Origin of the sequence: Cupriavidus necator N-1, assembly GCF_000219215.1 — a bacterium.
Taxonomy (GTDB): Bacteria; Pseudomonadota; Gammaproteobacteria; order Burkholderiales; family Burkholderiaceae; genus Cupriavidus; species Cupriavidus necator.
On sequence record NC_015726.1, the window covers coordinates 3211888 to 3267753 of the forward strand.

The 55866-nt window shown below is 66.9% G+C and carries 54 protein-coding genes (2 of these 54 cut by a window edge); 26 read left to right on the forward strand and 28 right to left on the reverse strand.

Features of this window, described 5'->3' with window-relative positions; all coding sequences use genetic code 11:
* The 5 genes from CNE_RS15055 to CNE_RS15075 all read left to right on the forward strand — a co-directional run.
* Positions 1-819, forward strand: partial view of a Re/Si-specific NAD(P)(+) transhydrogenase subunit alpha gene (locus CNE_RS15055; RefSeq protein WP_013957957.1) — the 3' portion only. 303 nt of this gene lie to the left of the window's left edge; the window shows 819 of its 1122 coding nt (coding positions 304-1122); its start codon lies off the left edge, out of view; the stop codon is at positions 817-819.
* Between the two features lie 57 nt (positions 820-876).
* Positions 877-1239, forward strand: coding sequence for an aspartate 1-decarboxylase (gene panD / locus CNE_RS15060; protein WP_013957958.1), 363 nt, complete (start codon positions 877-879; stop codon positions 1237-1239).
* Positions 1240-1394: 155 nt separating this feature from the next.
* Positions 1395-1736 carry an NAD(P) transhydrogenase subunit alpha gene (locus CNE_RS15065; protein ID WP_013957959.1) on the forward strand — a complete coding sequence of 114 codons (342 nt, stop codon included), beginning with the start codon at positions 1395-1397 and terminating at the stop codon, positions 1734-1736.
* A complete protein-coding gene (locus CNE_RS15070) occupies positions 1736-3208 on the forward strand; it encodes an NAD(P)(+) transhydrogenase (Re/Si-specific) subunit beta (RefSeq protein ID WP_013957960.1) in 1473 nt (490 codons plus the stop codon). The genes CNE_RS15065 and CNE_RS15070 overlap by 1 nt, the downstream gene beginning before the upstream one ends.
* A gap of 223 nt (positions 3209-3431) precedes the next feature.
* The gene (locus tag CNE_RS15075) at positions 3432-4478 is read left to right on the forward strand and encodes a response regulator (RefSeq protein WP_010813222.1); all 1047 of its coding nucleotides are present in this window, start codon (positions 3432-3434) and stop codon (positions 4476-4478) included.
* Positions 4479-4505: 27 nt separating this feature from the next.
* Here the strand turns inward: CNE_RS15075 and CNE_RS15080 are convergent, their stop codons facing one another.
* The 9 genes from CNE_RS15080 to CNE_RS15120 form a co-directional block, all read right to left on the reverse strand.
* Positions 4506-5759, reverse strand: a complete 1254-nt coding sequence (locus CNE_RS15080; protein WP_013957961.1) for a THUMP domain-containing class I SAM-dependent RNA methyltransferase — start codon at positions 5757-5759, stop codon at positions 4506-4508.
* Positions 5760-5823: 64 nt separating this feature from the next.
* On the reverse strand, positions 5824-6429 hold the full coding sequence (locus tag CNE_RS15085) for a 2-hydroxychromene-2-carboxylate isomerase (protein ID WP_013957962.1): 606 nt from the start codon (positions 6427-6429) through the stop codon (positions 5824-5826).
* A gap of 45 nt (positions 6430-6474) precedes the next feature.
* A complete protein-coding gene (locus CNE_RS15090) occupies positions 6475-6897 on the reverse strand; it encodes a CopD family protein (protein WP_013957963.1) in 423 nt (140 codons plus the stop codon).
* A gap of 50 nt (positions 6898-6947) precedes the next feature.
* Complete coding sequence (locus CNE_RS15095) at positions 6948-8228, reverse strand: glutamate-5-semialdehyde dehydrogenase (protein ID WP_013957964.1); 1281 nt, start codon at positions 8226-8228, stop codon at positions 6948-6950.
* Positions 8229-8316: 88 nt separating this feature from the next.
* Complete coding sequence (gene holA, locus CNE_RS15100; protein ID WP_013957965.1) at positions 8317-9375, reverse strand: DNA polymerase III subunit delta; 1059 nt, start codon at positions 9373-9375, stop codon at positions 8317-8319.
* Positions 9376-9382: 7 nt separating this feature from the next.
* The gene (locus tag CNE_RS15105; RefSeq protein ID WP_013957966.1) at positions 9383-9898 is read right to left on the reverse strand and encodes an LPS-assembly lipoprotein LptE; all 516 of its coding nucleotides are present in this window, start codon (positions 9896-9898) and stop codon (positions 9383-9385) included.
* 34 nt (positions 9899-9932) lie between these two features.
* Positions 9933-12554 carry a leucine--tRNA ligase gene (leuS, locus tag CNE_RS15110; protein ID WP_013957967.1) on the reverse strand — a complete coding sequence of 874 codons (2622 nt, stop codon included), beginning with the start codon at positions 12552-12554 and terminating at the stop codon, positions 9933-9935.
* 182 nt (positions 12555-12736) lie between these two features.
* Positions 12737-13534 carry a 4-hydroxy-tetrahydrodipicolinate reductase gene (gene dapB, locus CNE_RS15115; protein WP_013957968.1) on the reverse strand — a complete coding sequence of 266 codons (798 nt, stop codon included), beginning with the start codon at positions 13532-13534 and terminating at the stop codon, positions 12737-12739.
* A 111-nt stretch (positions 13535-13645) separates the two neighbouring features.
* Positions 13646-14260, reverse strand: a complete 615-nt coding sequence (locus CNE_RS15120) for an outer membrane protein assembly factor BamE (RefSeq protein ID WP_013957969.1) — start codon at positions 14258-14260, stop codon at positions 13646-13648.
* Positions 14261-14505: 245 nt separating this feature from the next.
* Between CNE_RS15120 and fur the strand changes: the two genes are divergently transcribed.
* Complete coding sequence (gene fur, locus CNE_RS15125) at positions 14506-14937, forward strand: ferric iron uptake transcriptional regulator (RefSeq protein WP_010813212.1); 432 nt, start codon at positions 14506-14508, stop codon at positions 14935-14937.
* 95 nt (positions 14938-15032) lie between these two features.
* Here the strand turns inward: fur and CNE_RS15130 are convergent, their stop codons facing one another.
* A complete protein-coding gene (locus CNE_RS15130; RefSeq protein ID WP_013957970.1) occupies positions 15033-16028 on the reverse strand; it encodes a LysR family transcriptional regulator in 996 nt (331 codons plus the stop codon).
* 296 nt (positions 16029-16324) lie between these two features.
* On the opposite strand from CNE_RS15130, the gene CNE_RS15135 reads away from it, so the two are divergent.
* Entirely contained in the window at positions 16325-16936 is a 612-nt protein-coding gene (locus CNE_RS15135; RefSeq protein ID WP_013957971.1) for a flavin reductase family protein, read from the forward strand.
* A 69-nt stretch (positions 16937-17005) separates the two neighbouring features.
* On the opposite strand, the gene gap is transcribed toward CNE_RS15135, so the two are convergent.
* Both gap and tkt read right to left on the reverse strand, forming a co-directional pair.
* Positions 17006-18004: a type I glyceraldehyde-3-phosphate dehydrogenase gene (gene gap / locus CNE_RS15140; RefSeq protein ID WP_010813209.1), complete on the reverse strand. Its 999-nt coding sequence runs from the start codon at positions 18002-18004 to the stop codon at positions 17006-17008.
* An 84-nt stretch (positions 18005-18088) separates the two neighbouring features.
* Positions 18089-20122 carry a transketolase gene (tkt, locus tag CNE_RS15145; protein WP_013957972.1) on the reverse strand — a complete coding sequence of 678 codons (2034 nt, stop codon included), beginning with the start codon at positions 20120-20122 and terminating at the stop codon, positions 18089-18091.
* A gap of 302 nt (positions 20123-20424) precedes the next feature.
* On the opposite strand from tkt, the gene CNE_RS15150 reads away from it, so the two are divergent.
* The 3 genes from CNE_RS15150 to CNE_RS15160 are packed head-to-tail and all read left to right on the forward strand — an operon-like array spanning position 20425 to position 22288.
* Positions 20425-20853 carry a VOC family protein gene (locus CNE_RS15150; RefSeq protein ID WP_013957973.1) on the forward strand — a complete coding sequence of 143 codons (429 nt, stop codon included), beginning with the start codon at positions 20425-20427 and terminating at the stop codon, positions 20851-20853.
* The gene (locus tag CNE_RS15155) at positions 20853-21605 is read left to right on the forward strand and encodes a 16S rRNA (uracil(1498)-N(3))-methyltransferase (protein WP_013957974.1); all 753 of its coding nucleotides are present in this window, start codon (positions 20853-20855) and stop codon (positions 21603-21605) included. The genes CNE_RS15150 and CNE_RS15155 overlap by 1 nt, the downstream gene beginning before the upstream one ends.
* Before the next feature lie 59 nt (positions 21606-21664).
* Positions 21665-22288 carry a YidB family protein gene (locus tag CNE_RS15160; protein ID WP_013957975.1) on the forward strand — a complete coding sequence of 208 codons (624 nt, stop codon included), beginning with the start codon at positions 21665-21667 and terminating at the stop codon, positions 22286-22288.
* A gap of 83 nt (positions 22289-22371) precedes the next feature.
* Here the strand turns inward: CNE_RS15160 and CNE_RS15165 are convergent, their stop codons facing one another.
* The 3 genes from CNE_RS15165 to CNE_RS15175 form a co-directional block, all read right to left on the reverse strand.
* Positions 22372-22989, reverse strand: coding sequence for a barstar family protein (locus CNE_RS15165; protein ID WP_013957976.1), 618 nt, complete (start codon positions 22987-22989; stop codon positions 22372-22374).
* The gene (locus CNE_RS15170; protein WP_011616017.1) at positions 22986-23357 is read right to left on the reverse strand and encodes a ribonuclease domain-containing protein; all 372 of its coding nucleotides are present in this window, start codon (positions 23355-23357) and stop codon (positions 22986-22988) included. The genes CNE_RS15165 and CNE_RS15170 overlap by 4 nt, the downstream gene beginning before the upstream one ends.
* 393 nt (positions 23358-23750) lie before the next feature.
* Entirely contained in the window at positions 23751-26075 is a 2325-nt protein-coding gene (locus CNE_RS15175; RefSeq protein WP_013957978.1) for an NADP-dependent malic enzyme, read from the reverse strand.
* A gap of 402 nt (positions 26076-26477) precedes the next feature.
* On the opposite strand from CNE_RS15175, the gene thiL reads away from it, so the two are divergent.
* From thiL to CNE_RS15190, 3 genes are all read left to right on the forward strand, one after another.
* Positions 26478-27458 carry a thiamine-phosphate kinase gene (gene thiL / locus CNE_RS15180; RefSeq protein WP_041228463.1) on the forward strand — a complete coding sequence of 327 codons (981 nt, stop codon included), beginning with the start codon at positions 26478-26480 and terminating at the stop codon, positions 27456-27458.
* A gap of 126 nt (positions 27459-27584) precedes the next feature.
* The gene (locus CNE_RS15185) at positions 27585-28151 is read left to right on the forward strand and encodes a phosphatidylglycerophosphatase A family protein (protein WP_013957980.1); all 567 of its coding nucleotides are present in this window, start codon (positions 27585-27587) and stop codon (positions 28149-28151) included.
* Between the two features lie 57 nt (positions 28152-28208).
* On the forward strand, positions 28209-28706 hold the full coding sequence (locus CNE_RS15190; protein ID WP_013957981.1) for a CinA family protein: 498 nt from the start codon (positions 28209-28211) through the stop codon (positions 28704-28706).
* 74 nt (positions 28707-28780) lie between these two features.
* Here the strand turns inward: CNE_RS15190 and pyrF are convergent, their stop codons facing one another.
* Positions 28781-29599 (reverse strand): orotidine-5'-phosphate decarboxylase, encoded by an 819-nt coding sequence (pyrF, locus tag CNE_RS15195; protein ID WP_013957982.1) that lies wholly within the window; start codon positions 29597-29599, stop codon positions 28781-28783.
* 187 nt (positions 29600-29786) lie between these two features.
* On the opposite strand from pyrF, the gene CNE_RS15200 reads away from it, so the two are divergent.
* Both CNE_RS15200 and corA read left to right on the forward strand, forming a co-directional pair.
* On the forward strand, positions 29787-30686 hold the full coding sequence (locus CNE_RS15200; RefSeq protein ID WP_013957983.1) for a DMT family transporter: 900 nt from the start codon (positions 29787-29789) through the stop codon (positions 30684-30686).
* 583 nt (positions 30687-31269) lie between these two features.
* Positions 31270-32235, forward strand: coding sequence for a magnesium/cobalt transporter CorA (corA, locus tag CNE_RS15205; protein ID WP_013957984.1), 966 nt, complete (start codon positions 31270-31272; stop codon positions 32233-32235).
* A gap of 61 nt (positions 32236-32296) precedes the next feature.
* Here corA and mtgA read toward each other — a convergent pair whose 3' ends face one another.
* The 8 genes from mtgA to mpl form a co-directional block, all read right to left on the reverse strand.
* A complete protein-coding gene (gene mtgA, locus CNE_RS15210) occupies positions 32297-32998 on the reverse strand; it encodes a monofunctional biosynthetic peptidoglycan transglycosylase (RefSeq protein WP_041228464.1) in 702 nt (233 codons plus the stop codon).
* 74 nt (positions 32999-33072) lie between these two features.
* Complete coding sequence (aroE, locus tag CNE_RS15215) at positions 33073-33960, reverse strand: shikimate dehydrogenase (protein WP_013957986.1); 888 nt, start codon at positions 33958-33960, stop codon at positions 33073-33075.
* The gene (locus CNE_RS15220; protein WP_013957987.1) at positions 33960-34892 is read right to left on the reverse strand and encodes an energy transducer TonB family protein; all 933 of its coding nucleotides are present in this window, start codon (positions 34890-34892) and stop codon (positions 33960-33962) included. Before CNE_RS15220 ends, aroE begins: the two co-directional genes overlap by 1 nt.
* A 108-nt stretch (positions 34893-35000) precedes the next feature.
* Positions 35001-37103, reverse strand: coding sequence for a ribonuclease catalytic domain-containing protein (locus tag CNE_RS15225; RefSeq protein ID WP_013957988.1), 2103 nt, complete (start codon positions 37101-37103; stop codon positions 35001-35003).
* Between the two features lie 266 nt (positions 37104-37369).
* Positions 37370-38110, reverse strand: coding sequence for a 3-oxoacyl-ACP reductase FabG (fabG, locus tag CNE_RS15230; protein ID WP_013957989.1), 741 nt, complete (start codon positions 38108-38110; stop codon positions 37370-37372).
* The gene (locus tag CNE_RS15235; RefSeq protein ID WP_013957990.1) at positions 38107-38769 is read right to left on the reverse strand and encodes a chorismate--pyruvate lyase family protein; all 663 of its coding nucleotides are present in this window, start codon (positions 38767-38769) and stop codon (positions 38107-38109) included. The genes fabG and CNE_RS15235 overlap by 4 nt, the downstream gene beginning before the upstream one ends.
* Positions 38766-39380, reverse strand: a complete 615-nt coding sequence (locus tag CNE_RS15240; RefSeq protein ID WP_013957991.1) for a YqiA/YcfP family alpha/beta fold hydrolase — start codon at positions 39378-39380, stop codon at positions 38766-38768. Before CNE_RS15240 ends, CNE_RS15235 begins: the two co-directional genes overlap by 4 nt.
* 18 nt (positions 39381-39398) lie before the next feature.
* Positions 39399-40784: a UDP-N-acetylmuramate:L-alanyl-gamma-D-glutamyl-meso-diaminopimelate ligase gene (gene mpl / locus CNE_RS15245; protein ID WP_041228133.1), complete on the reverse strand. Its 1386-nt coding sequence runs from the start codon at positions 40782-40784 to the stop codon at positions 39399-39401.
* A 202-nt stretch (positions 40785-40986) separates the two neighbouring features.
* Between mpl and CNE_RS15250 the strand changes: the two genes are divergently transcribed.
* The 10 genes from CNE_RS15250 to CNE_RS15295 all read left to right on the forward strand — a co-directional run bounded on the left by CNE_RS15250 (position 40987) and on the right by CNE_RS15295 (position 49794).
* Entirely contained in the window at positions 40987-41676 is a 690-nt protein-coding gene (locus CNE_RS15250; RefSeq protein ID WP_013957992.1) for a hypothetical protein, read from the forward strand.
* Positions 41677-41711: 35 nt separating this feature from the next.
* Positions 41712-42260: a TlpA family protein disulfide reductase gene (locus CNE_RS15255; RefSeq protein ID WP_013957994.1), complete on the forward strand. Its 549-nt coding sequence runs from the start codon at positions 41712-41714 to the stop codon at positions 42258-42260.
* 196 nt (positions 42261-42456) lie between these two features.
* The gene (aroQ, locus tag CNE_RS15260) at positions 42457-42954 is read left to right on the forward strand and encodes a type II 3-dehydroquinate dehydratase (RefSeq protein ID WP_013957995.1); all 498 of its coding nucleotides are present in this window, start codon (positions 42457-42459) and stop codon (positions 42952-42954) included.
* A 165-nt stretch (positions 42955-43119) separates the two neighbouring features.
* Positions 43120-43575: an acetyl-CoA carboxylase biotin carboxyl carrier protein gene (accB, locus tag CNE_RS15265; RefSeq protein WP_013957996.1), complete on the forward strand. Its 456-nt coding sequence runs from the start codon at positions 43120-43122 to the stop codon at positions 43573-43575.
* A 246-nt stretch (positions 43576-43821) separates the two neighbouring features.
* Positions 43822-45174 carry an acetyl-CoA carboxylase biotin carboxylase subunit gene (gene accC / locus CNE_RS15270; RefSeq protein ID WP_018312111.1) on the forward strand — a complete coding sequence of 451 codons (1353 nt, stop codon included), beginning with the start codon at positions 43822-43824 and terminating at the stop codon, positions 45172-45174.
* A 43-nt stretch (positions 45175-45217) separates the two neighbouring features.
* On the forward strand, positions 45218-46120 hold the full coding sequence (gene prmA / locus CNE_RS15275) for a 50S ribosomal protein L11 methyltransferase (protein WP_013957998.1): 903 nt from the start codon (positions 45218-45220) through the stop codon (positions 46118-46120).
* A gap of 9 nt (positions 46121-46129) precedes the next feature.
* On the forward strand, positions 46130-47596 hold the full coding sequence (locus tag CNE_RS15280; RefSeq protein WP_013957999.1) for a DUF3426 domain-containing protein: 1467 nt from the start codon (positions 46130-46132) through the stop codon (positions 47594-47596).
* A 99-nt stretch (positions 47597-47695) separates the two neighbouring features.
* A complete protein-coding gene (gene tpx, locus CNE_RS15285; protein ID WP_013958000.1) occupies positions 47696-48196 on the forward strand; it encodes a thiol peroxidase in 501 nt (166 codons plus the stop codon).
* A 145-nt stretch (positions 48197-48341) separates the two neighbouring features.
* On the forward strand, positions 48342-49289 hold the full coding sequence (locus CNE_RS15290; protein ID WP_013958001.1) for a carbohydrate kinase family protein: 948 nt from the start codon (positions 48342-48344) through the stop codon (positions 49287-49289).
* Between the two features lie 37 nt (positions 49290-49326).
* Positions 49327-49794: an outer membrane lipoprotein gene (locus tag CNE_RS15295; RefSeq protein WP_013958002.1), complete on the forward strand. Its 468-nt coding sequence runs from the start codon at positions 49327-49329 to the stop codon at positions 49792-49794.
* Positions 49795-50079: 285 nt separating this feature from the next.
* Here the strand turns inward: CNE_RS15295 and CNE_RS15300 are convergent, their stop codons facing one another.
* Positions 50080-50664 (reverse strand): histone H1-like DNA-binding protein, encoded by a 585-nt coding sequence (locus CNE_RS15300; RefSeq protein WP_013958003.1) that lies wholly within the window; start codon positions 50662-50664, stop codon positions 50080-50082.
* A 1275-nt stretch (positions 50665-51939) separates the two neighbouring features.
* Positions 51940-52203 (reverse strand): hypothetical protein, encoded by a 264-nt coding sequence (locus tag CNE_RS40990; protein WP_148271588.1) that lies wholly within the window; start codon positions 52201-52203, stop codon positions 51940-51942.
* Between CNE_RS40990 and CNE_RS15305 the strand changes: the two genes are divergently transcribed.
* Complete coding sequence (locus tag CNE_RS15305) at positions 52192-52656, forward strand: DUF2147 domain-containing protein (RefSeq protein WP_013958005.1); 465 nt, start codon at positions 52192-52194, stop codon at positions 52654-52656. The genes CNE_RS40990 and CNE_RS15305 overlap by 12 nt on opposite strands.
* Before the next feature lie 134 nt (positions 52657-52790).
* Here CNE_RS15305 and CNE_RS15310 read toward each other — a convergent pair whose 3' ends face one another.
* Positions 52791-54896, reverse strand: a complete 2106-nt coding sequence (locus tag CNE_RS15310; protein WP_013958006.1) for a TonB-dependent receptor — start codon at positions 54894-54896, stop codon at positions 52791-52793.
* Positions 54897-55074: 178 nt separating this feature from the next.
* A protein-coding gene (locus tag CNE_RS15315) for a LysR family transcriptional regulator (protein ID WP_013958007.1) crosses the window boundary here: on the reverse strand, positions 55075-55866 show its 3' portion. 87 nt of this gene lie beyond the right edge of the window; 792 of the gene's 879 nt are visible here — the last part of the coding sequence; its start codon lies beyond the right edge, outside the window; it ends in the stop codon at positions 55075-55077.

Genomic DNA, 55866 nt, shown 5'->3' on the forward strand with positions numbered 1-55866 from the left:
GCGCGCATGTCCGCTGCGAACATCACCGCCTTTGCCCTGGAAGCCGCGCCGCGCACCACGCGCGCGCAGAGCATGGACGTGCTGTCGTCGCAGGCCAACATCGCCGGCTACAAGGCCGTGCTGGTGGCCGCGCACCACTACCAGCGCTTCATGCCGATGCTGATGACCGCCGCCGGCACCGTCAAGGCCGCGCGCGTGCTGATCCTGGGCGCGGGCGTCGCCGGCCTGCAGGCCATCGCCACGGCCAAGCGGCTCGGTGCGGTGATCGAGGCCTCCGATGTGCGCCCAGCGGTCAAGGAACAGATCGAATCGCTCGGCGCCAAGTTCCTCGACGTGCCCTTCCTCACCGATGAAGAGCGCGAGATCGCCCAGGGCGTCGGCGGCTATGCCCGCCCGATGCCGCCGGACTGGATGAAGCGCCAGGCCGAGCTGGTGCACCAGCGCGCCGTCCAGGCCGACATCGTCATCACCACCGCACTGATCCCGGGCCGCAAGGCGCCGGTGCTGCTGCAGGAAACCACCGTGGCGCAGATGAAACCCGGCTCGGTGGTGGTAGACCTGGCCGCGGCACAGGGCGGCAACTGCCCGCTGACGGTGGCCGACGAAGTGGTCAACCACAACGGCGTCATCATCATCGGCCACACCAACCTGGCCAGCATGGTCGCGGCCGACGCCTCGGCGCTCTATGCCCGCAACGTGCTGGACTTCCTCAAGCTGGTCGTCGACAAGGACGGCCAGTTCACGCTGAACCTTGAAGACGACATCGTCGCGGCCTGCCTGATGTGCAGGGACGGCCAGATCGTGCGAGAGGCGGCGTAATTTCCACGGGAGCCGTGCGCCCACTGCTTTTGCATCAAATATAAGGACGTATCACCCATGCAACGCATCATGCTCCGCGCCAAGCTCCACCGCGTCACCGTGACGCAGGCGGACCTCAACTACGAGGGTTCGTGCGGCATCGATCAGGACCTGCTGGACGCTGCCGACATGAAGGAGTTCGAGAAGATCGAGCTGTACAACGTGAACAACGGCGAGCGCTTCTCCACCTACATCATCAAGGGCGAGCGCGGCAGCGGCGAGATCTCGCTGAACGGCGCCGCGGCGCGCCGCGCGCACCTGGGCGACCAGCTGATCATCTGCACCTACGCGCCGATGAGCGACGAGGAGATCGCCGCCTACAAGCCCAAGGTCATCCTGGTGAACGAGAACAACGGCATCAAGGAAATCAAGAAGTTCTGATGGCGGCCTGCCGCAGGGTTGCTCCCCTCTCCCGCTTGCGGGAGAGGGAGCGCGCCGTCAGTCAGAGCCACTGGCCCTTGGCACGCCGTAATGCAGCAAAGAAAAAACACAGTAAAACGCCGCATCCCGGATTCAAAGCAACGGAGGAGAAGTCGATGGAGATGGTGAACCACACGGTGATCAACCTGATCATCTTCGTGCTGGCGATCTACGTGGGTTACCACGTGGTCTGGACGGTTACGCCAGCCCTGCATACACCCCTGATGGCGGTGACCAACGCGATCTCGGCGATCATCATCGTCGGCGCCATGCTCGCCGCGGGCCTGACCGAAGGCGGGGTCGGGCGCGTGATGGGCACGCTGGCAGTGGCACTGGCCGCGGTCAATGTGTTCGGCGGCTTCCTGGTCACCCAGCGCATGCTGGAGATGTTCAAGAAGAAGGAACCGAAGGCCAAGGCGCCTGAGGCCAAGCCGGCGCTGGCCAGGGAGGGCGCGTGATGACCGGTCTTGTCAGCATGAACCTCGTCACCCTGCTCTACCTGGTGGCCTCAGTCTGCTTTATCCAGGCGCTCAAGGGCCTGTCGCACCCGGCCTCGGCGCGCAAGGGCAATGCCTTCGGCATGATCGGCATGGCCATTGCCGTGGTGACCACGCTGGTCCTGATCATCAAGCTGAAGAATGAATTCCTCGCGGCGGGCACGGCCCAGTCGTCGGTGGGCACGGGCCTGGCGCTGATCTTCGCCGCGCTCGTGGTCGGCGGCGGCATCGGTGCCTACGTGGCGAAGAAAGTGCAGATGACCAAGATGCCCGAGCTGGTCGCGGCGATGCACTCGCTGATCGGCCTGGCCGCGGTGTTCATCGCGGTGGCGGCAGTGGCCGAGCCGGCGGCGTTCGGCATCAGCCCGGCAGGCTCGCACCTGATCCCGCTGGGCAACCGCATCGAGCTCTTCATCGGCTGCTTCGTCGGCGCGATTACGTTCTCGGGCTCGGTGATCGCCTTCGGCAAGCTGGCCGGGCGCTACAAGTTCCGCCTGTTCCAGGGCGCGCCGGTGGTGTTCGCCGGCCAGCACTGGCTGAACCTGCTGCTGGCGGTGGCAATGGTGGGCTTCGGCGTCATCTTCTTCCTGTCGCAGGACTGGCTGCCGTTCCTGATCATGCTGGCGATCGCCTTCGTGCTGGGCGTGCTGATCATCATCCCGATCGGCGGCGCCGACATGCCGGTGGTGGTGTCGATGCTGAACTCGTACTCGGGCTGGGCAGCGGCGGGCATCGGCTTCTCGCTGAACAACCCGATGCTGATCATCGCTGGCTCGCTGGTGGGCTCCTCCGGTGCGATCCTGTCGTACATCATGTGCCGGGCGATGAACCGGTCGTTCTTCAACGTGCTGCTGGGCGGTTTCGGCGGCGCGACGGCGGCGGCGGCGACGGGCGATCAGCAGCAGCGCCCGGTCAAGTCGGGTTCCGCCGACGATGCCGCGTTCCTGATGGGCAATGCGGAGACGGTCATCATCGTGCCGGGCTATGGCCTGGCCGTGGCGCGCGCCCAACACGCGCTCAAGGAACTGACCGAGAAGCTGGCGGAAAAGGGCGTGACCGTGAAGTACGCGATCCACCCGGTGGCGGGCCGCATGCCGGGCCATATGAACGTGCTGCTGGCCGAGGCCGAGGTGCCGTACGACCAGGTCTTCGAGATGGAAGACATCAACAGCGAGTTCGGCCAGGCCGACGTGGTGCTGGTGCTGGGCGCCAACGACGTGGTCAACCCGGCTGCCAAGAACGACCCCCAGTCGCCGATTGCCGGCATGCCGATCCTGGAGGCCTACAAGGCCAAGACCATCATCGTCAATAAGCGCTCCATGGCCGCCGGCTACGCCGGGCTGGACAACGAGCTGTTCTACATGGACAAGACCATGATGGTGTTCGGCGACGCCAAGAAGGTGGTCGAAGACATGTTCAAGGCGGTCGACTAAGGCCGTCCGCGCGCCGCGCGCAGGCCCGGGCCATCCCGGCCCTGCCGCGGGCGCTTCTCCCGCCCGGCGCCCGCCGGGCTCCTCCTGCCGCCGGCCCTGGCTGCAAGGCCTGTCTTGCAAGGCAGCCGTGGCGCGCTATACTGGCCTGCGAATGCGCACACCGGCTTGCCGCTTGCGCCACGCCTGTGCCTAACCACTGCGCCGAACCCCTGCCCGCCGCTCCATGACCTTCAACCCGCACGACAGGAACCTGTCGGTCTTCCATCACCCGGTCCTGACCGTCCTGGTCGATGACAGCAAGTCGTTCATCGACAGCCTGGCGTTCCAGATGGATGCCTCGCGCGCGGTGATCACCTTCACCGATCCGCGTGAAGCGCTGCAATGGATCCGCGAGGCCTATGCCACCCGCTTCCCGGGCTTCCTGCCGGTGCGCGTGACGCACGACGACCTGACCTTCCTGACCGAGCGGCGCACCGTGCAGCTCGACATCGACCGCATCTACCGCCAGATACACGACTTCAAGCGCTTCCTGCAGCCGGGCGTGGTGGTGGTCGACTATTCGATGCCGCAGATGGACGGGCTGGAATTCTGCCAGGCGCTGCAGGACCTGCCCTGCAAGACCATCCTGCTGACCGGCACCGCCGACGAGAGCATCGCCGTGCAAGGCTTCAACCACGGGCTGATCGACCGCTACGTGAAGAAGCATGAAAGCAATATGGTCGAGCGGCTGGACCAGGAAATCGAGGCCATGCAGCAGGCGTACTTCGCCACGCTGTCGCGCACGCTGCGCGAGCTGCTGACGCGGCATTCGTTCTCATTCCTGTCCGATCCGGCCATCACCGAGCGCGTGCGCCAGCTCATCGCGCGCTATGGCTTTGTCGAGTACTACCTGTACCCCAACCCGGCCGGCATCCTGCTGCTGACCGCGCAGGGCCACGCCACGCTGATGGTGATCGAGACCCGCGCCGGGCTGATGAGCCAGGTGGAGTCGGCCGAAGCCTACGACGCCCCCGCGGCACTGATCGAAGGCCTGCGCGAAGGCCGGCTGGTGCCGTTCTTCTGGCCCGGCAACGGCATGTACACGCCGGCGTGCGTGGACTGGGAACAATACTGCCTGCCGGCAGAGCGCTGCGAAGGCAATGAAGAATTCATCTATGCGCTGTTCGACCTGCCGCGCCACCTGCTGCAGGAGCCGGTGGTCAGCCTGCAGGGCTTCCTGGCGGACTTCAGCCGCAATCCGGATGCACTGACGGGGCGCAAGCGCCCCTGACCCCGCCGCCCGGCGCCGCGGGCGCCGTCAGTCCGCCTGCGGCACCCGGTTGGCGCCGCGCACCATGTCGAAGCGGAACAGCCGGCATTCGATATTGCCGTTGTAGAGCGGCGTGCGGCGCGACTCCTTGAGCCGCAGCCGGCGCGGGAAACCCATGTCGCCGGTAAACACCCACGCCTGCCAGCCCGCGAAATGCTGCTTGAGCGTGGTGGCAAAGGCACTGGCGAACTGGTTGGCGGCGGCCTCCTCCACCTCGTCGCGCGGCATCTCTTCCTCTGGCAGGCGGCGCTGGCCACGCACCGCGATGCGCTCGCCGTACGGGGGATTCATCAACAGCAAACCCGGCTCTTCAAAAGGCGGCTGCACGAAGCGCGCGTCCACCTGCTTGGTGCGCGCCTCGCCCGGCAGGCCGGCACGCTCCCAGTTGGCGCGCGTGATGGCCAGCATGTCAGTGGAGATGTCCGAACCCACCACCTGCAGTTCATCGGCCGAGGCCAGCATGCGGACGCGCTGCGCGTCCGACTTGAGCTTCTGCCAGGCCTTGGTGTCCATGCCCTTGAGCCATTCGAAGGCAAAGCTGCGGCTGCCGCCCGGCGCGATGCCCAGCGCCACCTGCGCGGCCTCGATCAGGAAGGTGCCGCTGCCGCACATCGGGTCGTAGAAAGGCCGGAAGGTCTGGCCCGGCACCCAGCCCGCCAGGCGCAGGATGCCGGCGGCCAGGTTTTCCTTCAGCGGCGCCTCGCCCTTCTCGGTGCGCCAGCCGCGCTTGAACAGCGGCTCGCCGGTGGTGTCGAGGTACAGCGTGCAGTCATGCTCGGTTAGATGGGCATAAATGCGCACATCCGGGCTGGCGGTATCGACGCTCGGGCGCGCGCCCACGCGCTCGCGCAGGGCATCGCAGACCCCGTCCTTGACGCGCAGCGCGGTGAAATTCAGGCTGCGCAGCGGCGACTTGTGCGACGTGATGTCCACACGCAGCGATTCATCGGGCGAAAACCACTGCTCCCAGCGCACGCCGCGCGCCAGCGTATAGATGTCGTCCTCATGCCGGTAGCCGCGCGCCGCCACGCGCATCAGCACCCGGCTGGCAATGCGCGAATGCAGGTTGACCGCATAGGCGGCGGCCATCTCGCCCGAGAAATTGACGCCGCCCGGCACTTCCTGGTGCACCGTGAACGGCGCCAGCGCGGCCATGCCCGGCATCGCGGCGATCTCGCGCAGTTCTTCGGCGAGCGCGCTCTCCAGGCCGCGCGGGCAAGGGGCAAAGAAGGCTTGGGTCATGTGTTGGGTATCCTGCAAACAAAAACGTCCGCCGTAGCGGACGGGGATCTATCCGAAGCTTAGCTCAAGCCGCCGCCAGGGCGCGCTCGAGGAAATCCAGCCGGTCCTGGCCCCAGAAGGGCTGGCCGTCATGGACGTACCACGGCGCGCCGAATACGCCGGCCGAAATCGCGTCCTGGGTGTTCTGCGCATAGGCCGCCTGCACCGACTGCGCCTCGCTGGCCTTGAGCAGGCTGGCGCCGTCCAAGCCGGCCTCGTCGGCGATCTGCGCCAGCGTGGCGGCATCGGCGATATTGCGCTGCTGCGCCCAGACTGCCGCGCCAATGGCGCCGGTCAGCTGCATCGCGCGGGCGGTGCCGTGCGCCAGCTGCGCGGCGATGATCAGCTTGCTGGCCGCGTCGCCCGATACCGGGAAGAACGTCGGCTGCGGATGCAGCGGCAGGTCCAGGAATTCGCTCCAGCGCGCCAGCTCCACCAGGCGGTAGGCCTGGCGCTGGGGCGGGCGCTGCGACAGCGGCAGCCCGCCGGAGACGGAAAACACCTTACCCAGGTCGCACGGCTTCAGGTTCACCTGCGCGCCATGGCGTTCGGCGATGGCGGCAAAGCGCGCATGGCCCAGGTAGACGAACGGCGACTGCGGCGTCAGGTAATAGTCAACCAGCTTGCTCATTTCGGTTCCGCAACAGGATTGGCAACAACAGACCGGGCGCCAGGCTCAGAACGGCTTGACGACCACCAGGATCACCACCGCCAGCAGCACCAGCACCGGCAGCTCATTGAACCAGCGATAAAACTTGTGCGAGCGCGTATTGCGCCCCGCCTCGAACTTGCGCAGCAGCACGCCGCAGCCGTGGTGGTAGCCGATCAGCACCAGCACCAGCGCCAGCTTGGCATGCATCCAGCCCTGCCCCGCGCCGCGGCCGATGCCGTAGCCCAGGTACAGCCACAGCCCGAACACCACCGCCGGCACCGCCAGCATGGTCATGAAGCGAAACAGCTTGCGCGCCATCAGCAACAGGCGCTGTGTGCTGGCGGCGTCGGTTTCCATGGCCAGGTTGACGAAGATGCGCGGCAGGTAGAACAGGCCGGCGAACCACGAGACCACGAAGACAATATGCAGCGCTTTGACCCAGAGCATCGGCAGAGAGACGTTCGAGAACGATTGTTATTGTTGTTGGCGCGCGAGCGTCAGGTGCGGATCTCGCCGTGCCCGAATACCACGTACTTCAGCGACGTCAGCCCTTCCAGCCCGACCGGGCCGCGTGCATGCAGCTTGTCGTTGGAGATGCCGATTTCCGCGCCCAGGCCGTACTCGAAGCCATCGGCAAAGCGCGTCGAGGCATTGATCATCACGCTGGCCGAATCGACCTCGCGGATAAAGCGCATGCCCGCCGAGTAGTTCTCGGTGATGATCGAATCGGTATGGTGCGAGCCGTATTCGTTGATATGGGCGACGGCCTCGTCCAGTCCGGCCACGGTCTTGATGGCGAGGATCGGGGCCAGGTATTCCAGGCGCCAGTCTTCCTCCGCGGCATCGACCAGGCCGGTGAAGCCCGCCGCTTCCAGCGTGGCGCGGGTGGCCGGGCACACGCGCAGTTCGACGCCCTTCTCCTGGTAGATGCGGCACAGCGGCGGCAGCGCGGCGGCGGCGATGTCCTGCGACACCAGCAGCGTCTCCATGGTGTTGCACGGCGCATAGCGCTGCGTCTTGGCGTTGTCGCAGACGCGCACGGCCTTGTCCAGGTCGGCAGCGGCGTCGATATAGACGTGGCAGATGCCGTCCAGGTGCTTGATCATCGGCACGCGCGCTTCTTCCATCAGCCGCGCGATCAGGCTCTTGCCGCCGCGCGGCACGATCACGTCGACGTATTCGGTCATCGTGATCAGCCGGCCCACGGCAGCGCGGTCAGTAGTCTCGATCACCTGCACCGCCTCGGACGGCAGCCCGGCCGCGGACAGGCCCTCGGCCACCAGCGCCGCCAGCGCGGTGTTGGATTCGATTGCTTCGGAACCGCCGCGCAGGATGGTGGCGTTGCCCGACTTCAGGCACAGCGCCGCGGCGTCGATGGTCACGTTCGGGCGCGACTCGTAGATGATGCCGATCACGCCCAGCGGCACGCGCATCTGGCCGACCTGGATGCCGGTCGGGCGGAACTTCATGTTCGAGATCTCGCCGATCGGGTCGGCCAGGGCGGCGATCTGCTCCAGGCCCGCGGCCATGGTGGCGATGGCCTTGTCCGACAGCGTCAGGCGATCGATAAAGGCGGCGTCCTGGCCGTTGGCGCGGGCGCGTTCAACGTCACGCGCGTTGACCGCCTTGAGCTTGTCGGCATCGCGGCGGATGGCAGCGGCGATGGTCAGCAGCGCGCGGTTCTTGTCGGCCGTGGAGGCACGCGCCATGGCGCGCGACGCGGCGCGGGCCTGGCGGCCGACGCGGTCCATGTATTGGTTGAGGTCGAGCTCGTTCATGTCAGTGGCCCTGGGGTGGTGGCCGTCAGTGTGTTTTCCGTCCCCCCGCCGCACGCGGCGGGGGAAGCAAACCTGTGGAGTTGCGCGTTCAGCGCGCGATCATCAGGGCAAGCTGCTGCAGCCCGTCCCATGGTTCCGCCGGCAGCGGGCTGCCGCCCGGTGGCGGCAGGTCCGACAGGCCCTTGACCTGGCGGTCCAGCCGCGCCGCCAGCGCCAGCGCCGCGTCCAGCCTTGGCTGCGCCAGGCGCTGCGCGGCCTGCGGCACCAGCCGCTCGCGCGGGCCCCAGACGCGCAGCTCGCGCATCAGCACGCCCGCCGGCTTGCCGGCCGCCAGCCCTTGCCGGACCTTGGATAATACGCGAATTTCCTCGGTCAGCGCCCACAGCACCAGCACTGTGGCCTCGCCCTCGCCGCGCAGCCCTTCGAGCATGCGCACCAGCCGCGGCACGTCGCCAGAAAGCATCGATTCAGACAGCTTGAAGACGTCGTAGCGGGCCACGTTCAGTACCGCATCGTGCACCTGGTCGAAGGTGAGTTCGCCGGGCGGGTACAACAGCCCCAGCTTCTGGATTTCCTGGTGCGCCGCCAGCAGGTTGCCCTCGACCTTGTCGGCGATAAACTGCAGCGAACGCCGGCCAGGCTCGCCGCCCTCGACGCGCTGCTGCTGCAGCGATAGCCGCTCGCCGACCCAGGCCGGCAGCCGGGTGCGGTCCACGGAGTCGACCTTGATCGACACGCCGGCGCCTTCCAGCGCCTGGAACCAGGCCGACTTGGACGCGGCAAAATCCAGCCGCGGCAGCGTCACCAGCAGCACCACGTCGGGCGACGGCTGGGCGGCCACGGCGCGCAGCGCCTCGCCGCCGTCCTTGCCGGGCTTGCCCGACGGGATGCGGAGTTCAACGATCTTGCGGTCGCCGAATAGCGACATCGACTGCTGCGCCTCGACCAGCTGGCCCCAGTGGAAGCCGCGCTCGGCCACCAGCACGTCGCGCTCGGAGAAGCCGGCTTCGCGCGCCGCGGCGCGCAGGCGGTCGACGGCCTCCAGCACCAGCAGGTGTTCGTCGCCGTGCACCACGTACAGCGGCGCCAGGCCCTTGGCCTTCGCCTGCCGCAGGTGTGCGTCGAGCCCGTCGAGCTTGAGCTGCATGCCGTGATCAGATGGCCTTGACGGCGGCCAGCCGGCGCATCAGCTGCTGCACGATATCGCGTTGCATGTCGCGGTACAGCTGCTGCTCTTCGTAGTCCTTGGCCAGCGTGTTGGCTTCGTTGTAGGTCAGGTCGCGCGTCAGCACCAGCTGCGACGGCGGGATCAGTTCCTTGCCGGCGGCGTCGCGCAGGCGGAAGGTGAAGCGCTGTGTCAGGCGGTATTCGCGCACCACGCCGGTGGTGGTGATCGACAAGATCGACTTGGTGCGGGTGTCCTGCAGCACGTCCAGCAGCGCGTCGGCCTCCTTCTGGTCGACCACCACCTGGGTGTCGGAGCCGCCGTGGATGGCGCGGCGCAGGTCCGCGCCCATCAGCGAATTGGCCGGAATCCCGATATAGAGCCGCTTGAAGGCGAAATCCGAGTTGCCGCGCATGTGGAAGCCGCAGCCGGCCAGCAGGCCTGTTGCCGGCACTGCCAGCATTGCCGCGAGCACCTTGCGGCGCCCCATGTTCAGTCGCTTCATTCTTGGCGATTCCTTGTCAGGTTCCGAGACCAGCTTACAACACCACGTTGACCAGGCGGCCGGGCACCACCACGATCTTCTTCGGCGCCTTGCCCTCGGCGAACTTGGCCACGGTCTCGCTGGCGGCGGCGGTTGCCTCGATGGCGGCGCGGTCGGCGTCGGCGGGCACGGTGATGCTGCCGCGCACCTTGCCGTTGATCTGCAGCACCAGTTCGATCTCGCTGCGCACCAGCGCGGCTTCATCGACCTGCGGCCACGGGGCGTCGAGCAGGTCGCCGGCTTCGGCGGCGTAGCCCAGCTGGTCCCACAGGCCGTGGGTGACGTGCGGCACCACCGGGTACAGCACGCGCAGCAGGATGCCGAAGCACTCGCGGCGCGCGGCCGGCGAAGCGGTCTTGGCGTCGTCCAGCGCGTTCAGCATCTTCATCGTGGCGGACACCACGGTGTTGTACTGGATGCGCTGGTAGTCGTAGTTGGCCTGCTTGAGCACGCCGTGGATCTCGCGGCGCAGCTCGGCGTCATCGGCAGTCGGCGTGCCGCCGGCGCCGTCGCGGATGGCCGCGGCATTGGCATAGCCGTAGTTCCACACGCGGCGCAGGAAGCGCGAGGCGCCCTCCACGCCCGAGCCGCTCCATTCCAGCTGCTGCTCCGGCGGCGCGGCGAACATCACAAAGAGGCGCGCGGTGTCGGCGCCGTACTGGTCGATCAGCGCCTGCGGGTCGATGCCGTTGTTCTTGGACTTCGACATCTTCTCGACGCCGCCGATCACCACCGGCTGGCCGTCGGCGATCAGCGTGGCGCCCACCGGGCGGCCGCGCTCGTCGGTGCGCAGGTCGACCTCGGCCGGGTTGTACCAGTGCTTCTTGCCCGAGGCGTCTTCGCGGTAGTAGGTCTCGTTGAGCACCATGCCCTGCGTCAGCAGGTTGGTGAAGGGCTCGTCGAACTTGACCAGGCCCAGGTCGCGCATGACCTTGGTCCAGAAGCGTGCGTACAGCAGGTGCAGGATCGCGTGCTCGATGCCGCCGATGTACTGGTCCATCGGCATCCAGTAATCGTTGCGCGCATCGACCATGGTGGCCGCGTCCGGGCAGGTATAGCGCATGTAGTACCAGCACGAGTCGATGAAGGTATCCATCGTGTCGGTCTCGCGGCGCGCCGGCTTGCCGCACGACGGGCAGGTGCACTGCAGGAAGCGTGCATCCTTGGCCAGCGGGTTGCCGGTGCCGTCCGGCACCAGGTCTTCGGGCAGCACCACCGGCAGGTCTTTCTCAGGGACCGGCACCACGCCGCAGCTGTCGCAGTGGATCAGAGGGATCGGCGTGCCCCAGTAGCGCTGGCGCGAGATGCCCCAGTCGCGCAGGCGCCAGGTCACTTTCTTCTCGCCGATGCCCTTGGCGCCCAGGTCGGCGGCAATGGCTTCGACCGCGGCCTGGTAGCCGAGGCCGTCATACTTGCCGCTGTGGATGCAGGTGCCGTTTTCCTTGTCGCCGTACCATTCCTGCCAGGCTTCGGTCGAGTAAGGCTGGCCCTTCACGTCGATGACTTGCTTGATCGGCAGCTTGTACTTGAGCGCGAAGGCGAAGTCGCGCTCATCGTGCGCGGGCACGCCCATCACGGCGCCGTCGCCATAGCTCATCAGCACGTAGTTGCCGACCCACACGTCGACCTTCTCGCCGGTCAGCGGGTGCACCACCTGCAGGCCGGTCGGCATGCCCTTCTTCTCCATGGTCGCCATGTCGGCTTCCATGACCGAGCCGTGCTTGCATTCGTCGATGAAGGCAGCCAGTTCGGGGTTGTTCAGTGCGGCGTGCGTGGCCAGCGGGTGCTCGGCGGCGACCGCGCAGAAGGTCACGCCCATGATGGTGTCGGCGCGCGTGGTGAACACGTACAGCTTGCCGTCATTGATCGGCTTGCCGTCCTCGCCCGGGATGTCGTGCGGAAACGCAAAGCGCACGCCCACGCTCTTGCCGATCCAGTTCTGCTGCATCACCTTGACGCGCTCGGGCCAGCCCAGCTGGTCCAGGTCGCCCAGCAGTTCCTCCGCATACTCGGTGATGCGCAGGTAGTACATCGGGATCTCGCGCTTTTCCACCACCGCGCCCGAACGCCAGCCGCGGCCGTCGATGACCTGCTCGTTGGCCAGCACGGTCTGGTCGACCGGGTCCCAGTTGACGGTGCCGGTCTTGCGGTAGGCGATGCCCTTTTCCAGCATCTTCAGGAACAGCCACTGGTTCCAGCGGTAGTAGTCCGGGCTGCAGGTGGCGACTTCGCGCGACCAGTCGATCGCCAGGCCCATCGACTGCATCTGCTTCTTCATGTAAGCGATGTTGTCGTAGGTCCAGGCCGCCGGCGCCACGCCGTTGTTCAGCGCGGCGTTCTCGGCCGGCATGCCGAAGGCGTCCCAGCCCATCGGCATCAGCACGTTGTTGCCGTTCATGCGCAGGTAGCGCGCCATCACGTCGTTGATGGTGTAGTTGCGCACGTGGCCCATGTGCAGCTTGCCCGACGGATACGGCAGCATCGAGCAGGCGTAGAACTTGGGCTTTTCCTTGCCGTCGGCCCCGGCCGCATGCTCCGACACGCGATAGGCGTCGATGGCTTGCCAGTGCTGCTGGGCGGCTTGTTCAACGGCGGAAGGAAGGTATTTGTCTTGCATGGTCGGGACAGCAGTCAGGACAACGTTTGCGCGGCAACTGGCCTGCCGGCATCCGGGGGAATCGTTGGAATGAGAGCAGCGGGCGCGCCGCTTGCGCGGCGCCCGCCGGGCGTGCAATGCGAAAGAAGACGATTATAACCGTGGCGGCAGGCCAGTTTCGGCCCTGCGCGCCCCGCCGCGCCTTACTTCAGGCCCAGCACGTCCTGCATGTCGAACAGGCCGTTGGGCTTGTCGGCCAGGAAACGGGCGGCGCGCACGGCACCGTCGGCATACGACTGGCGGCTGGACGACTTGTGGCTGATCTCAATGCGCTCGCCGATGCCGGCGAACATCACGGTGTGGTCGCCGACGATATCGCCGCCGCGCACGGTGGCAAAACCGATCGAGTTGGGGTCGCGCTCGCCGGTGTGGCCTTCGCGGGCATAGACGGCGCAGGTCTTGAGGTCACGGCCAAGCGCATCGGCAATCACTTCACCCATCTTCAGCGCGGTGCCCGAGGGGGCGTCGACCTTGAAGCGGTGGTGCGCCTCGATCACTTCGATGTCATAGCCGGTCGACAGCAGCCTGGCGGCCACTTCCAGCAGCTTGAAGGTGGCGTTGACGCCGACGCTGAAGTTGGCGGCAAAGACGATGCCGATCGACCTGGCGGCCTCGGCCAGCGCGGCCTTGCCGGCCTCGTCGAAGCCGGTGGTGCCGATCACCATCTTCACGCCCAGTTTCTTAGCCGCGGCCACGTGGGCCAGCGTGCCTTCGGGGCGGGTGAAGTCGATCAGGCAGTCCGCGCCGGCCAGCACCGCTTCCACATCGGCGCTGATCGCCACGCCGGTCTGGCGGCCCAGCAGCAGGCCGGCGTCCTGGCCCAGCGCCGGCGAGCCCGGCACGTCGAGCGCGCCCGCCAGGCTCACGCCCTCGGTGTTCAGCACGTGTTCGATCAGCATGCGGCCCATGCGGCCCGATGCGCCTGCAATGGCGATGTTCATGGTGTCTGGCTCAGCGGAATATGCGCAATGCGCGGAAAGTGATCGAGCCGGCCATGCTTGGCCGGCCCGGAAAACTGAGGGCGCGCCGCCGCCGGCGCGCCGTGTGGCGGATCAGTTGGCGGCCGGCTTGGGGGCCTCGGCCGGCGCGGTGGCCTGGGCCGGCGATGCCGCAGCGGCGGGTGCCGCTTCCGGCTGCTGTGCCTGCCGCGGCACAAAGTTCTCCACCGTGGTCTGCGGTTCGGCCGGTGCGGCCGCGGTGGCTGGCGCGCCAGTGGAGATCTTGCCCGGCGTCTGGTCCTTCAACGCCTTTTTCATGCCGTCGATCTCGGCAATCAGCTCATACTCGGACGGCAGTTCATCGCCGCTGAATTTGACCAGCCGGTCGCCTTCAAAATACACCGTATAGCGGCGCTGCTGCACCACCGGGGTATTGCCGCGGCGGAACGAGAACACGTAGTCCCAGCGGTCGGCGTGGAACACGTCATTCAGCAGCGGCGTGCCGAGCAGGAACTTGACCTGGTCGCGCGTCATGCCTTCGCGCAGTTGCGACACGGCCTCGCGCGAGACGAAATTGCCCTGCACGATGTTGATCCGGTACGGCGTAATGGCGTTGGCTACCTTGCGCGAGGTGGAATCGTAGGCTGAGCAGGCGCCGGCCAGCAGGGCCGCGGCCAGCAGGGAGACAACCAGCGTCGGGCGCATGGCGGACGAACGGATAGAACGCATGTATCTCGCTTCCGGGAGGGAAAGAAAAGTACCGCGGCAAGGTACCGCAAGGCGGGCACAAAAACGGCGCAAAATGCGCCGATTGCACCACACACGCCTGTTGCGCCTGCCGCGACAACCACATGGGACGGCAACTGTGCCGGGCGCGTGATGCCGACTTGGGACATCACTACCGCGAGCGACTTTTGCTGCCAAAACCCTTATGATTCAACTATTCAGTCATTGTACTCTAGGGAGTCACCCACATGCCGAGTCCGGCGGACCTCAAGAACATCGGCCTGAAGGCGACCGTGCCCAGGCTGAAGATTCTTGAAATTTTTCAGACCAGTGAACAGCGGCACCTGAGCGCGGAAGACGTCTACCGTATCCTGCTGAACGAGCATATGGATATCGGCCTGGCAACCGTCTACCGCGTGCTGACCCAGTTCGAGCAGGCAGGCCTGCTCTCGCGCAACAACTTTGAATCCGGCAAGGCGATTTTCGAACTCAACGAAGGCAAGCACCATGATCACCTGGTGTGCCTCGACTGCGGCCGCGTCGAGGAGTTCTTCGACTCTGAAATCGAGCACCGCCAGCAAAGCATCGCGCGCGAGCGCGGCTTTACGCTGCAGGAACATGCACTGTCGCTGTACGGCAATTGCACCAAAACAGACTGTCCCCACAGACCCAAACGATAAGCCTGCACGCTCCCCAGCGGAGCGCAGACGGCAACAAAAAACCGGCGCCTGGCGCCGGTTTTTTGTTTGGGCTGCTCGCCGCAGGATGCTGCTGCTCAGGGCGCCTGCAGGTCTTGCAGGTCCTGTTCGGTCACCACCCGTGCCGGGCGTGCCGGCGGCAGGCCGACGAACTCGCCCACCACCTGGCGGAACAGGCTGCGCGCCCACACCAGCATCGGATGGGTGTTGCGGCTGCGGTGCCAGAACATGTTCAGGCCGAGCGTGGTGTTCAGTTCCGCCGGCAGCGGGAACGCCTTCAGGCCATAGGTCTCGCAGGCCATGTCCTTGGTCAGCGCATTGACGGTGAAGATCATGTCGGTCTGCGAGGCCAGTTCGGCCTGGGCACGCCATGAATGTACCGTCAGCGTCGCATTGCGCTTGAGCCCGCGCTGCTGCAGCGCGTAGTCGAGCGGGATCAGCGACGGCGCCGGGCGGCCGGCGCCGCCGGAATGCGCCATGAAGATATGGCCGCAATCCAGGTATTGCTCCAGCGAGCAGTGGTTCTTGAGCACCGGATGGCTCTTGCGCGCGCAAACCCACAGGTTCAGCGACGTCACCATCTCCTCGACGATTTCCGGGTGGCGGGTCGGGAACGGGGAAAAGGCCAAGTCAAGCTCGTTGGCGCGCATCGAGGCGACGTCCGTTTCCCACGAATGGGATTCGACCAGCTTGATATGCAGGTCCGGCGCCAGCTGCTTGATGCGCAGCACAAAACGGTTGAATACCGTGTCGCCCAGCTCGGCGGCAAAGCCGATGCTCAGCGTGCCGGTGGCAATGGCCGGATCGAAATTGTCGGCATCACCCTCGTTGATCGACGACCACAAGTCCAGCATGTCGCGGATCTTCGGGCCCAGTTCCAGCGCACGCGGCGTTGGCGTCAGGCCGTGCGGGACGCGGATGAAGAGGGGATCGTCAAAGATTTCACGCAGCCTGCCCAGCGAGTGCGATACGGCCGGAGCGGTCATATGCATCTTTTCCGCGACATAAGTGGCGTTTCGCTTGCTCAGTAGTTCGGTGAAGATCACTAAAAGCTTCGTGTCTACGTTCACCATGATCAGGCCTCGGTCAGATTATTCTTAGCTAGATGGCCCCACCACTTGCACTGGCTGCACATCAGATTTCAACGGCGTCTTAATAGTGTAAGAGGAAAAAACAAGCTCGGAAAGCAAATTCGGCATTTCTAAAATGGCCGTCTACGACATAATTCTGAAAAATTGCGCGTTTTTTCCACTAATGACCGCATTTGTGGACATTTCCCGCGCTGCAGCATCCATCAGTGCATCGGCGTATAGTGGGTCCGCCGCTTCCATTTTTATCATTCTTTTCCGACGGCTCGATCCCGGCCATCATGCCTGAACATTTCCGCCTCCCCGTACCACTCCCGAAAGCCTACCGCTTGCTGAACCACGGCCCCACCGTGCTGGTCAGCGCCGCCGCCGCCGGCAAGCGCAATATCATGGCCGCCGCCTGGGCCATGCCGCTGGACTTTTCCCCGCCCAAGGTGGCAGTGGTGCTGGACAAGAGCACCTGGACCCGGCGCCTGCTGGAAGACAGCGGCGAGTTCGTGCTGCAGGTCCCGACCGTCAGCCAGGTCGACCTGACCGAGGCGCTGGGCTCCAGCTCCGGCCTAGCGCTGATGGAGCAGGAAGGCACCGACAAGTTCGACGCCTACGGCCTGGGCACCTTTGCCGGCACGGTGGTCGGCGCGCCGCTGCTGGACGGCTGCGCGGCCTGGCTGGAATGCCGGCTGCTGCCGGAACCGGCCACGCAGCAGACCTACGACCTGTTCCTTGGCGAAGTCGTGGCCGCGCACGCCGACGCGCGCGTGTTCAGCAACGGGCGCTGGCATTTCGACGGCCATGATGCGCTGCGCACCATCCACCATGTGGCTGGCGGCCATTTCCTGGTGGACGGCGACGCAGTCGACGCGCGCCCGCTGGCCCCCCGCCCGGCTGCCTGAACATCACTGCGCCGGAAAATGAAAAACGCGCCCGAAGGCGCGTTTTTCTTGACTGCGGTAGCTGCCGGATTACTTGGCCGCGACGCGGACCATTTCCAGCACCTTGTTCGAGTAGCCCCACTCGTTGTCGTACCAGCTCACGACCTTGATGAAGGTGCCGTCCAGCGCGATGCCGGCTTCAGCGTCGAAGATCGAGGTGCGGGCATCGCCGCGGAAGTCGGTGGCGACGACCTTGTCTTCGGTGTAGCCCAGCACGCCCTTGAGCGCGCCCTGGCTCTGGGCCTTCATCTCGGCGCAGATTTCTTCGTACGTCGCCGACTTTTCCAGCTCGACGGTCAGGTCAACCACGGACACGTCCGAGGTCGGCACGCGGAACGACATGCCGGTCAGCTTCTTGTTCAGCTGCGGAATCACCACGCCCACGGCCTTGGCAGCGCCGGTCGACGACGGGATGATGTTCTCCAGGATGCCGCGGCCGCCGCGCCAGTCCTTGTTGGACGGGCCGTCAACGGTCTTCTGGGTGGCGGTGGCAGCGTGCACGGTGGTCATCAGGCCGCGCTTGATGCCCCACTTGTCGTTCAGCACCTTGGCCACCGGTGCCAGGCAGTTGGTGGTGCAGCTGGCGTTGGAGATGATCGCCTCGCCCTTGTACGACTCGTGGTTCACGCCGTACACGAACATCGGGGTGTCGTCCTTGGACGGGGCCGACATGATCACCTTCTTGGCACCCGCGTCGAGGTGCTTCTGCGCGCCTTCCTTGGTCAGGAAGATGCCGGTCGACTCGACCACCACGTCGGCGCCGATCTCGCCCCACTTCAGCTCGGCCGGATCCTTGACCGCGGTCAGGCGGATCTTCTTGCCGTTGACGACCAGGGTGTTGCCGTCGACCGACACTTCGCCGTCGAAGCGGCCGTGCACCGAGTCGTACTTCAGCATGTACGCCAGGTAGTCGGGCTCCAGCAGGTCGTTGATGCCAACGACTTCGATGTCCTTGAAGTTGGCGACTGCGGCGCGGAACACCATGCGTCCGATGCGGCCGAAGCCGTTGATGCCGATCTTGATGGTCATGACTGTCTCTCCTGAGGATCGATTGAAACCTGTGGGCGCCGCTGCTGCCGCGCGGCGCACCACGCGGCTCCAGCGCCCGGATGCTTAGATAAGGGTGTCCTTCACCGTGCGGACCACGTTGTCGACGGTAAAGCCGAAGTGCTTGAACAGCACGCCGGCCGGGGCCGATTCACCGAAGGTGTCGATGCCCACCACCGCCTGGACCTGGTACTTCCACCAGAAGTCCGTCACGCCCGCCTCGACCGCCACGCGCGGCACGCCGGCCGGCAGCACGCTGGCCTTGTAGGCGGTGTCCTGCTTGTCGAACACGGTGGTGGCCGGGACCGAGACCACGCGCACATGCACGCCTTCGGTAGCCAGTGCGTCAGCGGCGCCAACGGCCAGGCCCACTTCGGAGCCGGTGGCCAGGATCACGGCGTCCGGACGCTTGGTCTTGGGGTTGACGCTGTCGCGCAGCACGTAGCCGCCGCGCGCGATGTTGGCACGGGTGGTTTCGTCGCGGCGCTGGAACGGCAGGTTCTGGCGGCTGAAGATCAGGCAGCTCGGTCCGTTCTCGCGGCGGATCGACTCGGCCCAGGCCACGGCGGTCTCGGTGGTGTCGGCGGTGCGCCAGACGTCCATGTTCGGGATCAGGCGCAGGCTGGCGACGTGCTCGATCGACTGGTGGGTCGGGCCGTCTTCGCCCAGGCCGATCGAGTCATGGGTGAACACGAACAGCGAGCGGATCTTCATCAGCGCCGCCATGCGCAGCGCGTTGCGGCTGTAGTCCGAGAAGGTCAGGAAGGTGGCGCCGTAGGGAATGTAGCCACCATGCAGCGTGATGCCGTTCATGATGGCGCTCATGCCGAACTCGCGCACGCCGTAGTTGATATGGTTGCCCCAGGCATCCACGCGCACGGCCTGGCTGCCCGACCAGTTGGTCAGGTTCGAGCCGGTCAGGTCGGCCGAGCCGCCGAGGAACTCGGGCAGCACCGGGCCGAAGGCCTCGATGGTGTTCTGGCTGGCCTTGCGGGTGGCGATGGTCTCGGCCTTTTCCTCGCACTTGGCGATGAATGCTTCGACGGCGGCGTCGAACGAACCCGGCAGCTCGCCTTTCATGCGGCGGCGGAACTCGCCGGCCTCATACGGGTGGCGCTCGGCGTAGGCATCGAACAGCGCGTTCCAGGCACGCTCCAGCGCCTGGCCATTGGCCTTGGCGTCCCAGGTGTCGTAGACCGCGGCCGGCACTTCGAACGGGGCGTGGGCCCAGCCCAGCGCCTCGCGCGTGGCCAGCACTTCGGCGCCGCCCAGCGGGGCGCCGTGCACGTCGTGGCCGCCTTCCTTATTGGGCGCGCCCTTGCCGATCTTGGTGCGGCAGCAGATCAGGGTCGGCTTGTCGCTGGCCTTGGCCTGCGAGATCGCCATGTCGACGGCGGTCACGTCATGGCCGTCGATGCCGCGGATCACGTTCCAGCCATAGGCTTCGAAACGCTTCGGGGTATCGTCGTTGAACCAGTGCACCACGTCGCCGTCGATCGAGATGCCATTGTCATCCCACAGCGCGATCAGCTTGTTGAGCTTCAGCGTGCCGGCCAGCGAGCTGGCTTCGTGCGAGATGCCTTCCATCAGGCAACCGTCGCCGAGGAAGACATAGGTGTGGTGGTTGACGATGTCGAAGCCGGGGCGGTTGAATTCTTCGCCCAGCAGGCGTTCGGCCAGCGCCATGCCGACGGCATTGGTGATGCCCTGGCCGAGCGGGCCGGTGGTGGTTTCCACGCCCGGGGTGATGCCGTATTCCGGGTGGCCGGCGGTCTTGCTGTGCAGCTGGCGGAAATTCTTCAGCTCTTCGACCGGCAGGTCGTAGCCGGTCAGGTGCAGCAGCGCATAGATCAGCATCGAGCCGTGGCCGTTGGACAGCACGAAGCGGTCGCGGTCGGCCCACTGGGGGTTGCTCGGGTTGTGCTTCAGGTGCCGGCCCCACAGCGCCACGGCGATGTCTGCCATGCCCATCGGCGCACCGGGGTGGCCGGAATTGGCCTGCTGGACGGCGTCCATGGCAAGCACGCGGATGGCGTCGGCCATCAGCTTGGCGGGCTGGGAAGCAAAAGGACTTGTGGCGGGATGGGCAAGGGCGGACATTCTGGCGGATTCGGGCGTGAGCCTGACGGCAGGAAAACCGCAATTTTAGCAGAAGCTAGGGGGTTTTCCGGACTCCCGGACAGCGCCTGCGGCGCAGCGAGGGCGATCACCGCAAGCCCCATGCGCCCCCCGCCCCCGGTCATCGGAACTATCCGGCCACGGACATGCCTGATGCTTCACCCCAACCAGCCCGGCCGGCCGCTGCGCCGCACTTCGACAGCGTAGCGCGGCACGCGTAAGATGCACTCTCGCACCGCGCGGCACGCCAGCCGCGCCGGGTTTCCCGCACTCAGGAGACGATCATGACCAGACCGGCCAACACCCCCTGGCTCACCCCCTACCTGACCGTCGCCAACGGGCGCGCCGCACTGGACTTCTACAGCCGAGCCTTCGGCTTCGCCGCCGGCAACGTGGTCGACGAAAACGGCGTGCCGACCCATGCCGAGATGCACTACCAGGGCCAGCTGGTGGTGATGTTCGCGCCCGAGGGCGCCTGGGGCAGCACCGCGCGCACGCCGCGCTCGCTGGGCGTCGAGTGCCCGCAGACCTTCTATGTCTATTGCGACGATGTCGACGCCATGCACCAGCGCGCGGTCGACGCCGGCGCGGTCAGCCTGATGGCGCCGGCCGACCAGTTCTGGGGCGACCGCTATTGCATGGTCGAAGATCCCGACGGCTACCGCTGGGGCTTCGGCAAACCGCTGGACCAGGCAGCAGGCCAGGCAAGCTGATGGCACCTCGCTTCTTCGTCGGCGGCACAGACACCGTCCTGGCCGCCGAGTCCGATTTCCCGCTGCCCGAGCCGGTGGTGCGCCACGCGCAGGTGCTGCGCCTGGTGCCGGGCGACGCCATGACGCTGTTCGACGGCCGCGGCGGCAGCCACGCGGCCACGCTGGTCGAGCTGGGCAAGCGCCACGCGCTGGCGCGCATCGGCGCGCATGACGCGGCCGAAGCCGAGCCGCCCTTCCGCGTCACGCTGGCGCAGGGCCTGGCCGGCGGCGACAAGATGGACTGGCTGATCGAAAAGGCGGTCGAACTGGGCGTCACGGCAATCCAGCCGCTGCAGGCCAGCCGCTCGGTGGTGCGCCTGTCGGGCGAGCGCGCGCACAAGCGCCACGCGCACTGGCAGGCACTGGTGCAGGCCGCCTGCGAGCAATGCGGACGCAACCGCTTGCCGGAGGTTGCGCCGGTCGCTAACTTTGAAACATGGCTGGCGCAGTCCGCGGCTGGCGGTGCCAGGCTGCTGGTATCGCCGCGCGCCACGTACTCGCTGCCGGCGTTCATCGCCGAACAACGCGAAGCCTTGCTGGCCGGCGGCGTCACGCTGCTGATCGGCCCCGAAGGCGGCCTGGCGCCCGAGGAGGAGCAGGCGGCAAGGCAAGCGGGTTTCACCGGCGTGTCGCTCGGCCCCCGCATCCTGCGTACTGAAACCGCCGGGCTGGCATGCCTGGCAACCCTTAATGCCTTGCTTGGCGGATTCTGACGGCGGCGGCCATCCGGTCATCGCGTCAACCTTGCAACCCTGACTGAAAGGAGTCGACCATGGGACTACTCGATAGCGTGCTGGGCGGTGTGCTCGGACAACTCGGCGGCGCGCGCGGCGAGGCTGGCGATACCGGCGGCGGGCTCGACCCCAAGCTGATGATGGCGCTCGGCCTGCTGGCAACGCTGGCCATGCGCGGCCGCGGGCAAGCCGGCGGCGGCGCGGGCGATGCGCCGGCGGCCGATGATGGACTGGGTGGCCTGGGCAGCCTCGGCGGGCTGCTGGGCGGCATGCTCGGCGGCGGCGGTGCCGGCGCGGCGCCCGGCGGCGCCACCGGCGGCCTGGATCTTGGCTCGTTGCTCGGCGGCCTGCTTGGCGGCCAGGGTGGCGCGCCGGCCAACAGCCAGGCGCTGGGTGCGGCCGCCGGCGGCATCGGCGCGCTGCAGCAGATCCTGGCGCAGGCCGGGCTGGGCGAGCAGGTGAACTCGTGGATCGGCAGCGGCGCCAACCAGCCGGTCACGCCGTCGGCGCTGAGCAGCGCGCTGGGCGACACCGGCGCGCTCGAATCGCTGGCACAGACCACCGGCATGTCGCAGGACGACGTGGCCGCGCAACTGAGCGAAGGGCTGCCGGAGCTGATCGACCGGCTCACGCCACATGGGCATCTGCCGGCGCAGGAGTAAGGCCAGCACCTCGCCGGAAAGCAAAAAGCCCGCTGATGCGGGCTTCTTGCTTGCTATACCGTGGAACGGCCAGGCCAGCGCAATCAGGCGAACGAATAAAACACCCGGAACTGCACCTTGCGCTCGCCCCAGAACTCGGCGGCGTCGCGGAATACGTCGAGCAGCACCTCGCGCCCTTCCTTGTCGAACTTCTGCGCAATCGGCAGGCCTTCCAGCACGATCACAAAGCCCGGCTGCGGGCCGGCCTTGTAGATCATGTCGGTCAGGCAGTCAGCCAGCGCGTCGAAGTTCTTGCCGAAGTGCTTCGGGAAGGTGAACGACGTGGCGATGGTTTCCAGGATCTCGGCCTTGCTCGCGCAATGGGCGCAATTGGCATAGAGGAAATGCTGCCCGAGATCGGCGGCCGCCTGGGCCAGCTCAGGCACGCGGAAGGCGCGGATCGACTGGACGATGTTCGGACGCACCGTCTTGAACAGATTCATGGCCCCCTCGCTGGTGCCGTCATTCCAACCGGGACCGGCGGGCATGGCCACGGGCGCGGTCGCGGGCGGGAGTTTTTGCATGAGCTCCTGGCTCGGCATCATCAGCACGTTGTCGTATAGGTTCTGGGCCTGCTGCTGAGCCCGCTGCCAGCCATCTCCGGCGCCGCGCTCTTCGCGGGCGGCAAGGGCGTCGCCCAATCCGAAAATGTCAGTCATCATTTGAGTATCCGTTTGAAGCTGTTGTAGTGATCTTCCGTGTAGTAACAATCGTTGGCAGCGCGTTGTTCCCCGCCGCAGACGATCCGCTTGGCTCCCCGGTTCCGGCTCCTGGCGCTCTTGACCGTGTATTCGCGGTAATACCCGCGTTCACGTTGCGGCAGGATGCGCTCGTAATTGCCGAATCTCGATCCGTCCTTGTCATACAGGAACGGGCCGCCGGCTTCGATGCGCTCCAGGGTCTGCCGTGCATCGTTGGGCAACTGCTGCACTGCAATGGTTCCCATCCCTTCGGTCTGCACCTGCCGCGCCAGTGTCGGCTGCGCCAGGGCCAGCACCAGCGCCGCGCCGGTCATGGACCGGGCCAGCATGCGCGTTGCGTGCCGCATCAGAGAAACTTGGAAACCCACGTTGCTTGTCTTGGTTGAACCGGAAATCGAGCCTGCCGCTGGTTGGGTAGACGATCTATCTGTCCGGGCCACCCTGGCCAGCGCCCTGCGCTACCCGTAGAGGAGCGCGATGGATGCCGGCCGTACCGGGGCGCTCATGGCGAGCGCCTGTATCAAAGGCGTAAGGTTACGCGCATGCACGAAATTAAGCAATCCCGGCCCGGCGGCACCGATAATTCTTCAATTGTTTCAATATGTTAAGCGTATGTGTGCGCATACTAACCATGCATATATGGATGCAAAAAAAGCCGGGCGAACCCGGCTTTTCGTCACAATGGCCTGCTACCGGCCATGCAACCGGCGCTACCAGGCGGTTTAGCGCTTGGCAGCGGCGTCCACCACGACCAGCGAGGTCATGTTGACGATGCGGCGCACCGTGGCCGACGGCGTCAGGATGTGCACCGGCGCCTTCACGCCCAGCAGGATCGGCCCGATCGCGACGTTGTTGCCCGCAGCAACCTTGAGCAGGTTGTACGAGATATTGGCCGCGTCGATGTTCGGGCACACCAGCAGGTTGGCTTCGCCCTTGAGCGCGCCGTCCGGCACCAGCTGGTCGCGCAGCTTCTGGTCGAGCGCGCTGTCGCCGTGCATTTCGCCGTCGATCTCCAGGTCCGGGGCGCGATCACGCAGGATGGCGAGGGTTTCGCGCATCTTGCGGGCCGAAGGCGCTTCGGACGAACCGAAGTTCGAATGCGACAGCAGCGCGATCTTGGGCTCGATGCCGAAGCGCTTCAGTTCCTCGGCGGCCATCAGCGTGATCTGGGCCAGTTCTTCGGCGGTCGGGTCGACGTTGACGTGCGTATCCACCAGGAAGATCTGGCGGCCCGGCAGCACCAAGCCGTTCATCGCCGCGTAGACCTTGTTGGTGCCGCCCAGCACCTGGTCGATATAGCGCAGGTGCGCCGCAGTGTTGCTGACGGTGCCGCAGATCATGCCGTCGGCCTCGCCCTTCTTGACCAGCATGGCGCCGATCAGCGTGGTGCGGCGGCGCAGCTCCAGCTTGGCGTACTCGGGCGTGATGCCCTCGCGCGCCATCATGCGGTAGTAGGCGTCGGAGTAGTCGCGGAAGCGCTCGTCGTGCTCGGGGTTGACCACGGTGAAGTCCACGCCGGCGCGCAGGCGCAGGCCGAAGCGCTCGATGCGGTGCTGCAGCACGGCCGGGCGGCCGATCAGGATCGGGTTGGCCAGCTTTTCGTCAACGATCACCTGCACCGCGCGTAGCACGCGCTCTTGCTCGCCTTCAGCGAAGACGATGCGCTTCGTCTCCATCTCGACCTTGCGCGCGGCGGCGTAGATCGGCTTCATCAGCGTGCCCGAGTGGTACACGAACTGCTGCAGCTGCAGGCGGTAGGCGTCCATGTCCTCGATCGGACGGGCGGCCACGCCGGACTTCATCGCGGCCTCGGCCACGGCCGGCGCCACCTTGACGATCAGGCGCGGGTCGAACGGCTTCGGAATCAGGTACTCGGGGCCGAACGACAGGTCCTGGATGCCATAGGCAGTGGCGACGATGTCGCTCTGCTCCTGGCGTGCCAGCTCGGCCAGCGCATTGGCCGCGGCGATTTCCATCTCACGCGTGATGGTGGTGGCGCCGCAGTCCAGCGCCCCGCGGAAGATGAACGGGAAGCACAGGACGTTATTGACCTGGTTCGGGTAGTCGGTACGGCCGGTGGCCATCACCGCGTCCGGGCGCACTTCCTTGACCAGCTCCGGCGCGATTTCCGGGTTCGGGTTGGCCAGGGCCAGCACCAGCGGCTTGTCGGCCATGCGCTGGACCATGTCCTGCTTGAGCACGCCAGCGGCGGACAGGCCCAGGAAGATGTCGGCGCCGTCGATCACTTCGGCCAGCTTGCGCTTGTCGGTCTTCTGGCAGAAGCGCGCCTTTTCCGGGTCCATCAGCTCGGTACGGCCTTCGTAGACCACGCCGGCCAGGTCCGTCACCCAGATGTTCTCGATGGGCAGGCCGATATCGACCAGCAGGTCCAAGCAGGCCAGCGCGGCCGCGCCGGCGCCCGAGGCTACCAGCTTGACCTTCTTGATGTCCTTGCCGACCACCTTCAGGCCGTTGATGATGGCCGCGGACACCACGATGGCGGTGCCGTGCTGGTCATCGTGGAAGACGGGGATCTTCATCTTCTCGCGCAGCTTGCGCTCGACGTAGAAGCACTCCGGTGCCTTGATGTCTTCCAGGTTGATGCCGCCGAAGGTGGGCTCCAGCGCGGCAATGATCTGGACCAGCTTCTCCGGGTCCTTTTCGTCGACCTCGATATCGAACACGTCGATACCGGCAAACTTCTTGAACAGGCCAGCCTTGCCTTCCATCACCGGCTTGGAAGCCGCGGCGCCAATGTCGCCCAGGCCCAGCACGGCGGTGCCGTTGGTGATCACCGCGACCAGGTTGCCGCGGGCGGTGTAGCGGAAGGAGTTGGCCGGATCGGAAACGATCTCTTCACAAGCGGCGGCCACGCCCGGCGAATAGGCCAGGGCCAGGTCGCGCTGGTTCGACAGCGGCTTGGTCGGCGTGACCGAGATCTTGCCGGGGGTGGGAAACTCGTGGTACTCGAGCGCCGCTTTGCGCAGCGCCTCACGCTGCTGCTGTTTCAGATCGTCTTGGGACGGGGACTGCTGAGGGCTGGTCATCGGCGCATCTTCCAATCGGTGGAGCCGTCATTGACGAGGCAGGGGACGATCGGCGGACCGGCTCCACGTGCCCGCCCTTCTCTTCCTTTGGAACCCAGCATTTTATATAGTGAAATACTATTTCACAATAAGCGTTTTGCTTGGGGCACCTTTGCGATTCGGTACAATATGCCCCATCCTCCGGGGCAATACCAGCAAGCGTAGCGCCTGCCCGCAGAAGTGGCGCACCGCGTGGCGGTCATGGCTGTCGAGCGCGGCAGTATCTTGCTGAAATGCCGAGCGCACCCCATCCTGACGCGCTGCGCCGGCGCCGAGGGATTGCCCCGGATCGCCAATCATCTTCGCGCAACGCGCAGCCCTTCCGATCCCGTCCACCCGGCGGGGCGGATCTTCCCGACGACGATGTCCCACGCCCAGCCAGCCCAGCTTTCCGAGTTCGACCTGATCCGCCGCTATTTCACGCGGCCGGTGCGCAAGGCCGCGCTCGGCGTAGGCGATGACTGCGCGCTGATTGAGGGCCGCCCCGGCCATCACCTTGCCATCAGCACCGATATGCTGGTCAGCGGCCGGCATTTCTTCCCGGACATGGCGCCGCGCGCACTCGGCCACAAGGCGCTGGCCGTGAACCTGTCCGACCTGGCCGCCATGGGCGCCGAGCCGCGCGCGTTCACACTGGCGCTGGCCCTGCCCGAGGCCGACCCCGCCTGGCTGGCCGAACTGGCCGACGGCATGCTGGCGCTGGCCGACGCCCACGGCTGCGAACTGGTCGGCGGCGACACCACGCGCGGTCCGCTGACGCTCTCGCTGACGGTGTTCGGCGATGTGCCGCTGCGTGCCGCGCTGCGCCGCGACGCCGCCCGGCCCGGCGACGATATCTGGATTTCCGGCACGCTTGGCGACGCCCGCCTGGCGCTGGGCGACTGCCGCGGCGAATGGCTGCTGCCGGAGCCCGAGTTCAGCCAGGTGCGCCCGCGCATGGACACGCCCACGCCACGCGTGGCACTGGGCATGGCCCTGCGCGGCATGGCGCATGCCGCACTCGACATCTCCGACGGCCTGGTCGGCGACCTGGGCCATATCCTGGAACGCTCGCAAGTCGGCGCGCTGGTCGACGTCGATGCGCTGCCGCGCTCGGCGGTGCTGGCCGGCCAGCCGGACGCGATCCAGCGTGAATGCGTGCTGGCCGGCGGCGACGACTACGAGCTGTGCTTCACTGCGCCCGCCGGCAACCGCGACGCCATTGCGGCGATCAGCGAACGCCTGGCGCTGCCGCTCACACGTGTCGGCGCGATCACGCCCGAGCCCGGCCTGCGGCTGGTCGACGGTGCCGGCAACCCGACCCGGTACGAAGGCGCCAGCTTCGACCATTTCGCTGCCCCCTGACACCGGGTCACAGGCATGTCATGATGCCGGCATCGGCGCGCTGCGCGGGCGCGGGAGTCCCGCAGGCATGGCAGTGCAAGCCGGCCATAACCATAAGCAGTAACTGCATCACACGAGCCAACTTTGATGTCCACCTTCCCTCCCGGGGCCGCGCCGCGCGACCCCGCCCTGACCCTGGAAGCCGGCCAGACCGTCAAGGTCACGCGCCCGAGCGCGCGCTTCATGCTGGCCCATCCGGCCCACCTGATCGCCTTCGGCTTCGGCTCGGGCCTGTCGCCCGTTGGGCCGGGCACGGTCGGCACGCTCTACGGCTGGCTGTCGTTCGTGGTGATTTCGCTGTGGATCGCGCCCACCACCTGGCTGTGGATCATCGCCGGCGGCTTCCTGGTCGGCCTGTGGGCGTGCGCGCGCACGGCGCGCGACATGGGCGTGCACGACCATGGCAGCATGGTCTGGGACGAGATCGTTGCCTTCTGGCTGGTGCTGGCCTTTGTCATGCCGACCGGCTTCTGGGGGCAGTTTGCCGCCTTCCTGTGGTTCCGGCTGTTCGACATCGCCAAGCCGGCGCCAATCGGCCACTATGACCGCACGCTCAAGGGCCCGGGCCTGCGCGGCGGCTTTGGCGTGATGTTCGACGACATCTTCGCGGCCTTCTATACGCTGCTGGTGTTTGCGCTGTGGCGCTCGTTCTGAGCCACGCATCGCCAGCCATGACAAGCTGATTCCCCCCAAAACTACCCTGTATCCACCATGTCTGTCAGCCGCCTGCTCGACCAGCTCGCCATCCAGGCCGGCGTCGCCCTTGCCGACAAATCCCTGATGCTGGCCACTGCCGAATCCTGCACCGGCGGGCTGGTGGCTGCCGCCATTACCGATGTATCCGGCTCGTCCGGCTGGTTCGAGCGCGGCTTCGTCACCTATTCCAATGAGGCCAAGTCCACCATGCTGGGCGTGCCCGCCAAGCTGATCCGCGACCACGGCGCGGTCAGCGAGGAAGTGGCGCGCGCCATGGCCGAAGGCGCGCTGCTCAACAGCCGCGCTCAGGTGGCGCTGTCCGTCACCGGCGTGGCCGGCCCCAACGGCGGCACCCCGGAAAAGCCGGTGGGCATGGTCTGCTTCGGCTGGAGCAACCGCATTACCACGCATACCGAGACCCAGCGCTTTCGCGGCGACCGCGGCCAGATCCGCCGGCAGGCGGCCGAGCATGCCATGCGGGGGCTGCTGGAGCTGATCCGGAACGAGGCCTGAAGCCGGCGGCCGGCAACCTCCGCCCAGTAAAAAACCGCGCCGTCTCCGGCGCGGTTTTTTTTCTGTGCCCGGCCTCAGCCGTGGCGATAGCGATTGATAGTCTCGCGCGTCTGCAGCGCGACATTGCGCGCCGCAGACGCAAAATCCTTCTCGCGGCTGGCGTAAAGGATGGCGCGCGACGAGTTGATCATCATGCCAGTGCCGTCCGCGGTGCGCCCCGCCTTGACCGTGGCCTCGATGTCGCCACCCTGGGCGCCGATGCCCGGGATCAGCAGCGGCATGTCGCCGACGATCTGGCGCACGCGCGCAATTTCGTTGGGGAAGGTCGCGCCGACCACCAGGCCCATCTGGCCGGTGGTGTTCCAGCGCTCGCGCGCAGCCTCGGCCACCAGCTGGTACAGCGGCTTGCCGTCGACCTGCAGGAACTGCACGTCCGAGCCGCCCGGATTGGAGGTGCGGCACAGCACGATTACGCCGCGGTTCGGGTAGGCCAGGTAGGGCTGCATCGAATCGAAGCCCATGTACGGGCTGACCGTGACCGCGTCAGCCCTGTACCGCTCGAAGGCCTCCAGCGCGTAATGCTCGGCGGTCGAGCCGATGTCGCCGCGCTTGGCGTCCAGGATCACCGGGATGCCGGGGTGGGCGTCGTGGATATAGTGGATCAGCTGCTCGAGCTGGTCTTCGGCGCGCTGCGAGTGGAAGTACGCAATCTGCGGCTTGAAGGCACAGACCAGGTCGGCGGTGGCGTCAACGATCTCGCGGCAGAACGAAAAGATGGCGCCGCCCGCCCCGGTCAGGGACAGCGGCAGCTTCTGCGGGTCAGGGTCGAGCCCGACGCACAGGAGGGAATCGTTGCGCTGCCAGGCGGCAGCAAGCTGCTCGGTGAAAGTCATGGGTACTCGGAATATCCTGGTGGCGCCGGCGCCCCATTGGCCGCGACCGGCGCGGTTGGCCGCAGCGGCGTGAAAACCTCTCACCCCTGCAGCATATGTCGCTTCCGGCAATTTTACCCGCTGCGTGCTATCGTTTTGCGCTTCCTCTCAAAACAAAGCGCGGCATGACGCACAGCCGCGCCCCGTCATGTCTCTCGATCGCCGCGGTATCTTCCTGCTTGTCGTGCTCACCCTTGCCTGGGGCATCAACTGGCCCATCATGAAGGTAGGCGTAGCGCACTTTCCGGCACTGGGCTTCCGCATGCTGTGCATGGCGGGCGGGCTGGTGGCGCTGGGGCTGGCGCTGCGGCTGCGCGGCGATTCGCTGGCCGTGCCGCGGCGCGAATGGGGCACGGTGGTCCGCCTGGCCATTCCCAACATGGTGATCTGGCACCTGTTTGCGATCTGCGCGGTCAAGATGCTGTCCTCGGGCCGCGCCGCCATCCTGGGCTACACCATGCCGATCTGGGCAGTGGTCTGGGGCCTGGTGTTCTTCCGCGAACGCATTGGCGCCTGGGCCTGGCTGGGCATCGGCTGCGCGCTGGCCGGCACGGTGCTGCTGCTTTCCGGCGAGATCACCGCGCTGACCGGCAGCCCGGCCGGCACGCTGCTGATGCTGCTGGCCGCGGCCGGCTGGGGCTTCGGCACCCAGCTGATGAAGCGCACCCAGACCGACGTGCCCATCGGCGCCATGACGTTCTGGATGCTGGCCGTGACCCTGCCCTTCCTGGCGGCCGGTTCGCTGCTGCTGGAAGACGGCTGGCGCATGCCCACGGCCATCGAATGGGGCGCCATCGCCTACAACGCGGTGGTGGTCTTCGCCTTCTGCCACCTGGTCTGGTTCGGGCTGGCGCGCAGCCTGCCGCCGGTGGTATCGAGCCTGTCGATCATGTTCATCCCGGTGGTCGGCGTGTTCTCGGGCATGTGGATGCTGGGCGAGCAGCCGCACTGGCAGGATTACGCGGCGATCGTGCTGATGTTCCTGGCGCTGTCCTCGGTGATGCTGGCGCCGCTGCTGTGGCGCCGGCTGCAGGGCGTGCTGGGCTGATCGCCGGGTGGGCGCGCCCCCCGGTCGTGAGAGGGCAACAGCGGGCCGTGTGCGCGGAGATTTCACTTAACAAGCCACCCAACGTTGGGCTACACTCGCGGCCATCACAATCCCGGAGAAATTACGTGGGCAGTAGCATCGGGTGTTCGAGTTGCCGCAGCAGCGCTGCGACCTCTGCGAATGCCATGTCACTGCGGGCTGCGTAACGACGACCCGCCCGGAGCACCCGGCTCCGCGCCTCGTCGGCCTCGCCCGCAGCAGAACTGCGGGCGAGTGTCTTTCCGTGCCACCGGCGGCGCCATCCATGCGCGCCGCACCGCGTGCGGATTTTCCCTCTCCCGGCTAGCCAGCCAACCCAGGCAAACGCCATCGCCTTGTACCGCCCGCCGAGTCCGTTGCGTCCGGCAGCCGCGGTACAGCGCGATCACGCTTGCCCGTGGCCCGGCCCTGGCAGGGCGCCTTCCGGCGTCTCGCCAGGCCATGCAGGGCATGACGGACTACCTGGGAATGCGGCGAGCCGCCTGCGCTTGTCTTCGCGCTTGTCTTTGTTTTTCGTCGCAATCAGCAATAAGGAATCCCGGGGATGATCAACCTGTTCGTCCTGCAGAAAGGCCGGCTTGCCCAGGAGCAGGTCGACGAGCGCAATGAGCTGCTGCAGCACAAGCCGATCTGGATCGATGTCGTCAATCCCGACGACGAGGAACTGAACTGGATCAAGGAAGCCTATGGCGTTGCCCTTCCCGAACTGGAGGACCTGGGCGACCTGGAAGCGTCCGCGCGATATTTCGAGGGCGAGGACGAGAATATCCATATCCGCACCGACTTCCTGCTGGACGAGGAAGAGGCCTTATCGCGCAACGTGCGCGTGGCTTTCGTGCTCACGCGCGACGTACTGTTCTCCATCCACGACGAAGACCTGCCGGTGTTCCGGCTGGTGCGGCTGCGCGCGCGTATGCGCCCGGGCTCGGTGCGCAATGCCAAGGACGTGCTGATGGACCTGTACGCGACCGACGCCGAATATTCCGCCGACTCGATCGAGGAAATCTACGAGCGGCTTGAAGAAGCGAGCCGCCGCGTATTGGCCGAGAACGTGACCGATGCCGCCGCCGCCGACGTGCTGGAAACCATCGCCCGCGAGGAAGACTTGAACGGGCGCATCCGCCGCAACGTGATGGACACGCGCCGCGCGGTGTCCTTCCTGATGCGCAGCCAGTTGCTGTCGGCCGAGCAGCAGGACGAGGCCCGCCAGATCCTGCGCGACATCGACTCGATCGAGAACCACACCGCGTTCCTGTTCGACAAGATCAACTTCCTGATGGACGCGACCGTCGGTTTCATCAACATCAACCAGAACAAGATCATCAAACTGTTCTCGGTGGTGTCGGTGGCGCTGATGCCGCCCACGCTAATCGCCAGCATCTATGGCATGAACTTCAAGTTCATGCCGGAGCTGGACTGGGCCGCGGGCTATCCGTGGGCGATTGCGCTGATGGCGGTGTCGGCGGCGATTCCGCTGGTGTATTTCCGCAGGAAGGGCTGGCTGAGCTGAGGCGCTGAATCTGCCGCTGCCTCGCTCCCCTCTCCCGCGCGCGGGAGAGGGGAGCAAACCCTCAGTCGGGCAGCGTGGCTGCCCCCATCCGCCGCGCGATGATGCCCGCCTTGGCGCGGAAGTTCACGCGCACGTTGGCGCAGTACTCCTTCTTGTCGAAGCACTTGGGCGCAGGCAGCGCCGCGGCCAGGCGCGCGGACTGGCCCACGCTGAGCTTGTCCGCGCCGGTGCGGAAGTAGTGCTGCGCCGCGGCCTGCGCGCCGAACACGCCCTCGCCCCACTCCACCGAATTCAGGTAGATCTCGTAGATGCGCTGCTTGTCCAGCCAGAACTCGAGCATCCACGTGATGGCCAGTTCCTGGCCCTTGCGCAGGTAGTGCTGCTCGGACGACAGGAACAGGTTCTTGGCCAGCTGCTGCGTGATGGTGGAACCGCCGCGCACGATGCGCCCGCGCTTCTTGTTGCGCTCCCACGCATCGAGCATGGCATCGAGCTCATAGCCGGGGTGGTTGACGAAGTCGGCATCCTCGCTGGCGATCACCGCGCGCTTGAGGTTGCGCGAGATGCGGTCGTAAGGCACCCATTGCCGGTCGAGGCCGCAGTTCCAGACGTTGATGCCGCACAGGCGCCAGCGCTCGGCGCGCATGAAGGTGGTGGTGGTCGGGTTGATGTACTGCCACGAGGCGATCTGCACGAAGAAGTACAGCTGCATCGCCACCACGCCCGCGGCCACGCAGCCGAGCAGGTAGCCCAGCCAGCGCACCGGGTTGAACACGGCACGGGCCGGCGCGGCGCTGGCCGTGCGGTTGCGGTTGGCCACGGCTGGCGGCGCCCCGGTCAGCCCTTGCGTTCGGCCTGCAGCGCGGCGCGCAGCTCGGCCAGCACGGGCGCGGTGCGGGGCCGCACGCCACGCCAGATATAAAAGGCCTCGGCGGCCTGTTCGACCAGCATGCCCAGGCCGTCGCTCACGCGCGCGCCGCAGCGGGTGGCGAACTGCAGGAACACGGTAGGCTCGGCGCCGTACATCATGTCGTAGGCCAGCACGCCTTCGCCCAGCAGGAACTCGGGCACCGGCGGCACTTCGCCATGCAGACTGCTGGACGAGGCATTGATCACCACGTCGACGGCTTCGTCCTCGGACAGCCCGTCGAGCGCGTCGAGCCCGCCGCCCCACAGTTCCACGCCGTACTGGTCGGCGGCTTCGACAAATTCTTCCAGCATGTCGCTGGCGCGCGACGCGGTGCGGTTGGCCACCACGATGCGCGACGGCCGGCATTCGATCAGCGGCAGCATCGCGCCCATGGCGGCGCCGCCAGCGCCCAGCAGCAGCACGCGCTTGCCTTCGATCAGCGTGTCGAGGTTGTCCTGGATATCGCGCACCAGGCCGATGCCGTCGGTGTTGTCGCCATGGATCATGCCCTCTTCGATCCACAGCGTGTTGACCGCGCCGGCGGCCTCGGCGCGCTCGGTCAGGCGGTCGGCCAGGTCATAGGCCTCCAGCTTGAACGGCACCGTCACGTTGCAGCCGTAGCCGCCATCGGCAAAGAACTGACGCACGGTGTCGGCAAACCCGTCCAGCGGCGCCTCCAGGCGGTCGTATTGCACCGCTTCGCCGGTCTGGCGCGCAAAGGCGGCGTGGATCGCCGGCGAGCGGCTGTGCGCCACCGGGTTGCCGATCACCACATAGCGGTCGGAAGTGGCTTGGGAAGAATCAGTTGATGTCATCAGCGTGCCTGCAAGCGGGTTTCCAGCCCGCTGCGCGAAAACTTGAAAGTGGAAATGACTTCAAGGATGTCCTGGCGCGACGCCATCTCGGCGGTAAAGGGGCCGAACGGCGCGGCCGCGCGCACGATCGCCACGGCCTGGCGGTCCAGCGCGGGATCGCCCGAGCTCTTGACCACGTCGATGGCATCGACGTTGTAGCCGTCGCGGTTGTAGCCGAGCTTGCCCAGCCGATTGACGTTGATCACCAGGATCAGCTGGCCGTACAGCGGCTTGCCGTTGCGTTGCGGGAAATCAGTTGTGCCGCGCGCCTCGATCTTGTGGCGCAGCCGGTCGTAGTACTGCGCGTAGTCGACCGCCTGGGCGCTGGTGGCGGTCAGCTGGAAGCGCTTGGGCCGCTTGGCGTAGTGGTCCAGGTTGCGGCCGATCTCGGCCTCCAGCCTGGCCATCTCGTCGGTCGAGGTGCGCTCGTCCTGGCCGCGCTGCGGGGTGTCCTGGCGCTTCTCGCCGGGCTTGAGCGGCTGGTTGCGCACCGGCGGCGCGGCCTCGCGCGACTGGGTCAGCAGGCGTTGCTGCTCCTGCTCCAGCTGCTCGACGCGGCGCTGCACCTGGCGCACCAGGTCGCCTTCCTGCGTCTGGGTCTGCGCGGGCAGCGGCGTGGTGGCGCGCTGCAGGTCATGGTCGCCGCCGCCGTCCAGGTTGGCTTGCGCCAGCGCGGTCGGGTTGCGCGGCTTCTGCGCCGACTTGGCATTGACCAGCACCACGTCCAGCGCGGCATCGCTGCGCTTGATCTCGAACACCTCGGGCGCGGCCACCCGCACCATCAGCAGCAGCACGTGCACGGCCACGGAAATGGCCAGCGCCTTGGCCAGCGTACTGCTGTTGTGCCACCTGGCATGCCACCAGTGGCGGGGAGCGGCGAGAGTGGCGTTCACGATGGATGGAGGGTGGCTGAAGGGGCCGGCGGCGGCCTGGCAAGACCGGGGCCACTAGCCCCGGATCAGACAGGCATTGTAAGTGAGCGCCGCCGATTTCCGAAGGCTTCAGCCGGCCGCCGGGGTGCCGGTGTCGCGCTCGCCCGACGCCGCCCCGGCATCGTCGTCGCCAGGTTCGGCCGGGGTTTCGGCCGAGACCCCGGCGGCCTGCTCAGCGGCTTCCTCGGCGGCCGCCTCGGCAGCGGCTTCGGCGGACAACTCTGCGGCTTCCTCGTCGCTTTCCAGCTCTTCCTCGGGCACTTCGCCTTCACCGGCGAAGATTTCCAGCACCCGGCAGGACACTTCCAGCGTGATCTCGTCGGTCTCGCCGATCTCCAGCAGCACCTGCGTGCCGCGCTGCGCCTGGACCAGCTCGGGCACGCGCGTGACCAGCGGGATCTCGGTAAAGCGCACCGCGCCTTCCTTGAGCACCGAGGCCACCATGCGCTCGCGCTTTTCCTGCTTGAGCCAGCGCAGGCACCAGTAGCGCTCCATGGTCGACTGGTGGTCGGCATAGGCGGCGTAAGTGCCTTCGAAGTCCGCCACCGCGGCAAGCAGGTCGGCGTCCTTGGGCTTGAACGGCGCCACCAGCTTGGCGGTCACGCCGTGCTGGGCCACCGCCAGGATCTGCCACTGGTTGACCAGGTCGACATAGCGGCGCAGCGGCGAGGTGCTCCACGCGTACTGCGCCACGCCCAGGCCCTCATGCGGCGCCGGGTAGGTCTGCATGCGGGTGCGGTGCATGCCCCACGCCTTCTGCGTGCGGTAGATGCCCGGCACGCCGTTGTCGGCCAGCAGTTTGCCCCAGGTGCTGTTGGCCAGGATCATCAGCTCGGCCACGATCTTGTCCAGCGGCGAGCCGCGCTTGCGCTGTTCGATGCGCACGCGCTGGCTGCCGTCGGCCTGGTCGTCCAGGTAGAAATTGAAGTCGGCGCGGTTGTGGGTCTCGGGGCGCAGGCCGCTGGCCAGGCGCGCCTTCTGGCGCTCGTCGTACAGGTAGCCGGCAAAGTGCCACAGCTGCGTCAGTGCGTCGCGGAACGGGTAGTCGCCGGTGCCCGCGGCAAGCGCAGCCTCGGTGATGACATCGTCGAGCAGGTTGTGGCGCAGGTTGGCGGCGATCGGCACCATCTCGGCGCGGGTCTCGCTGCCGGTGATCAGCCACACGGTCGGGTCCACCGTCACGTACAGCGACAGCGCCGGGCACGTGCGCCCTTCCTGCAGCGTGTAGCGCTCCACCACGGCGTCGGGCAGCATGGTGATCTTGTCGCCCGGGAAATAGACCGTGGACAGCCGCTGGCGCGCGACGGCATCGAGCGGTTCGCTGCGGCGGATGCCCAGCGCGGGCGCGGCGATATGGATGCCGATGCGCAGCTTGCCGTCGGGCAGCCTGGTCACGGACAGCGCATCGTCGATCTCGGTGGTGGTGACGTCGTCGATGGAGAATGCCTCCACGTCGGCCACCGGCAGATCGGCGGGCGGCTCGGGCACGTCGGTATCCGGGAAGCCGGTGCCCTTGGGGAAGCATTCCGCCAGGAACTTGGCCTCATGCAGCGCGCGGGCGCTGGCGACACCGCCGGCGGCCACCATCAGCCGCATCGGGGTCATGCCCAGCGCCGTGCAGGCCGCATCCATGGCCTTGAATTCCAGGCTGTTCTTGTCCGGCTTGAACAGCAGCTGCAGCACCTTGTTGCGGAACGTCTCCGGCAGCGTCAGCGCCTTGAGCTGGTCTTCATACTCGGCCTGCACCAGCGCCTGCTGGCGCTTGCGCTCGAGCGCGGCCAGCGCCGCCTTGAGCTGGTCTTCGGGCGCGCGCTGGTAGCGGCCGCGCCCCTTGCGGCGGAAGTACACCGGGTTGCCATGCAGCGCCATCGCCAGCGCCGCCTGCTGCACCGGGCCGGGCTCGGCGCCGTAGTACTCGGCGGCCAGCTCGGCAAAGCCGAATTCTGCCTCTGGCGCGCATTCCCACAGGAAGTCCAGGTCGATCTCGGCCGTCATGTCGCCGGTCTGGCGCACCAGCTCGATTGCCGACGGCTGCGCGAACTGCAGCAGCACGTCGCGCGACTTGACCTTGGTGCGCTTGCCCGCTGGCAACTCCACCTGGTAAGCCTCGCCCTGCTGGTTCAGCACGGTGCCGGCGCGGATTTCGCCGCCTTCTTCGAACAGCAACTGCATCGATCGGTACTTTCAGAAATGCGCGGAACCGCGCCTGGCCGCCAAGAGGCAGCGCCGGGGCGGGTCCTGTGGGAGAAATGGTGCAACCGGGCGCAAATGCGTGCGAACGGAAGCGAGTGCGGCGCGCGGGGTGCGAATCGCTGGCCGCGAGCCGCGCCGTATCGGTACGGCCCGAGACCTGGAATGATACCGCACCCCGCTCCGGCGGCTGCGGGGGCCGGCGCACCGGCAAGGTGCGTGCACCCGGCCCGCAGCGGCGCGCAGGCTCAGAGCGACATGCCGCCGCTGGCCTCGATCGCCACGCCATTGACGTAGCTGGCGTCGTCGCTGGCCAGGAAGGCGTAGATGCTGGCGATCTCGGCCGGCTCAGCCAGGCGGCGCAGCCAGCAGGACGATTTCATGCCGTCCAGCACCTTTTCCGGCACGGTCTGCAGGATCTCGGTATTGACAAAGCCCGGGCACACCGCGTTCACGCGCACGCCCTTTGGGCCCAGCTCGCGCGCCCAGGTCTTGGTAAAGCCGATCACGCCGAACTTGCTGGCGGCGTAGTTGGTCTGGCCGAAGTTGCCGTACAGGCCGACCACGCTGGAAGCGTTCAGGATCACGCCCTTGCCCTGCTCGGTCATCAGGCCGGCCACGGCCTGCGCGCAGTTGAAGACGCCCTTCAGGTTGACGTCGATGACGGCATCGAACTGGGCCTCGGTCATCTTGGCCAGGCGTGCATCCTTGGTGATGCCGGCGTTGTTGACGAGGATGTCGACGCGTTCGTGCGCGGCCAGCACGGCGGCCACCATGGCATCGACTTCGTCGCGCCGGGTCACGTCGACGCGGTAGGCCGACACGGTGGCGCCGGTGGCGGCCAGCTTGTCGGCGGCCTCGCGCACGCGCCCTTCCTGCACGTCGCACAGGACAACGATGGCGCCGTCGGCGGCAAAGCGCTGCGCGGTGGCAAACCCGATGCCGGCGGCGGCACCGGTGATGATGGCAACCCGACCCTGCAGTTTCATCTCGTGATCTCTTTCTTGGTTTCGGTAGTGTGTGTGGAGGGGCTTCGGTCTGTGGTCCGCAAATACCTGGGATGCGGAATCGCCTCGGTCCCCGGGGATGGCCGCGACAGCAGGTCCGGCAGGAACACTTCTGTCACGAGCATGACGCCGCCGCCTCGCCGGAACACCGAGCGCCGCGCCGGCAGCATGGGCAGTGGCGCCATGGCCGGCAGCACGCGCTGCAAGGCCTGGCGCAGCGGATGGTGCGGCAGCAGCCGCGCAAACTGGAACGGCTCGCGCGCCACCGCCGGATCGACAAACAACCGACCGCCAAGCGGGCGCTCGCCCAGCCCGCGCAGGAACGGCCAGTCGCGGCGCGCATGGCGGCAGCGCACCACGGTATGGGCAAACACGGCGGGAATATCGTCGCAGATCAGCAGCACCTCGCGCGTCAGCGCGGGGGTGCGGTCGTGCTGGCCCAGCACCTGCCATTCATCGGCCAGCGGGCGCTGCGGGCGCTGTAGCAGGCGCGCCACGCGAAAGCGCTCCGACGCTGCCACGAGGCGCGCCGTCAGCGAGCCGTCGTCACCGGTCACCCAGCGCCGCAGGTTGGGCGTGATGGCTGCATCGAAGGCCAGGTGCGGGCTCCAGCCGCAGCGGCGCGCGGACTGCGCGCTCATGCCGGGCCTGCGCCGGCCGGCACCTTGCCGCCGGGGCCATAGCCGCAGAAGGCGAGCACATCGTCGACGTAGTCGGCAAATTCGCTGATGCCGTGATCGCTGCCCTCGATCACGCGGATGTTCGCGCCCGGGCAAGCCGCGACCATCTCACGGTAGTCCAGTACCTCGTCGCCGGTGGCGGCGATCAGGTAATAGCGTTCGGGATCGGTGATGGTGTCCACGCGCAGGTCCAGCAGCTCCTGCAGGTGGCGGCGCTCGACCGTGACCGAGCCGCCGCCGTGCCACAGCGGCTGTTCACCCAGGTACGTTTCCAGGTCGGTCCAGGGGTGGATGGCCGGATTGAGCAGCACGGTCTTGCAGCCATGGCGCTCGCCCAGCCAGCGGGCATAGAAGCCGCCCAGCGACGAGCCGACGATGGCGATCTCCTGGTCGCCGCCGGCCTGCGCGGCGCGGATCGCGGCCTGCGCCTGGGCAATGGCCATTTCGGGCGAGACATTGAGCGTGGGGCAGGCGTAGTAGCGGCCCACGCCCCACTCGCGCATGCGCTCCTGCACCAGCCGGGCCTTGAACGACTGGGGCGAGGAGCGGAATCCGTGCAGGTACAGCAGCATGGTCGTCCTTCCCGCCGGTCAGCGTGCGGCGCCCTGAGCCAGGGCGTCCAGCAGCTTCTGGTGCACGCCGCCGAAGCCGCCGTTGCTCATCACCAGCACGTGGTCGCCCGGCTGCGCCGCGGCACGCACGGCCTGCACCAGCGCGCCCAGGTCCTGGAAGGCGGCAGCCTTGTCGCCCAGCGGCGCCAGCGATTCGGCCAGGTCCCAGCCCAGCGCGTCCCTGCCGGCCGGGGCGCCGTAGCCGAACACCAGGTCGGCCTGCTCCAGGCTGGCCGGCAACTGCGCCTTCATCACGCCCAGCTTCATGGTGTTGGAGCGCGGCTCCAGCACCGCCAGGATGCGGGCATCGCCGACGCGGCGGCGCAGCCCTTCCAGCGTGGTCTGGATCGCGGTCGGATGGTGGGCGAAGTCGTCATAGACCGTCACGCCGCCGGCCACGCCGCGCACTTCCATGCGGCGCTTGACGTTGGCAAAGCGGGACAGCGATTCGATCGCCTGCGCGGCCGGCACGCCCACATGACGCGCGGCGGCGATCGCGGCCAGCGCATTCATGCGGTTGTGGGTGCCCTGCAGGTCCCATACCACGGTGCCCTGTACGGCATCGCCAAACCAGACGTCGAAGGTGTCCTTGCCGGGCGCCGCCGTGGCGGCAGCATCGCTCTCGCGCCAGTCGCCTACGCCAAACTGCTCGACCTCGCTCCAGCAGCCGCGCTCCAGCACGCGTGCCAGGCTTTCCTCAACGCCGTTGACGACGATCCGGCCCTGGCCGGGCACGGTGCGCACCAGATGGTGGAACTGGGTCTCGATCGCCGCCAGATCCGGGAAGATGTCGGCATGATCGTATTCCAGGTTGTTCAGGATTGCGGTGCGCGGGCGGTAGTGGACAAACTTGCTGCGCTTGTCGAAGAAGGCGGTGTCGTACTCGTCGGCCTCGATCACAAAGAAGTCCGATTCGGTCACGCGTGCCGAGATGCCGAAGTTCTGCGGCACCCCGCCCACCAGGAAGCCGGGGTTATAGCCGGCATCCTCCAGGATCCAGGCCAGCATCGACGTGGTGGTGGTCTTGCCGTGCGTGCCGGCCACCGCCAGCACCCACTTGCGCGCCAGCACGTGCTCGCCCAGCCATTGCGGGCCCGACACATAGGGCAGGTTGCGGTCGAGGATGGCCTCCATCAGCGGATTGCCGCGCGAGACCACGTTACCGATCACGAACAGGTCCGGCTCCAGCGACAGCTGGGCGGGGTCGAAGCCTTCGATCAGCTCGATCCCCTGGGCCTCGAGCTGGGTGCTCATCGGCGGGTAGACATTGGCATCGCAGCCGGTGACGCGGTGGCCGGCCTCTTTTGCCAGTACCGCCAGGCCGCCCATGAAGGTGCCGCAGATGCCAAGGATATGAATATGCATGGGTTCCCGGAAAGACTTGAAGCCCGCAGGCGTGGGGATTCGGCACCCGGCGTGGCGCGGCGGCACGGCGGCTGTTTCAGGCCGTGTCTTGCGGTGCGGTGGCCGGGCAGGAAGCCTTCGATTGTACCCGAGCGCCCGCGGCCTTCGCTGCACTGCGGCAGCGCGCGCGCCGGTTGCGCGGGAGCCTCCGGTATCATGGGGCATGACCCGACGCACCACCCCCGACCCTACCCGCCTGCGCGAGGAAATCGCCCAGGCTGCCGCCCGGATGATTGCCGAGGACGGTGCCGACTACGCCACCGCCAAGCGCAAGGCCGCGCGCCAGGTGCTGGGCGAGCAGCGCGTGCCCGGCGAATGGCTGCCCGACAACGAGCAGGTCGAAGCCGAGGTACGCGCCTACCAGGCGCTGTTCCACGCCGACAGCCAGCCCCGCGTGCTGGCGCTGCTGCGCCGGCTGGCGGTGCTGGCCATGGAAGACCTGGCGCCGTTCCGGCCTTACCTGGTCGGCGCCGTGCTCAACGGCACCGCCACCGAGCACTCCGATATCTATCTGCAGTGCTTCTGCGACAGCGCCAAGGATGCGACGCTGCACCTGATCAACGCCGGCGTGGACTTCGAGACCAGCGAGAGCCGGCATTTCGGCGGCCGCGGCGAGGTCGAGACCCTCAGCTTCCTGTGGAAGGGCCAGTGGCCCGACCGCCGCGAGGCCCGGCTGCTCGCCGGCGAGGTGCGCGCGGAACTGGGTGCCCCAGTCGGCATTCATATAGCACTGTATGATGCCGTCGACGAACGCGGCGCCGTGCGTGCCGACGCCTCGGGGCGCCCGGCCCGCGCCGACGTGCAGGCGGTACGGGCGCTGATGGACGCGCCCGGCGATGCCGACCCGGCCTGACGCCCGCCCCTACTACACAGGTCCGAGCCATCCCCATGACTGAAACCGTTTCCTCGCCCGCCCGCCGCTCCCGCCTCTGGCTGTGGATCGCCGTGGCCGTGGTCGCCTGCGCCACCGGCGCACTGGCCGGCCATTTCGTGTTCTCGCCCAAGCCCGCCAGCGACCAGGCGGTGGAAACCTTCTTCCAGACACGCCTGCCCGACGCCGCCGGCGCTGACCTGGACCTGGGCAAGCTGCGCGGCAAGACCGTGGTGATCAACTTCTGGGCGCCCTGGTGCGGGCCGTGTGTCGAGGAAATGCCGGAGCTGACCGCGCTGCATGAGGAATACAAGAGCCGCCAGGTCGAGTTTGTCGGCATCGGCATCGATTCCGCCGCCAATATCCAGCAGTTCACCACGAAGGTCCCGGTGGCCTACCCGCTCGCCGTGGCCGGTTTTGCCGGCACCGAGCTGTCGCGCAACTTCGGCAACAGCGCCGGCGGCCTGCCCTATACCGTGGTGATCAACCCGGACGGATCGGTGAAGTATCGCAAGATGGGACGGGTGACGGCTGAGGAACTGCGGGCCGTGCTGCCACGCGCCTGAGCATATTCTTCCGCCAAGTTCGCTGAATTTCGGTTTTCTTCAGCGATTTGTTTCGCCGGGGCACCAAAACGGCCAGAAAGTGCTTCAAGGGCCGCCGAAGCGTCGCAAAGGTCGCCAAGCCTTGTATCGCGCGCTAGACAAATCCCTCTAAGCTACGGTAATCTCCGCGCAATTTCGTTGATCTGGTCGAGCCGCCGTGACTGCAACCCGCTCCCTCCGTCGCTCAGCCCGCTACCGCAAGGTGCTGGTCCTGCATGGGCCAAACCTGAACCTGCTGGGCACGCGCGAGCCAGAAACCTACGGGTACACGACGCTTGCCGATATCGACGCGGCCCTCGCCGAACGCGCGGCAAAAGCCGGCGTTTCGCTGGATACGTTCCAGTCCAACCATGAGGGGGCACTGGTCGACCGCATCCACGCCGCACGCGCGGAAGGGGTCGAGTTCATCATCATCAACCCGGCTGCCTACACGCACACCAGCGTGGCACTGCGCGATGCCCTGGCCGGCGTGGCGATCCCGTTCGTCGAGGTGCACCTGTCCAACGTGCACCGGCGCGAAAGCTTTCGCCACCACTCCTATTTCTCTGACGTGGCGGTCGGAGTGATCTGCGGGCTCGGCTGGCAGGGTTACCTGCTGGCGCTGGACTATGTGCTGGACCAGGAGCAGCCGCCACCCGAGAGTTCGGGGAGCTGAACTCCCAAGATTTTTTCGACAACCTGCGCGCGCCGCCCGGCGGCCTGCGCCCGTTGGCGTGCCTCGGCACGGCGGGCGCGGATTTCCGGTGGCCGGCAACACGATTCTTCCGCCGCGGCCCGTCCCGGGCAGCGGCCGGATAACCCGATTCAGGAGGATAAAAAGATGGACCTGCGCAAGCTGAAGACGCTTATCGACCTGGTGGCCGAATCCGGCATCTCCGAGCTGGAAGTCACCGAAGGCGACGGCAAGGTACGCATCGTCAAGCAACCGCCGCAAATCGTCGCCGCGCCGATGGCCATGCCGCAGATGCAGGCGCTGCCGCCCGCCGCGGCCGCCGCACCGGCTGCGGCACCGGCTGCAGAGCCCGTCGCCCAGCTGCCCGCCGGCCATGTGGTGACCTCGCCGATGGTAGGCACGTTCTACCGTGCGCCGTCGCCGGGCGCCGCGCCGTTCGTCAACGTCGGCGACTCGGTCAAGGAAGGCCAGACCGTCTGCATCATCGAAGCCATGAAGCTGCTCAACGAAATCGAGTGCGACAAGGCCGGCGTCATCAAGGAAATCCTGGTCGAGAACGGCCAGGCCGTCGAATACGGCCAGCCGCTGTTCGTCATCGGCTGATCCTGACCGGCATGCCATGCCGCACGCTGCCATCGGCCACGCAAGTGGCCCCCGCAGCAGTGCCCGCGCGGCATGCCATGGCGTTGTTTGGCGCCAGGGACGTTGTGGGCTTCGCGGCCCGTTCCGTGCAGTTCCATGCAGTTCCGCGCAGTATGGCGGCCGCGGCGGCGACAGCCCCCGGGCCGCGCGCCCGGCGTGCCGTTGCGGCACGCAGCGGGACCGCTACTGTTCTCGCAGAGAGAGACCATGTTTGAAAAAATTCTGATCGCGAACCGCGGCGAAATCGCTCTTCGCATCCAGCGCGCCTGCCGCGAACTGGGCATCAAGACGGTCGTGGTGTACTCCGAGGCCGACAAGGAGGCCAAGTACGTACGCCTGGCAGACGAAGCCGTCTGCATCGGCCCGGCCCCGTCGCCGCTGTCATACCTGAACATGCCGGCCATCATCTCGGCCGCCGAAGTGACCGACGCGCAAGCCATCCACCCCGGCTACGGCTTCCTGTCCGAGAACGCCGATTTTGCCGAGCGTGTGGAGAAATCCGGCTTCGTCTTTATCGGCCCGACCGCCGACAGCATCCGCCTGATGGGCGACAAGGTGTCGGCCAAGCAATCCATGATCAAGGCCGGCGTGCCGTGCGTGCCCGGCTCGGACGGCGCCCTGCCCGACGACCCCAAGGAAATCCTGGCCACTGCGCGCCGCGTGGGCTACCCGGTGATCATCAAGGCCGCAGGCGGCGGCGGTGGCCGCGGCATGCGCGTGGTGCACACGGAAGCCGCGCTGATCAACGCCGTCAACATGACGCGCGAAGAAGCCGGGCGCGCCTTCGGCAATCCCGAGGTCTACATGGAGAAGTTCCTTGAGAACCCGCGCCATGTGGAAATCCAGATCCTCGCCGACCAGCACCGCCAGGCGATCTGGCTGGGCGAGCGCGACTGCTCGATGCAGCGCCGCCACCAGAAGGTGATCGAGGAAGCGCCCGCACCGCACATTCCGCGCCGCCTGATCGAGCGCATCGGCGACCGCTGCGCCGAGGCCTGCAAGAAGATGGGCTATCGCGGCGCCGGCACGTTCGAGTTCCTGTACGAGAACAACGAGTTCTACTTCATCGAGATGAACACGCGCGTGCAGGTCGAGCACCCGGTCACCGAGATGATCACCGGCATCGACATTGTGCAGGAGCAGATCCGCATCGCCTTCGGCGAGAAGCTGCGCTTGCGCCAGAAGGATGTGCAGTTCCGTGGCCACGCGATCGAATGCCGCGTGAACGCCGAGGATCCGTTCAAGTTCACGCCGTCGCCGGGCCGCATCACCGCCTGGCACATGCCCGGCGGTCCGGGTGTGCGGGTCGACTCGCACGCGTATGATGGTTACTTCGTCCCGCCCAACTACGATTCGATGATCGGCAAGATCATTACTTACGGTGCCACGCGCGAGCAGGCCATTGCCCGCATGCGCATCGCGCTGTCGGAAATGGTGGTGGACGGGATCCAGACCAACGTGCCGCTGCACCGCGAGCTGATGATGGATGCCAACTTCGTTGAAGGCGGCACCAGCATCCACTACCTCGAGCATCGCCTGGCGGAGCGCGCGAAGGCCTGACGCAACGTTACCCGCAATACACAAGCAGCAAGCAAGGAAGCCCGTGGCATTTCAGGAATGTGTGATCGAAGTGGCGCAGGACCAGGCCGAAGCCTGGTCTGATGCCCTGTTCGACCTCGGCGCGCTGTCGGTCTCGGTGGAAGATGCCGATGCCGACACGCCCGACGAGCAGCCGCTCTTTGGCGAGCCCGGGCTGGAACCGAAGCAACTCGCGTGGAACCGCTCGCGCGTGGTGGCGCTGTTCGGCGACGATGCCGATCCGGCCGTGGTGGTAGCGGCAGCCGCCAACCAGCTTGGCATCGATCCGGTGCCGGCCTACCAGCTGCGCGCGGTCGAGGACCAGGACTGGGTGCGGCTGACGCAATCCCAGTTCGAGCCGATCCGCATCGGCGAGCGCATCTGGGTGGTGCCGTCGTGGCACGAAGCACCCGAGCCCGATGCCGTGGTGCTGGAACTCGACCCGGGCCTGGCCTTCGGCACCGGCAGCCATCCCACCACGCGGCTGTGCATGCAGTGGCTGGAGCAGAACCTGAAGCCGGGCGAGACCGTGCTCGACTACGGCTGCGGCTCCGGCATCCTGGCCATCGTGGCGCGCAAGCTGGGCGCGGGCGACACCGTCGGCATCGACATCGATCCCAACGCGGTGGAAGCGTCGCGCTACAACGCCGAGCGCAACCGGGTGGAAGCCTCGTTCGCGCTTCCCGAATCGGTATCCGAGGCCAGCTACGACCTGGTGGTCGCCAATATCCTGTCCAATCCGCTCAAGCTGATGGCCGCCATGCTGAGCGCGCGCGTGCGCGCCGGCGGACGGCTGGTGCTGTCCGGCGTGCTGGAGCGCCAGGCGGATGAAGTCGCCGCGGCCTACGCGCCCTGGCTGCCGCTGACGGTGTGGCGCAGCGAGGAAGGCTGGGTGTGCCTGCATGGCACCCGCGGCACCCGCCCCTGATTCACACCGATGGCCGCCGTCAAGCTAGTCACGCGCTGCCCGGCCTGCCGCACCGCCTTCCGGCTGGTCGCGGACCAGTTGCGCCTGCGCCAGGGCCTGGTGCGCTGCGGCCAGTGCGAAACGGTGTTCGACGCGCGCGAGCACCTGATCGAGATTCCGCTGCCGACCGACGCTGCGTCCTCGGCATCATCGGCGCCATCTGCGGCAACTTCACCGGCCACGCCTGCCGCCCCCTCGGCGCCGCCCGCATCGGCTGACGCCGCGCCTGCGCCGCAGCCTGCCTTCACCCCGACCATCGACCCCGGCTATGACGTGCCGGCGCTGGACGCGCCGACGATGCTGATGTCGTCGCCGGAGGACATGGCCATGCCGGCACCCGCCGGCATGGAAGACACCGAGATCGATCAGGCGCTGCGCGAAGCCAACGAAGCCGTCGCCCATCGCGATGCACGCGACGCAGAACGCCAGGCTGCCGGCCCGGATGCGGCAGGGCCCGCCCCCGTCACGGCACCGGAGCAAGCCGAGGATACGCCGCCACAGCCGGCCCCTGCGTCGGCCTGGCCGGTACTCGATCACGGCGCGCTCGATACCCCGGCCGCACCGGCGGCATCCCCGACTGCTGCGGCGGCACCGGCAGCGCCGCAACCCGCCGACGCCGAGCCCGCGCCAGTGGCACCCGCTGCCAACATCCCCAGCGCAAGCGAGTTCCTGCGCGCGGCGTCAGCCGATGCCGGGTCCGAGCCGACCGCGTGGCCGGATGAGGCATCGGCCCGCCCCGCCGCCCCACCCGCCTCACCCACCGTTGGTGACAACGACAACGCCCCCGGCCCCGACACCGGCCAGCCCTTCAGCGTCACCGGCGGCGCCGTCGCTCGCGAGCAGACCACGCGCCGCTGGGCGCGCACCGAAGCACCAACCGGCCCGGTCTTCGCCCCCGACTTCCTGCGCCATGCGCGTGAGCGCGAGCGCGAACGCCAGCCCCGCAAGCCAGTGGCCGTGCCGCGCTCCGCCTGGCGCGTGGCCGCCGTGGTGCTTGCCATCGCCGCGGCCGTGCAAGTGGTCTACCTGGCACGCAGCCAGCTGGCCGGCCAGTTCCCGATGCTGCGCCCGGCACTCGAGGCCGCTTGCGCGCCGCTGGGCTGCGACGTGCCGCCGTGGCGCGACATCGATGCGCTGCGCATAGAGACCTCGCAGCTGCAGCGCCAGGATGAAGACGGCGACACCTACCTGCTGGCGGTCACGCTGCGCAACCTGGGCCGCGCCAGCACCGCCCTGCCCGCGATCGAGCTAGTGATGACCGACCTGCAGGACCAGCTGCTGCTGCGCCGGGTGCTGCAACCCGCGGAGTACCTGGAGCCGTCGCAGAAGGCCTTTGCCGCGCAGGGTCTTCGCGCGGGCACGGAGCTGCCGGTTCGGGTACGATTCCGAACGCAGCAGGCGCCAGCCAACTATCGCGTGCTGATTTTTTACCCCTGAATTCCCGGCCCGCCGCCGGACCGAATCCGAGTCCGGCGGCAGGCCGCGCCCCCCGCTCCGGACACGAACCGGAAATCCATCAGACAACAAGGAGTAGACATGAGCAACGTCACCCTCGGCGGCAACGCCATCGAAGTCGCAGGCAAGTTCCCGCAAGCCGGCGACAAGGCCCCCGCCTTCTCGCTGGTCGGCAAGGACCTGAAGGACGTCACGCTGGCCGACTTCGCCGGCAAGCGCAAGGTGCTGAACATCGTCCCGAGCCTGGATACCCCGGTGTGCCAGGCCTCCGCGCGCAAGTTCAATGAAGCCGCCAGCGGCCTCGCCAACACCGTGGTGCTGACGATCTCGGCCGACCTGCCGTTCGCCATGGGCCGCTTCTGCACCGCTGAAGGCCTGGCCAACGTAGTGCCGCTGTCGACCATGCGCGGCGCCGAGTTCAAGGGCAACTACGGCGTGGACATCAAGACCGGCCCGCTGGCCGGCGTGACCGCCCGTGCCGTGGTGGTGCTCGACGAGAACGACACCGTCAAGTACAGCCAGCTGGTGCCGGAAATCAAGACCGAGCCGGATTACGACGCCGCCCTGGCCGCGCTGAAGTAATCAGCGGCACGCCCGGGAACCCGCGGGTTCCCGGACGGCAGCGGCCGCCCGCATCCCGGGGCGGCCGCTTTTTTGTTTTCTGCCTGACCGATACTGCCCGCAAGGGCTCCGTTCCACTCAATCATCCCAAACACCTGGAGAGAGCATGGCCAGCCTGATCTGCGGCTCCGTCGCCTACGACACCATCATGACGTTCGACGGACGCTTCCGTGAACACATCCTGCCGGACCAGATCCACATGCTGAACGTCTCGTTCCTGGTGCCCGGCATGCGCCGCGAGTTCGGCGGCTGCGCCGGCAACATCGCCTACACGCTGAAGATGCTGGGCGGCGATCCCGTGGTGATGGCCACCGTCGGCACCGATGCCGAACCCTACCTGGACTACCTGCGCAAGCTGGAGATCGCCACCGGCCACATCCGCGTCCTGCCTGAGACCTTCACCGCGCAGGCGATGATCACCACCGACCTGGACAACAACCAGATCACCGCCTTCCACCCTGGCGCGATGAGCCAGTCGCAGCTGAACAACGTCAAGGATGCGCTGGGCGACGCCAGCGCGCCGGGCCTGGGCATCGTCGCGCCCGACAGCCGCGAGGGCATGCTGCACCACGCGCGCCAGTTCGCCGAGGCCGGCGTGCCATTCATCTTTGACCTGGGTCAGGCCATGCCCCTGTTCAACGGGGAAGACCTGCGCGAGTTCGTTGAACTCGCCAGTTACGTGACAGTCAATGACTACGAGGCGCAGGTCCTGCTGTCCCGAACCGCCTGGACCAGCGCCGAGGTTGCCGCCAAGGTTCGTGCCTTCATCGTCACGCACGGCGAGCGCGGCGCCAGCATCTTTGCCGATGGTCGCCAGTACGCGATCCCGGCCGTTGCTGCCGAGCGCATCGTGGACCCGACCGGGTGTGGCGACGCCTTCCGTGGCGGCCTGCTTTACGGCATTGAAAACGGATTAGACTGGGAAACGACTGGCCGCCTGGCATCGCTGATGGGTTCGGTCAAGATCGCGCAACAGGGTCCGCAGAACCACTGGTTGTCGCGCGAGGAAATCGGCAACCGGTTCCAGTCTGCATTCGGGTACCGCTACGCCTGACCTGCGGCCAGCGCGTGGCTTTTTTTCGGGAAACGACATGAACAACAAGCTACGTGGCGGTGCCGTTGCCGTCCTTGCCGTCACCGCCCTGGTTGCCGGCTGCGCTACGCAATCCAACTCCAACAGCGTCTATGGCACGGGCCAGGCGCAGCGCGAACAGACCGTGCGCTACGGCGTGGTCGAAGGCATCCGCGAGGTCACCATCCAGGGTAACCAGAGCGGCGCCGGCACGCTGGCGGGCGGTGCCATCGGCGGCATTGCCGCCGGCAGCACCATCGGCGGCGGCAACGGCGCGGTGGCGGCCGGGATCCTCGGCGCGGTGCTCGGCGGCATTGCCGGCAGCGCGGCCGAGAACAAGATCAACCAGCGCCGCGGGCTGGAAATCACCGTGCGCCTGGAGAACGGCGAGATGCGCGCGATCACGCAGGAGGCCGACGAAGCCTTCCGCCCCGGCGAGCGCGTACGGCTGCTGTCCTCGGGCGGCGTGACCCGGGTCACGCACTGAGCCCTCGCGGCCCCGCAGGGCCGCCCCGGGGCGCAGCAAAGCGCGCCGCACCCGCAAGGGTCGCGGCGCTTTTTCTTTTCGGCTTTGCAATTCCGTAACAGTGGCGGACCGCTCCCGCACGCGGCGCGCGCCCATGAAAAAACCCGCCGGGCGGATGCCATCGGCGGGTCGGCAAGACCTGGTGTCTTGCGGACCGGATACGCAGTATCCGGTCATGCGGGCACGCGCTGCGTGCCGGTGCGGTTCCTTGCGGAACGCGTAAGGTCCACTCCGTGGCGGAGCAGCTTACGGACGGTTGCCCGTCGGGAACGGCCAGGCAGCAGCCGGGTTCAGCGCGGTCTTGGCAGCCGAAGCGGGAGCAACGGCAGGGGCCGCGGCAGGCTTGGCGGCAGCCTTCTTGGCAGCCGGCTTCTTGGCAGCAGCCTTCTTGGCAGCCGGCTTCTTGGCAGCAGCCTTCTTGGCAGCCGGCTTCTTGGCGGCAGCCTTCTTGGCAGCAACCTTCTTCACTGCAGCCTTCTTGGCCGGAGCCTTCTTGGCGACAGCCTTCTTGGCCACGACCTTCTTGGCGGCAACCTTCTTCACTGCAGCCTTCTTGGCCGGAGCCTTCTTGGCTGCAACCTTCTTGGTCGCGACCTTCTTGGCGGCTACCTTCTTCACCGCGGCCTTCTTGGCCGGGGCCTTCTTGGCGGCTGCCTTCTTGGCCGGTGCAGCCTTCTTGGCTGCGACCTTCTTCACAGCGGCCTTCTTGGCCGGTGCCTTCTTGGCGGCCGGTGCTGCCTTCTTGGCGGCTACCTTCTTCACAGCAGCCTTCTTGGCGGCCGGCTTGGCGGCCTTCTTAGCCGCCGGCTTTTTCTTTGCAGCAGTTGCCATGGATAACTCCTTCACTAGAGAGTGAATATCGAATGACCTAAGTTGGCGACCCGACCGACCCGAGGCGCAATACAGCAGCGCGGCCCCAGTCGAGCGAGCGATTCATCGGCGTGCGGCCCGACCACTGCTGCACGCTAATGAATTTGGTTGCAGGCGCACCGCCCGTGGCGGTGACTTGGCGGCCGGAGCGAGCCCGCAAGCGGGTCTCGGGCACGTGCCGCGCCCTGGAATATTCGATCAGCCCGCACCGCCCGTTGAGCCGGCGCACGGCCAGAAATGAGGAGATATCGGACAGCTGGCCTGCGGTGCGGGCTTGGCCTCGCGCACGGCAGGCGGCATTCATTCGGTGGTAGCGGGTCCAACCCGTTAATGGACCAAGGGAGACTGCACGCGTTTTAAGAAGCCGGTCCGGCCTGGTCTGCGTCAAAGTTCTCGTGCTCCTCAGCTACTACCTTCGTCACTGCATCGAAGCGCGCATCGCGCTCGTCGTTCCATCTTGCTTCCTGCTTCTCTGCAATGAAGTGAGACTCTTGTCAAGGCGAATCATAATTCGTTTGCACGATGATGTTAAGAAAAAAGTGCAAAAAAACTTGCCTGCATGTTTCGCTCGAACTAGTTCTCACGCGCGGTGTCACGAAGACGTTGCCGATAGCATCGCAACGCGTCGCTCGCACGCTGGTGCCGATGCTCGTTTCGCACGCTCGCACAGGCAGCGCGACACCCCATCGCACGCACCGCGCGTCGCAGCTTTTACACACCGCGACAAACGCTGACGACCAGCATCGCAACGCGCGCCTGACGACTGCGCAACGACGCTGCGCGTGTCATCACGTTTTCCGAAAAGCCGCATGGACAAAGGCTTTGCGGGCGATGCACCGATACGCGTGCGGCAGCCGTCGACTGGTGCGGACACGTTCCAGAACACGCGCGCGCCGCGCTGTGCGGCACACGCCCTGCATGCTTTACACACTCGGCAGCGCACGCACGCGCCGCCATGCGAGCGAGCCTCGCTCATGCTCGCCTCGCGCTTCGCGCGACAGCGTCGCACACACCGTCCGAGAGTGATGCGTGCACGCAACGGTTTGCATCGACGCAACAGCGCGAAGACATCGCGAGGGCATCAAAGCGTTGCGATCGAGCCAAGCCGCGACGCTCGCGAAGCATCGCGGCAACACTTCGGCAGACGCTTCGATCAAGCCATCGGCATGCGTGTTCGATCCGCGCGCTTGCCGTGCGATCCGGATCGCGCGCGCCGTGCCTCGCGTGTTCGCGCTCTCACCCTCGCCGCTCGCCGCACCACTCGCCTCGCCCTGCCGGCAGCGCGTCGTACGTCCGCTTAGAGGATTGCTTCAGCGCCCGCCCGCCGGTGTCTTTTGCTGCATCACAATAACCCGCAAACGGCAGCTGCATGCGGCTTTGCGGGTAGCGGGCGATGGCGGCGGAAAGGCGCGCGCCGCGCCGCGCCGGATTGCGGCGCGGCCCCGGCGCCAGTAGATTGGCGTGGCTACGAACCTCAAAGGAGACATCATGCGCATCCATTCCCCCCTTGCTTCGACCCTGCGCGCCGCCGTGCTTGCCGCCACCCTGCTCGGCAGCGCCGCGGCGATGGCGCAGGCCACGCCCAGCGGCACGTGGAAGACCATCGACGACAACACCGGCAAGCCGCGCGGGCTGGTGGAGATCACCGAGAAGAGCGGCGTCTTCAGCGGACGCCTGGTCAAGACCTTCGTCGAGAGCGACGGCAAGCCGCGCGTGTGCGACAAGTGCACCGACGCACGCAAGGACCAGCCCGTCATCGGCATGACCATCCTCTCCGGCCTGCGCAAGACCGGCGACAACGAGTGGAGCGGCGGCGAGATCCTGGATCCGGAGAACGGCAAGGTCTACAAGAGCAAGATGTCGCTGGCCGAGGACGGCAACAAGCTCAACGTGCGCGGCTTCATCGGCATCAGCCTGATCGGCCGCACCCAGACCTGGGAACGCGACCACTGACCCTGCCGGCGCGGCACAGGACTCAGGGTTTCTCCGGGGCATGCCGCTGCGTGCCCAGCCGAAGGAGAAATGGCAGTCGAAAAAAAACCGGGCGGTTCATCACCGCCCGGTTTTTTTGTCCACGATGCTGCGCTTTACATCCGGTAGCGCAGGGTGGCCATCACGCTGCGCGGGGCACCCGGCATGTTCAGGTTGGCATTCGAACCATGCGCCGAGACGATGTAGTTCTTGTTGAACAGGTTGTACAGGTTCAACTGCGCCTCGAACGGACCATGGCGGTACCAGGCCATCATGTCCGCCGTGACATAGCCCGGTAGCGTGACGGTATTGGCCTGATCGGCCATGCGGGCGCCGACCAGGTTCAGGCCGCCGCCGATGCCAAAGCCGTTGCCCAGCGTCTTGGTCAGCCAGACGTTGCCGGAGTGGCGAGGCGTCAGCGTGGCACGCTTGCCCTGGAACAAGGGGGTCGACTTGGTCACCACTGCATCCAGGTAGGCATAGCCGGCCAGCACGCGCCAGCCGCTGCCGAGCTCCGCGGCGCCGCTCAGCTCGATGCCGTCCGTGCGCTGCTCGCCAACCGGAATCAGCGCCGTGCCGGTGGCATTGGCTATCTTCATATTGTTCCGTTCCAGCCGGAACACGGAGATCGTTGTGCTCGCCTTGCCGTCGAGCCAGTCGTACTTGGCGCCGACTTCGGCATTGTTGGTCGTCTCTGGTGCCAGTTCGGCGTTGTTGGCGGCCAGCGCGAAGGTCTCACCCGAGGGCTGGAACGACCGGCTCCACGACACGTAATACGACTGCACCTTCGACGGCTGCCAGACCAGGCCCGCACGCGGGCTCCAGGCATTGTCGGTGCGCGACAGGTTCTTCTGGCCAGCCAGGCGCTGATTGGTGTCCTGCTGGAAGTTGTCGTAACGCACGCCGAACAGCGCCTTCCACTGCTCGGTAAAGGTGATCATGTCCTGCGTGTAGAACGCCAGGGTCTTGGCGGTAGCCAGGTTGCTCGTGGCAGGCGTGCCACCGACCAGGCGCGGCAGCGTCGGCAGTACCGGGTTGAACAGATCGAAGGTGCCTGGCACGGCCTTGGAGAAATTGACCAGATCCTTGTTCTGCTGGCCGATCTCCATCCCGTACAGGATTTCGTGCCTGGTACCGAAGATCGTCGCCTTCTGCGTCAGGTCCGTCTGGTTGAACCAGCCGTGCTCCTCGCGGTAGACGTTGGAGTGCGACATCGTCAGCCGCTGTGTCACCTCGTTGACCGCGCTGGTCAGCGTGTTATTGCGATCCAGCGAGTAGTGGTAGTACCGCGTGGCGTTACGGATCGACCAGTCGTCGTTGAAGCGATGGTTGATCGTGGCAGTGCCCGAGTACACACGCGACTGGCTATAGTCGGCGTCGCGCGCATTGGCCGCGCCGTAGTAGCGCGAGGCCGGCACGTCTACCGGGCGCCCCTTGTAGGCCGGGATGCCGAAGTCCGTCACGCGGCGGTCTTCGAGGTAGTCGGCCTGCAGCAGCACGGTGGTCTCTGGCGCGATGCGCAGTTCCAGGGACGGCGCCACGGCGGCACGGTCCAGGAACTGCTGCGAGCGGTAGCTGTTGGCCTTCTCCACCGCACCGGTCACGCGGAAAGCGGCGGCGCCGTCGGCGAACACGCGGCCCACGTCGGCCTCGGCGCGGCGGTCGGCCCACATGCCGTAGCTAAGCCCGAAGTCGGTGACGTCGATGCCGGGCTTCTTGGTCACGCGGTTGATCAGGCCACCCGACGAACCGCGGCCGTACAGCACCGCTGCCGGCCCCTTGATGACTTCGACGCGGTCGACGTTGGACAGGTCGCGGAAGTACAGCGCATCGTCGCGGATGCCGTCGACGAACTGGTCGGCGATGGCGGAAAAGCCGCGGATCGACACCTGGTCGCGCTGGCCGTCGCCGGTGGAGAACGACACGCCCGGCACGTTCTTCAGCGCATCCTGCATCGAAGTGGCGTGCTGGTCGCGCATGACATCACCGGTGACCACGTTGACGGTCTGTGGGATGTCGCGCAGCGGCGCCTCGGTCTTGGTCGCGCTGACCGCATTGGGCGGGTTATAGCCGGTGCCAAGCTCGCGGCTGACATCGGCCCTGACCGTGACCTCAGGCAACTGCGCCGAAGCGTCTGGCGCGGCCTGGGCCCACCCCAGCATCGGTTGAAATACGAAGCTCCCCGCCACCGCGGCACAGATCGGGTGAAGTTTTATTCTCATTTCCGTGTAATCGGCTGTAATAGTTTTGAAAACGCGGGCGCATTATCGATTACAGGATTGTCAGGGTCAACGAGATTGCGAATTATTCCTATTCGTGGTCAATATATGTTGCATTGATCACAACCATGGCTGACACGGCGATTTCTGTGGCGGGTCCCGAACTTCTGCAACGCATTTCCTACACCAGCTGCCCGGCAAGTGCATCGCGCGCCTCGGCAACAAAGGCTGACTCACCGCGCCGGCCCGGCAACAGGAAAAACTCCGCCTCCGGCAGTCGCGGCAGGCCCAACCGCGCGATGGTGGCGGCATCCAGCGGTGCCACGCCGGGGCCGATCGCCGACGCATTCAGGCACGACAACCCCAGCCCCGCCGCCAGCGCCAGGTGCAGCCCCGCGACGCCCGACGCCGAGTGCGCAACCTCGAATGGCAGCCGCTTGCGCAGCAACAGCTGCACCACGTACTGATGCAGCGAGCAGGTATCGGGCAGCAGCACCAGCGGCAGCGTGGCGGGCAGGCTGTCGGCCTCGGCCGGCGCGGCGACCCAGGCCAGCGGCTCGCGCCGCAGCACCGTGCCGCGCGTGCCCGCACCCTGCCCGCGCGTGCCGGGCAGGCGCATGCTGAGGCCGATATCGAAGGTGTCCATCTCCGCGGCGGCATCGATTGCCGCGCTCTTCATCACCGTCACGTGCAGCCGCAGGTACGGGTAGCGCTCGCGCAGGCGCCGCAGCATGCCGGCGATCTCGCCCGGGCGGAAGTAATCGGTCACGGCCAGCCGCAGTTCGCCCGCCAGCGCGTGGCCGCGCAGCTCCTGCAGGGCCAGCTCGTTCAGCGCCAGGATACGCCGCGCGTGTTCCAGCAGCCGCTCCCCCGCCGGCGTCGGCACCGCGCCATGCCGTCCGCGCGACAGCAGCGGCACGCCGGCGCGCTCCTCCAGCTTGCGCAGCTGCTCGCTGACCGAGGACTGCGACAG

Bases quoted from the DNA above. Each gene is read 5' to 3' on its own strand.
- CNE_RS15080 (WP_013957961.1), bottom strand. From the start codon at position 5,759: ATGACCCAAGCCTTCTTTGCCCCTTGCCCGCGCGGCCTGGAGAGCGCG.
- CNE_RS15095 (WP_013957964.1), bottom strand. From the start codon at position 8,228: ATGAACGAGCTCGACCTCAACCAATACATGGACCGCGTCGGCCGCCAG.
- fabG (WP_013957989.1), bottom strand. From the start codon at position 38,110: ATGAAACTGCAGGGTCGGGTTGCCATCATCACCGGTGCCGCCGCCGGC.
- accC (WP_018312111.1), top strand. From the start codon at position 43,822: ATGTTTGAAAAAATTCTGATCGCGAACCGCGGCGAAATCGCTCTTCGC.
- thiL (WP_041228463.1), top strand. From the start codon at position 26,478: ATGTCCCACGCCCAGCCAGCCCAGCTTTCCGAGTTCGACCTGATCCGC.
- CNE_RS15200 (WP_013957983.1), top strand. From the start codon at position 29,787: ATGTCTCTCGATCGCCGCGGTATCTTCCTGCTTGTCGTGCTCACCCTT.
- CNE_RS15085 (WP_013957962.1), bottom strand. From the start codon at position 6,429: ATGAGCAAGCTGGTTGACTATTACCTGACGCCGCAGTCGCCGTTCGTC.
- CNE_RS15255 (WP_013957994.1), top strand. From the start codon at position 41,712: ATGACTGAAACCGTTTCCTCGCCCGCCCGCCGCTCCCGCCTCTGGCTG.
- pyrF (WP_013957982.1), bottom strand. From the start codon at position 29,599: ATGACTTTCACCGAGCAGCTTGCTGCCGCCTGGCAGCGCAACGATTCC.
- corA (WP_013957984.1), top strand. From the start codon at position 31,270: ATGATCAACCTGTTCGTCCTGCAGAAAGGCCGGCTTGCCCAGGAGCAG.
- CNE_RS15090 (WP_013957963.1), bottom strand. From the start codon at position 6,897: ATGCTCTGGGTCAAAGCGCTGCATATTGTCTTCGTGGTCTCGTGGTTC.
- CNE_RS15300 (WP_013958003.1), bottom strand. From the start codon at position 50,664: ATGGCAACTGCTGCAAAGAAAAAGCCGGCGGCTAAGAAGGCCGCCAAG.
- CNE_RS15190 (WP_013957981.1), top strand. From the start codon at position 28,209: ATGTCTGTCAGCCGCCTGCTCGACCAGCTCGCCATCCAGGCCGGCGTC.
- CNE_RS15120 (WP_013957969.1), bottom strand. From the start codon at position 14,260: ATGCGTTCTATCCGTTCGTCCGCCATGCGCCCGACGCTGGTTGTCTCC.
- CNE_RS15250 (WP_013957992.1), top strand. From the start codon at position 40,987: ATGACCCGACGCACCACCCCCGACCCTACCCGCCTGCGCGAGGAAATC.
- dapB (WP_013957968.1), bottom strand. From the start codon at position 13,534: ATGAACATCGCCATTGCAGGCGCATCGGGCCGCATGGGCCGCATGCTG.
- panD (WP_013957958.1), top strand. From the start codon at position 877: ATGCAACGCATCATGCTCCGCGCCAAGCTCCACCGCGTCACCGTGACG.
- CNE_RS15305 (WP_013958005.1), top strand. From the start codon at position 52,192: ATGCGCATCCATTCCCCCCTTGCTTCGACCCTGCGCGCCGCCGTGCTT.
- CNE_RS15150 (WP_013957973.1), top strand. From the start codon at position 20,425: ATGACCAGACCGGCCAACACCCCCTGGCTCACCCCCTACCTGACCGTC.
- CNE_RS15135 (WP_013957971.1), top strand. From the start codon at position 16,325: ATGCCTGAACATTTCCGCCTCCCCGTACCACTCCCGAAAGCCTACCGC.
- tkt (WP_013957972.1), bottom strand. From the start codon at position 20,122: ATGTCCGCCCTTGCCCATCCCGCCACAAGTCCTTTTGCTTCCCAGCCC.
- CNE_RS40990 (WP_148271588.1), bottom strand. From the start codon at position 52,203: ATGGATGCGCATGATGTCTCCTTTGAGGTTCGTAGCCACGCCAATCTA.
- CNE_RS15160 (WP_013957975.1), top strand. From the start codon at position 21,665: ATGGGACTACTCGATAGCGTGCTGGGCGGTGTGCTCGGACAACTCGGC.
- CNE_RS15295 (WP_013958002.1), top strand. From the start codon at position 49,327: ATGAACAACAAGCTACGTGGCGGTGCCGTTGCCGTCCTTGCCGTCACC.
- CNE_RS15240 (WP_013957991.1), bottom strand. From the start codon at position 39,380: ATGCTGCTGTACCTGCACGGATTCCGCTCCTCGCCCCAGTCGTTCAAG.
- CNE_RS15070 (WP_013957960.1), top strand. From the start codon at position 1,736: ATGACCGGTCTTGTCAGCATGAACCTCGTCACCCTGCTCTACCTGGTG.
- CNE_RS15130 (WP_013957970.1), bottom strand. From the start codon at position 16,028: ATGGTGAACGTAGACACGAAGCTTTTAGTGATCTTCACCGAACTACTG.
- CNE_RS15165 (WP_013957976.1), bottom strand. From the start codon at position 22,989: ATGATGACTGACATTTTCGGATTGGGCGACGCCCTTGCCGCCCGCGAA.
- mpl (WP_041228133.1), bottom strand. From the start codon at position 40,784: ATGCATATTCATATCCTTGGCATCTGCGGCACCTTCATGGGCGGCCTG.
- CNE_RS15235 (WP_013957990.1), bottom strand. From the start codon at position 38,769: ATGAGCGCGCAGTCCGCGCGCCGCTGCGGCTGGAGCCCGCACCTGGCC.
- CNE_RS15175 (WP_013957978.1), bottom strand. From the start codon at position 26,075: ATGACCAGCCCTCAGCAGTCCCCGTCCCAAGACGATCTGAAACAGCAG.
- gap (WP_010813209.1), bottom strand. From the start codon at position 18,004: ATGACCATCAAGATCGGCATCAACGGCTTCGGCCGCATCGGACGCATG.
- CNE_RS15155 (WP_013957974.1), top strand. From the start codon at position 20,853: ATGGCACCTCGCTTCTTCGTCGGCGGCACAGACACCGTCCTGGCCGCC.
- CNE_RS15075 (WP_010813222.1), top strand. From the start codon at position 3,432: ATGACCTTCAACCCGCACGACAGGAACCTGTCGGTCTTCCATCACCCG.
- CNE_RS15105 (WP_013957966.1), bottom strand. From the start codon at position 9,898: ATGAAGCGACTGAACATGGGGCGCCGCAAGGTGCTCGCGGCAATGCTG.
- holA (WP_013957965.1), bottom strand. From the start codon at position 9,375: ATGCAGCTCAAGCTCGACGGGCTCGACGCACACCTGCGGCAGGCGAAG.
- tpx (WP_013958000.1), top strand. From the start codon at position 47,696: ATGAGCAACGTCACCCTCGGCGGCAACGCCATCGAAGTCGCAGGCAAG.
- leuS (WP_013957967.1), bottom strand. From the start codon at position 12,554: ATGCAAGACAAATACCTTCCTTCCGCCGTTGAACAAGCCGCCCAGCAG.
- CNE_RS15225 (WP_013957988.1), bottom strand. From the start codon at position 37,103: ATGCAGTTGCTGTTCGAAGAAGGCGGCGAAATCCGCGCCGGCACCGTG.
- CNE_RS15280 (WP_013957999.1), top strand. From the start codon at position 46,130: ATGGCCGCCGTCAAGCTAGTCACGCGCTGCCCGGCCTGCCGCACCGCC.
- accB (WP_013957996.1), top strand. From the start codon at position 43,120: ATGGACCTGCGCAAGCTGAAGACGCTTATCGACCTGGTGGCCGAATCC.
- CNE_RS15065 (WP_013957959.1), top strand. From the start codon at position 1,395: ATGGAGATGGTGAACCACACGGTGATCAACCTGATCATCTTCGTGCTG.
- CNE_RS15170 (WP_011616017.1), bottom strand. From the start codon at position 23,357: ATGCTGGCCCGGTCCATGACCGGCGCGGCGCTGGTGCTGGCCCTGGCG.
- CNE_RS15290 (WP_013958001.1), top strand. From the start codon at position 48,342: ATGGCCAGCCTGATCTGCGGCTCCGTCGCCTACGACACCATCATGACG.
- CNE_RS15310 (WP_013958006.1), bottom strand. From the start codon at position 54,896: ATGAGAATAAAACTTCACCCGATCTGTGCCGCGGTGGCGGGGAGCTTC.
- aroE (WP_013957986.1), bottom strand. From the start codon at position 33,960: ATGACATCAACTGATTCTTCCCAAGCCACTTCCGACCGCTATGTGGTG.
- CNE_RS15185 (WP_013957980.1), top strand. From the start codon at position 27,585: ATGTCCACCTTCCCTCCCGGGGCCGCGCCGCGCGACCCCGCCCTGACC.
- fur (WP_010813212.1), top strand. From the start codon at position 14,506: ATGCCGAGTCCGGCGGACCTCAAGAACATCGGCCTGAAGGCGACCGTG.